The 54,969-nt window shown below is 75.8% G+C and carries 54 protein-coding genes and 3 tRNA genes (2 of these 57 cut by a window edge); 15 read left to right on the top strand and 42 right to left on the bottom strand.

Annotated elements, in window-relative coordinates; translation table 11 throughout:
- The 7 genes from LQU92_RS08710 to modA all read right to left on the bottom strand — a co-directional run.
- Positions 1-865 carry the 5' portion of an acyl-CoA dehydrogenase family protein gene (locus tag LQU92_RS08710; RefSeq protein WP_230779927.1) on the bottom strand. Its footprint begins 344 nt before the window's first position, so only the first 865 of its 1,209 coding nucleotides appear in the window; it begins with the start codon at positions 863-865; its stop codon lies off the left edge, out of view.
- 107 nt (positions 866-972) lie between these two features.
- The gene (locus tag LQU92_RS08705) at positions 973-1,683 is read right to left on the bottom strand and encodes an ATP-binding cassette domain-containing protein (protein ID WP_230779924.1); all 711 of its coding nucleotides are present in this window, start codon (positions 1,681-1,683) and stop codon (positions 973-975) included.
- Entirely contained in the window at positions 1,680-2,582 is a 903-nt protein-coding gene (locus LQU92_RS08700) for an ABC transporter permease (protein WP_230780380.1), read from the bottom strand. Before LQU92_RS08700 ends, LQU92_RS08705 begins: the two co-directional genes overlap by 4 nt.
- Before the next feature lie 55 nt (positions 2,583-2,637).
- Positions 2,638-4,482 (bottom strand): DNA helicase RecQ, encoded by a 1,845-nt coding sequence (gene recQ / locus LQU92_RS08695; RefSeq protein WP_101853028.1) that lies wholly within the window; start codon positions 4,480-4,482, stop codon positions 2,638-2,640.
- Between the two features lie 95 nt (positions 4,483-4,577).
- Entirely contained in the window at positions 4,578-6,920 is a 2,343-nt protein-coding gene (locus tag LQU92_RS08690; protein ID WP_230779922.1) for a glycoside hydrolase family 65 protein, read from the bottom strand.
- A gap of 53 nt (positions 6,921-6,973) precedes the next feature.
- Complete coding sequence (locus LQU92_RS08685) at positions 6,974-7,753, bottom strand: enoyl-CoA hydratase (RefSeq protein WP_058857336.1); 780 nt, start codon at positions 7,751-7,753, stop codon at positions 6,974-6,976.
- The gene (gene modA, locus LQU92_RS08680) at positions 7,750-8,604 is read right to left on the bottom strand and encodes a molybdate ABC transporter substrate-binding protein (RefSeq protein WP_101851526.1); all 855 of its coding nucleotides are present in this window, start codon (positions 8,602-8,604) and stop codon (positions 7,750-7,752) included. The genes LQU92_RS08685 and modA overlap by 4 nt, the downstream gene beginning before the upstream one ends.
- Positions 8,605-8,682: 78 nt before the next feature.
- Here modA and nadE point away from each other — a divergent pair, with 78 nt between their 5' ends.
- Entirely contained in the window at positions 8,683-9,507 is an 825-nt protein-coding gene (nadE, locus tag LQU92_RS08675; RefSeq protein ID WP_101851525.1) for an ammonia-dependent NAD(+) synthetase, read from the top strand.
- Between the two features lie 34 nt (positions 9,508-9,541).
- Here nadE and LQU92_RS08670 read toward each other — a convergent pair whose 3' ends face one another.
- A complete protein-coding gene (locus LQU92_RS08670) occupies positions 9,542-10,891 on the bottom strand; it encodes a CAP domain-containing protein (protein WP_230779920.1) in 1,350 nt (449 codons plus the stop codon).
- 188 nt (positions 10,892-11,079) lie between these two features.
- Between LQU92_RS08670 and LQU92_RS08665 the strand changes: the two genes are divergently transcribed.
- Together LQU92_RS08665 and LQU92_RS08660 are read left to right on the top strand one after the other, a co-directional pair.
- Positions 11,080-11,886, top strand: a complete 807-nt coding sequence (locus LQU92_RS08665) for an exodeoxyribonuclease III (protein ID WP_101851523.1) — start codon at positions 11,080-11,082, stop codon at positions 11,884-11,886.
- Between the two features lie 5 nt (positions 11,887-11,891).
- Positions 11,892-12,764: a hypothetical protein gene (locus LQU92_RS08660; RefSeq protein ID WP_230779918.1), complete on the top strand. Its 873-nt coding sequence runs from the start codon at positions 11,892-11,894 to the stop codon at positions 12,762-12,764.
- Positions 12,765-12,778: 14 nt separating this feature from the next.
- Here the strand turns inward: LQU92_RS08660 and LQU92_RS08655 are convergent, their stop codons facing one another.
- The 8 genes from LQU92_RS08655 to LQU92_RS08620 are packed head-to-tail and all read right to left on the bottom strand — an operon-like array spanning position 12,779 to position 18,179.
- A complete protein-coding gene (locus LQU92_RS08655; protein ID WP_180814628.1) occupies positions 12,779-13,396 on the bottom strand; it encodes an ATP-binding cassette domain-containing protein in 618 nt (205 codons plus the stop codon).
- Positions 13,384-14,838: a hypothetical protein gene (locus LQU92_RS08650; protein WP_230779916.1), complete on the bottom strand. Its 1,455-nt coding sequence runs from the start codon at positions 14,836-14,838 to the stop codon at positions 13,384-13,386. Before LQU92_RS08650 ends, LQU92_RS08655 begins: the two co-directional genes overlap by 13 nt.
- 3 nt (positions 14,839-14,841) lie before the next feature.
- Complete coding sequence (locus LQU92_RS08645; RefSeq protein ID WP_157570905.1) at positions 14,842-15,012, bottom strand: hypothetical protein; 171 nt, start codon at positions 15,010-15,012, stop codon at positions 14,842-14,844.
- A 13-nt stretch (positions 15,013-15,025) separates the two neighbouring features.
- Entirely contained in the window at positions 15,026-15,811 is a 786-nt protein-coding gene (locus LQU92_RS08640; protein WP_101851521.1) for a hypothetical protein, read from the bottom strand.
- Positions 15,808-16,722, bottom strand: a complete 915-nt coding sequence (locus LQU92_RS08635; protein ID WP_230779914.1) for an ATP-binding cassette domain-containing protein — start codon at positions 16,720-16,722, stop codon at positions 15,808-15,810. The genes LQU92_RS08640 and LQU92_RS08635 overlap by 4 nt, the downstream gene beginning before the upstream one ends.
- Positions 16,719-17,285, bottom strand: coding sequence for a hypothetical protein (locus LQU92_RS08630; protein ID WP_230779912.1), 567 nt, complete (start codon positions 17,283-17,285; stop codon positions 16,719-16,721). The genes LQU92_RS08635 and LQU92_RS08630 overlap by 4 nt, the downstream gene beginning before the upstream one ends.
- 26 nt (positions 17,286-17,311) lie before the next feature.
- A complete protein-coding gene (locus LQU92_RS08625; RefSeq protein WP_230779909.1) occupies positions 17,312-17,836 on the bottom strand; it encodes a hypothetical protein in 525 nt (174 codons plus the stop codon).
- A gap of 58 nt (positions 17,837-17,894) precedes the next feature.
- Positions 17,895-18,179 (bottom strand): hypothetical protein, encoded by a 285-nt coding sequence (locus LQU92_RS08620; protein ID WP_058857346.1) that lies wholly within the window; start codon positions 18,177-18,179, stop codon positions 17,895-17,897.
- Positions 18,180-18,401: 222 nt separating this feature from the next.
- Here LQU92_RS08620 and LQU92_RS08615 point away from each other — a divergent pair, with 222 nt between their 5' ends.
- The gene (locus LQU92_RS08615; protein ID WP_230779906.1) at positions 18,402-20,114 is read left to right on the top strand and encodes a glycoside hydrolase family 13 protein; all 1,713 of its coding nucleotides are present in this window, start codon (positions 18,402-18,404) and stop codon (positions 20,112-20,114) included.
- Positions 20,115-20,186: 72 nt separating this feature from the next.
- Here LQU92_RS08615 and LQU92_RS08610 read toward each other — a convergent pair whose 3' ends face one another.
- From LQU92_RS08610 to LQU92_RS08590, 5 genes are all read right to left on the bottom strand, one after another.
- Positions 20,187-20,330 carry a hypothetical protein gene (locus tag LQU92_RS08610; protein ID WP_180814623.1) on the bottom strand — a complete coding sequence of 48 codons (144 nt, stop codon included), beginning with the start codon at positions 20,328-20,330 and terminating at the stop codon, positions 20,187-20,189.
- A gap of 65 nt (positions 20,331-20,395) precedes the next feature.
- Positions 20,396-20,848, bottom strand: coding sequence for a hypothetical protein (locus LQU92_RS08605; protein WP_101851519.1), 453 nt, complete (start codon positions 20,846-20,848; stop codon positions 20,396-20,398).
- Positions 20,849-20,966: 118 nt separating this feature from the next.
- Positions 20,967-21,039: transfer RNA gene (locus LQU92_RS08600), tRNA-Phe, on the bottom strand.
- A gap of 58 nt (positions 21,040-21,097) precedes the next feature.
- Positions 21,098-21,171 (bottom strand) — tRNA-Asp (locus tag LQU92_RS08595).
- An 82-nt stretch (positions 21,172-21,253) separates the two neighbouring features.
- Positions 21,254-21,326: transfer RNA gene (locus LQU92_RS08590), tRNA-Glu, on the bottom strand.
- Positions 21,327-21,470: 144 nt separating this feature from the next.
- On the opposite strand from LQU92_RS08590, the gene LQU92_RS08585 reads away from it, so the two are divergent.
- Positions 21,471-21,821 carry a metallopeptidase family protein gene (locus tag LQU92_RS08585; RefSeq protein ID WP_219588406.1) on the top strand — a complete coding sequence of 117 codons (351 nt, stop codon included), beginning with the start codon at positions 21,471-21,473 and terminating at the stop codon, positions 21,819-21,821.
- 30 nt (positions 21,822-21,851) lie between these two features.
- Here LQU92_RS08585 and LQU92_RS08580 read toward each other — a convergent pair whose 3' ends face one another.
- Positions 21,852-22,916, bottom strand: a complete 1,065-nt coding sequence (locus LQU92_RS08580) for a universal stress protein (protein ID WP_230779903.1) — start codon at positions 22,914-22,916, stop codon at positions 21,852-21,854.
- A 189-nt stretch (positions 22,917-23,105) separates the two neighbouring features.
- On the opposite strand from LQU92_RS08580, the gene LQU92_RS08575 reads away from it, so the two are divergent.
- Positions 23,106-24,455, top strand: a complete 1,350-nt coding sequence (locus tag LQU92_RS08575) for a D-arabinono-1,4-lactone oxidase (protein WP_230779900.1) — start codon at positions 23,106-23,108, stop codon at positions 24,453-24,455.
- A gap of 102 nt (positions 24,456-24,557) precedes the next feature.
- On the opposite strand, the gene LQU92_RS08570 is transcribed toward LQU92_RS08575, so the two are convergent.
- The 9 genes from LQU92_RS08570 to LQU92_RS08530 all read right to left on the bottom strand — a co-directional run bounded on the left by LQU92_RS08570 (position 24,558) and on the right by LQU92_RS08530 (position 34,508).
- On the bottom strand, positions 24,558-25,988 hold the full coding sequence (locus LQU92_RS08570) for an FAD-dependent oxidoreductase (protein ID WP_230779897.1): 1,431 nt from the start codon (positions 25,986-25,988) through the stop codon (positions 24,558-24,560).
- Positions 25,989-26,089: 101 nt separating this feature from the next.
- Complete coding sequence (locus LQU92_RS08565; RefSeq protein ID WP_230779893.1) at positions 26,090-27,061, bottom strand: ABC transporter permease; 972 nt, start codon at positions 27,059-27,061, stop codon at positions 26,090-26,092.
- A complete protein-coding gene (locus LQU92_RS08560) occupies positions 27,051-27,857 on the bottom strand; it encodes an ABC transporter ATP-binding protein (RefSeq protein ID WP_230779890.1) in 807 nt (268 codons plus the stop codon). The genes LQU92_RS08565 and LQU92_RS08560 overlap by 11 nt, the downstream gene beginning before the upstream one ends.
- Complete coding sequence (locus tag LQU92_RS08555; protein ID WP_230779888.1) at positions 27,854-28,984, bottom strand: ABC transporter substrate-binding protein; 1,131 nt, start codon at positions 28,982-28,984, stop codon at positions 27,854-27,856. Before LQU92_RS08555 ends, LQU92_RS08560 begins: the two co-directional genes overlap by 4 nt.
- 1 nt (position 28,985) lies before the next feature.
- Positions 28,986-30,365, bottom strand: coding sequence for a sulfate adenylyltransferase subunit 1 (locus tag LQU92_RS08550; RefSeq protein ID WP_230779885.1), 1,380 nt, complete (start codon positions 30,363-30,365; stop codon positions 28,986-28,988).
- A gap of 2 nt (positions 30,366-30,367) precedes the next feature.
- Entirely contained in the window at positions 30,368-31,312 is a 945-nt protein-coding gene (gene cysD / locus LQU92_RS08545; RefSeq protein ID WP_261766160.1) for a sulfate adenylyltransferase subunit CysD, read from the bottom strand.
- Between the two features lie 44 nt (positions 31,313-31,356).
- The gene (locus LQU92_RS08540; protein ID WP_230779883.1) at positions 31,357-32,112 is read right to left on the bottom strand and encodes a phosphoadenylyl-sulfate reductase; all 756 of its coding nucleotides are present in this window, start codon (positions 32,110-32,112) and stop codon (positions 31,357-31,359) included.
- Positions 32,109-33,803 (bottom strand): nitrite/sulfite reductase, encoded by a 1,695-nt coding sequence (locus LQU92_RS08535; RefSeq protein ID WP_230779881.1) that lies wholly within the window; start codon positions 33,801-33,803, stop codon positions 32,109-32,111. The genes LQU92_RS08540 and LQU92_RS08535 overlap by 4 nt, the downstream gene beginning before the upstream one ends.
- A gap of 225 nt (positions 33,804-34,028) precedes the next feature.
- Complete coding sequence (locus LQU92_RS08530; protein WP_101851509.1) at positions 34,029-34,508, bottom strand: general stress protein; 480 nt, start codon at positions 34,506-34,508, stop codon at positions 34,029-34,031.
- 220 nt (positions 34,509-34,728) lie between these two features.
- Here LQU92_RS08530 and LQU92_RS08525 point away from each other — a divergent pair, with 220 nt between their 5' ends.
- Both LQU92_RS08525 and LQU92_RS08520 read left to right on the top strand, forming a co-directional pair.
- Positions 34,729-36,204, top strand: coding sequence for an NCS2 family permease (locus LQU92_RS08525; RefSeq protein ID WP_058857360.1), 1,476 nt, complete (start codon positions 34,729-34,731; stop codon positions 36,202-36,204).
- 38 nt (positions 36,205-36,242) lie between these two features.
- A complete protein-coding gene (locus LQU92_RS08520; protein ID WP_101851507.1) occupies positions 36,243-36,638 on the top strand; it encodes a YchJ family protein in 396 nt (131 codons plus the stop codon).
- Here the strand turns inward: LQU92_RS08520 and LQU92_RS08515 are convergent.
- From LQU92_RS08515 to LQU92_RS08480, 8 genes are all read right to left on the bottom strand, one after another.
- Positions 36,614-36,997, bottom strand: coding sequence for a VOC family protein (locus LQU92_RS08515; protein WP_058857362.1), 384 nt, complete (start codon positions 36,995-36,997; stop codon positions 36,614-36,616). The genes LQU92_RS08520 and LQU92_RS08515 overlap by 25 nt on opposite strands.
- 10 nt (positions 36,998-37,007) lie before the next feature.
- Complete coding sequence (locus tag LQU92_RS08510) at positions 37,008-37,871, bottom strand: SDR family oxidoreductase (RefSeq protein ID WP_230779878.1); 864 nt, start codon at positions 37,869-37,871, stop codon at positions 37,008-37,010.
- Positions 37,872-38,028: 157 nt separating this feature from the next.
- Complete coding sequence (locus tag LQU92_RS08505) at positions 38,029-39,381, bottom strand: HAAAP family serine/threonine permease (protein WP_230779875.1); 1,353 nt, start codon at positions 39,379-39,381, stop codon at positions 38,029-38,031.
- A gap of 209 nt (positions 39,382-39,590) precedes the next feature.
- Positions 39,591-40,484: a macrolide 2'-phosphotransferase gene (locus tag LQU92_RS08500; RefSeq protein WP_230779873.1), complete on the bottom strand. Its 894-nt coding sequence runs from the start codon at positions 40,482-40,484 to the stop codon at positions 39,591-39,593.
- The gene (locus LQU92_RS08495) at positions 40,481-41,398 is read right to left on the bottom strand and encodes a spermidine synthase (RefSeq protein WP_230779870.1); all 918 of its coding nucleotides are present in this window, start codon (positions 41,396-41,398) and stop codon (positions 40,481-40,483) included. The genes LQU92_RS08500 and LQU92_RS08495 overlap by 4 nt, the downstream gene beginning before the upstream one ends.
- Positions 41,395-41,763, bottom strand: coding sequence for a GNAT family N-acetyltransferase (locus LQU92_RS08490; RefSeq protein ID WP_255667348.1), 369 nt, complete (start codon positions 41,761-41,763; stop codon positions 41,395-41,397). Before LQU92_RS08490 ends, LQU92_RS08495 begins: the two co-directional genes overlap by 4 nt.
- A 170-nt stretch (positions 41,764-41,933) precedes the next feature.
- Positions 41,934-42,251, bottom strand: a complete 318-nt coding sequence (locus LQU92_RS08485) for a thiamine-binding protein (protein ID WP_230779867.1) — start codon at positions 42,249-42,251, stop codon at positions 41,934-41,936.
- A gap of 160 nt (positions 42,252-42,411) precedes the next feature.
- Positions 42,412-42,981, bottom strand: a complete 570-nt coding sequence (locus tag LQU92_RS08480; protein WP_230779866.1) for a rhodanese-like domain-containing protein — start codon at positions 42,979-42,981, stop codon at positions 42,412-42,414.
- A gap of 123 nt (positions 42,982-43,104) precedes the next feature.
- Here LQU92_RS08480 and LQU92_RS08475 point away from each other — a divergent pair, with 123 nt between their 5' ends.
- The 5 genes from LQU92_RS08475 to LQU92_RS08455 all read left to right on the top strand — a co-directional run bounded on the left by LQU92_RS08475 (position 43,105) and on the right by LQU92_RS08455 (position 48,480).
- Positions 43,105-43,362, top strand: a complete 258-nt coding sequence (locus LQU92_RS08475) for a metal-sensitive transcriptional regulator (RefSeq protein WP_058857370.1) — start codon at positions 43,105-43,107, stop codon at positions 43,360-43,362.
- A gap of 132 nt (positions 43,363-43,494) precedes the next feature.
- Positions 43,495-45,588 carry a phosphate acetyltransferase gene (gene pta / locus LQU92_RS08470; protein ID WP_058857371.1) on the top strand — a complete coding sequence of 698 codons (2,094 nt, stop codon included), beginning with the start codon at positions 43,495-43,497 and terminating at the stop codon, positions 45,586-45,588.
- Positions 45,589-45,619: 31 nt separating this feature from the next.
- On the top strand, positions 45,620-46,774 hold the full coding sequence (locus LQU92_RS08465) for an acetate/propionate family kinase (protein WP_230779864.1): 1,155 nt from the start codon (positions 45,620-45,622) through the stop codon (positions 46,772-46,774).
- 88 nt (positions 46,775-46,862) lie between these two features.
- Positions 46,863-47,360, top strand: coding sequence for a hypothetical protein (locus tag LQU92_RS08460; protein ID WP_058857373.1), 498 nt, complete (start codon positions 46,863-46,865; stop codon positions 47,358-47,360).
- A gap of 109 nt (positions 47,361-47,469) precedes the next feature.
- Complete coding sequence (locus LQU92_RS08455; protein WP_230779862.1) at positions 47,470-48,480, top strand: pirin family protein; 1,011 nt, start codon at positions 47,470-47,472, stop codon at positions 48,478-48,480.
- A gap of 30 nt (positions 48,481-48,510) precedes the next feature.
- On the opposite strand, the gene ppc is transcribed toward LQU92_RS08455, so the two are convergent.
- On the bottom strand, positions 48,511-51,285 hold the full coding sequence (gene ppc / locus LQU92_RS08450) for a phosphoenolpyruvate carboxylase (RefSeq protein ID WP_230779860.1): 2,775 nt from the start codon (positions 51,283-51,285) through the stop codon (positions 48,511-48,513).
- A gap of 201 nt (positions 51,286-51,486) precedes the next feature.
- Here ppc and LQU92_RS08445 point away from each other — a divergent pair, with 201 nt between their 5' ends.
- Complete coding sequence (locus LQU92_RS08445) at positions 51,487-51,966, top strand: hypothetical protein (protein ID WP_112254365.1); 480 nt, start codon at positions 51,487-51,489, stop codon at positions 51,964-51,966.
- A 12-nt stretch (positions 51,967-51,978) separates the two neighbouring features.
- Here LQU92_RS08445 and LQU92_RS08440 read toward each other — a convergent pair whose 3' ends face one another.
- Complete coding sequence (locus LQU92_RS08440; RefSeq protein WP_058857377.1) at positions 51,979-52,482, bottom strand: phosphoribosyltransferase; 504 nt, start codon at positions 52,480-52,482, stop codon at positions 51,979-51,981.
- 186 nt (positions 52,483-52,668) lie between these two features.
- Between LQU92_RS08440 and LQU92_RS08435 the strand changes: the two genes are divergently transcribed.
- Positions 52,669-53,253, top strand: coding sequence for a cysteine hydrolase family protein (locus LQU92_RS08435; RefSeq protein ID WP_230779859.1), 585 nt, complete (start codon positions 52,669-52,671; stop codon positions 53,251-53,253).
- Positions 53,254-53,379: 126 nt separating this feature from the next.
- On the opposite strand, the gene LQU92_RS08430 is transcribed toward LQU92_RS08435, so the two are convergent.
- Positions 53,380-54,969 carry the 3' portion of an amino acid transporter gene (locus LQU92_RS08430; protein WP_230779856.1) on the bottom strand. The gene runs 441 nt beyond the window's last position, so only the last 1,590 of its 2,031 coding nucleotides appear in the window; the start codon falls outside the window, past its right edge; it ends in the stop codon at positions 53,380-53,382.

Here is a 54,969-nt window from a genome sequence, read left to right as displayed (position 1 = left end):
ACTGCCGGCGGGCGAGCGCGTAGTCGCGGGCGATGTCGAAGACCGCGAGCTGGGCGCCGGCGGCCTGCCAGCCGACCCACGCGCGGGAGTTGCGCAGCATCTCGTTGGCGGCGGCGAAGCCGGTGGCCCCCGGCAGGAGGGCCTCGGCCGGGACGCGCACGGCGTCGAGGACGAGGTCGGCGTTCTGCATGATGCGCAGCCCGAGCTTGTCCCCGATCTTCGTGGCGGTGAACCCGGGGCGGTCGGTCTCCACGAGGAAGCCCTTGATCTGCCCGTCGGCGGTGTCGCGGGCCCACACGATGGCGACGTCGGCGACGGTGCCGGCCCCGATCCACCGCTTGGTGCCGGTGAGCACCCAGTCCCCGCCGTCGCGGGTCGCGGTGGCGGACAGGCCTCCGGCGATGTCGGAGCCGTGCTCGGGCTCGGTGAGCGCGAAGGCGCCCAGGGCGCGGAAGGTGCGCAGGGCGGGCAGCCACCGCTGCTTCTGCTCGGGGGAGCCCAGGGCGTCGATCAGCCCGAGGATCAGCTCGTTGTGGATGCCCACGAGGGCGCTCAGGGACACGTCCGCCCGGGCCACCTCGGCGTGGGCGAGGCCGGTGAACAGCCGGGAGGCCCCGGAGAGCTCGAGCTCGCCCAGCCCGTGCTCGGCGAGGGCGGGCAGCAGGTGGGCGGGGAACTCCTCGCGGGTCCAGGGCTCGACGACGGCGGGGCGGATGCGGGTCTGCAGGAACTCGTGCAGGGCCGCGAGCCGTTCCCGCTCGGCGGGCGGCAGGAGGCCGGCGAAGCCGAGCAGGTCGGCGTCGGGGCAGGGGATGCCGGGAGTCTCCGTCACGGACGGGGATTCCCCGCGCAGGACCGGTGTCATGGGGTGTCCTCTCGCCGGACCGCCCGTGCGGGGGGTCTCCCCGGGGGTGCGGGCCGGACAGTGCGTCGGTGCGGTGGGTCGGTGCCACGATCGTACTGTGACCGGGCTCACCGGGCGGGCCGCACCGCCGCGCCGGTCCCGCTCCCCCGGTCCGGCCGGTGGTCCCGGGCCGGGGGCGCCGCCCGTCCGTGCTCGATCCGCAGGCCCGCGCCGGCCAGCGCGGCGACGTCGGCGGGGTCGTGGGTGACGACCACCGCCATCCGGTCGGCGAGCACGCCGGCCAGCAGCCGGCGCAGGGCGGGGGCGGTCTCGGCGTCGAGGGAGGCGAAGGGCTCGTCGAGCAGCAGCAGCCGCGGCTCCGCGGCGAGGGCGCGGGCGAGGGCCACGCGCTGGGCCTGGCCGCCGGAGAGCTCCCCGGGGCGGCGGCGGGCCAGCCCGGTGGCGTCGACCGCGGCCAGCCAGCGCAGGGCGCGCTCGCGGGCCGGGCCGCGGCCGGCCCCGCGGGCGCGGGGGCCGAAGGCGACGTTCTCGAGCACGGACAGGTGCGGGAAGAGCAGGGGGTCCTGGGCCAGCAGGACGATCCCGCGCTCGGGGGCGGGCACCCAGCGGCCGCGGCCGCGGGCGTCGAGGTCGAACAGGACCCGCCCGTCCAGCACGGCCCGGCCGGTGTCGGGCACGAGCAGCCCGGCGGCGACCTCGAGCAGGGAGGACTTGCCCGCGCCGTTGGGCCCGGTCACGGCGAGGGTCTGCCCCGCGGCCACGGTCACGGACAGGTCCAGCCCGCGCCGGGCCACCCGGGCGGTGAGCTCGAGGCTCACCGGCGCTCCCCCGCGGCGGGGTGCGCGCCGTCGGCGGGGGCGCCGGCGGGGTGCGTGCCGTCGGCGGGGTCGCCGGCCGGGGCGCCGTTCCTGCCGGGGCCGCGGGCGGCGCGGAACCGTCCGGGGGCCGAGACGCCGACGACGGCCACGGCCACGACCACCAGCAGCAGGGACAGGGCGACGGCGGCGTCGGGGTCGGTCTCGCGCTGCAGGTAGATCTCCAGGGGCAGGGTGCGGGTGACGCCCTCGAGGCTGCCGGCGAAGGTGAGGGTGGCCCCGAACTCCCCGAGGCTGCGGGCGAAGGCGAGCACGGCCCCCGAGGCGAGCCCGGGCAGCACGAGGGGCAGGGTGACCCGGCGCAGCACCGTGCCGGGACGGGCGCCGAGGGTCGCGGCGACGCGCTCGTAGCGCTCCCCGCCCGTGCGCAGGGCGCCCTCGAGGCTGACCACGAGGAACGGCAGGGACACGAAGGTCTGGGCGAGGACCACGGCGGCGGTGGTGAAGGCGATGCTGATCCCGGCGAGCTCGAGGTGGCGCCCGAGCAGGCCGTTGCGCCCGAAGGTGTAGAGCAGCGCCAGGCCGCCGACGACGGGCGGCAGCACGAGCGGCAGCAGCACGAGCCCGCGCAGCGCGCGCCGGCCGGGGAAGGCCGTGCGCGCCAGCAGCAGCGCGAGGGGCACGCCCAGCAGCACGCACAGCACGGTGCTGGCGGCCGCGGTGCGCAGGCTCAGCCCGAGGGCGTGCAGCGCCGAGGGGGAGCCGATCAGCCCGAGGAAGCCGCTCCAGTCCACGCGGGCGACCATCGCGACCACGGGAAGGACGACGAGCGCCGCGCCCAGCGCCGCGGGCGCCCACAGCCAGCGGGGCACCGCCGTGGCGGCGCGCGGGCGGCGGCGCACCCGCGGCGGGCGCGGGGTCCTCACGGGGGCGGGGGTCGGGGCGGTCACGGCCGTCTCACGCCCCGGCGACGGCCTCGAGCACGGCCTCGCCGTAGCGCTCGAGCTTGGCGGCGCCGACCCCGGAGAGCCCGCTCAGCTCGCCGAGGGAGCCGGGGCGGGCCCGGGCGATCGCGGCGAGGGTCGCGTCGGTGAAGACGACGTAGGCCGGCACGCCCTGCTCCTTGGCCACGGCGGAGCGCCAGGCCCGCAGCTGCTGGAAGAGCTCCTGCTGGGGTTCGTCGAGCTCCGGCCGGGCGGCCCCGGCCCGGGGCCGGCGCGGTGCGCGCACGCGCTCGGGCTCGCGGCGCAGGCGCACCTCCCGCCGCCCGCGCAGCACCTCCCCGGCGGCCTCGGTGAGGGCGAGCACCCCGTACTCGCCCTGCACCTGCAGCAGGCCCTGGGCGAGCAGCTGGCGCACGACCCCGCGCCACTCCTGCTCGGTGAGCTCGGTGCCGATGCCGAAGGTGGTGAGCGCGGTGTGGCGCATCCGCACCACCCGCTCGGTCTCGCGCCCGAGGAGGATGTCCACCAGGTGCCCGGCGCCGAACTGCTGGTTCCGCTCCCGGGCCAGCCGCACGATCGTGGACATGAGCTTCTGCGCCGGGACCGTGCCGTCGAAGGACTGGGGCGGGTCCAGGCAGGTGTCGCAGTTGCCGCACGGCCCGCTCTCCTCCCCGAAGTAGCGCAGCAGCTGCTGCCGGCGGCACTGGACGGTCTCGCACAGGGCGAGCATCGCGTCCAGGTGCAGAGCCTGGGCGCGCTTGCGCTGCCGGTCCCCCTCCCCGTCCTCGATCATCCGCCGCTGCTGGACGACGTCCTGCAGGCCGTAGGCCAGCCAGGCCGTGGACGGCAGCCCGTCGCGGCCGGCGCGCCCGGTCTCCTGGTAGTAGCCCTCGATGCTCTTGGGCAGGTCGAGGTGGGCGACGAAGCGCACGTCGGGCTTGTCGATGCCCATGCCGAAGGCGATGGTCGCGACCATGACCACGCCGTCCTCGCGCAGGAAGCGGGACTGGTGCAGCCGGCGCTGCTCGGCGGGCAGTCCGGCGTGGTAGGGCAGCGCGGCGACGCCCTGGGCGGCCAGCCACTCGGCCGTGCGCTCGACCGAGGCGCGGGAGAGGCAGTAGACGATGCCGGCCTCGCCCGGGTGCTCGGTGCGGATCAGCTGCAGCAGCTGCCGGCGGGCGTCCTGCTTGGGGCCCACGCGGTAGCAGATGTTGGGCCGGTCGAAGCTGGAGACGAAGACGCGGGCGCCGCCCAGGTCGAGGTTGCGGACGATCTCCTCGCGGGTCTCCGCGGTGGCGGTGGCGGTGAGGGCGATGCGCGGGACCCCGGGCCAGCGCTCGTGCAGGAGCGTGAGCCCGAGGTAGTCGGGGCGGAAGTCGTGGCCCCACTGGGCCACGCAGTGGGCCTCGTCCACGGCGAACAGGGCGATCCGGGCGCGGTCGAGCAGCTCGGCGGCCACGGGCAGGCGCTCGGGGGCGAGGTAGAGCAGGTCGAGCTCCCCGGCGAGCAGGCGGGCCTCGACCGCCCGGCGCTCCTCGACCGTCTGGGTGGAGTTCAGGTACGCGGCGCGCACCCCGAGCTGCTCGAGGGCGTCGACCTGGTCGTGCATCAGCGCGATGAGCGGGCTGACGACCACGCCGGTGCCCTCGCGCACGAGCGCGGGGATCTGGTAGCACAGGCTCTTGCCGCCGCCGGTGGGCATGAGCACGAGCGCGTCGTGGCCGGCGACGACCGTGTCGATGATCTCGGCCTGCTGCCCGCGGAACGCGTCGTAGCCCCACACCCGGGCGAGCACCTCGAGCGGCGCGGGCCGGCCCGGCCCGGGCGCCGGGGGGTCCTCCGGTGCCCGTCCGTCCACGTCCTCCGGCGGCTCCGGCCCGCTCCACGTCTCGCCCACACGGCCAGGGTAGCCGCTGCGGGCGGCGCCCTGGTCCGGGGCGCCGTGCCGGGCGCTCAGGCGCGCGGGGCCCGGCCGGGGGGCTGGACCGGCGCGGGGGCGGGCGGGTCGGGCACGTGCAGCGGGGCGGTCGCGGGGCGCCCGGGCGCGGCCGTGCGGGGCCGCCCGTCGAGATGCAGGTCCACCGCGCCGGGCTGCTCGTCCAGGACCCGCACGACGGTGCCCGCGCGGGTGGTCTCCACCGCGAGGCGGCGCCCGCGCCAGCGCAGGCGGAAGGCGATCCGGTCCAGGCCCGCCGGCAGCCGGGGGGCCAGGCGCAGCCGCCCGCCCTCGGGGTCCGCGCCGCCGAGGCCGCAGACCAGGGCCAGCCACGCCCCGCCGGCGGAGGCCAGGTGCAGTCCCTCGGCGGTGTCCTGCTGGAGGTCCCGCAGGTCCACGAGGGCGGCCTCGCGCAGGTAGGCGTGGGCGAGGTCGAGGTGGCCCACCCGGGCGCAGACCACGGCCTGCACGCACGCGGACAGGGACGAGTCGCGCACGGTGCGCCGCTCGTAGTAGGCGAGGTCCCGGGCGGTCTGCTCGGGGGTGAAGTCCTCGGCGCACCACCACAGGGCCAGCACGAGGTCGGCCTGCTTGACGACCTGGCGGCGGTAGATCTTCGCGTAGTGGAAGTGCTCCTCGATCGGGTAGCCGTCCCGCTTGGCCTCGAAGTCCCACTCGCGGTAGGTGGTGAAGCCCGCGTTGGCCGGGTGCACGCCGCGAACCTCGTCGAAGGGGACGTGGAGGCGCTGCGCGAGGTCCTGCCACCGGTCCAGCTCGTCGGCGCTCACGCCGAGGCGGCCCACGTGGTCGGGGTGGGCCGCGCACGCCGCGGCGGCGGCCCGGAGGTTGCGCCGGGCCATGAGGTTGGTGAACACGTTGTCGTCGACCACGCCGGTGTACTCGTCCGGCCCCGTCATCCCGAGCAGGTGGACCCCGCCGTCGTGGTCCTCGTGGGCCATCGCCGCCCACACCCGGGCGGTCTCCACGAGCACGTCCACGCCGCCGACGGCGGTCAGCTCCTCGCCGGTCGTGTCCGCCCACCAGGTGAAGGCCCGGGCGATGTCGGCGTTGACGTGCATGGCCGCCGTGCTGGCGGGCCAGTACGCGGAGGTCTCGTGCCCGTCGATGGTGCGCCAGGGGAAGGACGCGCCGCCGAGGTCCAGGACGCGGGCCCGCTCGCGGGCCCGGTCCAGGGTGGAGGAGCGCCACTGCAGCAGCCGGGCGGCGTCGCGGGGGCGCAGCAGCGCCAGGGCCGGCAGCACGAAGCCCTCGACGTCCCAGAACGTGTGGCCGCTGTACCCGCCGCCGGTCAGTCCCTTCGCCCCGACCGGGGCCCGGTGCACGCAGGCCGAGGCCTGGAGGAGCTGGAACAGGTCGAAGCGCAGCGCGAGCTGCAGGTCGGGGGCGCCGTCGACCTCGACGTCGGCGCCGGCCCAGTGCTCGTCGAGGACCGCGCGCTGGTCCGCGACCAGCCCCTCCCAGCCGCGCCGCCGCGCCCCGGCCATCGCGGCGAGCACCTGGCCCTGGAGGTCGTCGGCGGGGTCCTCCGCGGACCAGGAGTGGCACAGGTACTTCACGAGGTGCAGCCGCTGCCCGGGGGCGAGGTCGGTGACGACGGTCGTCATCACGCGGTCCTCGTCGCACTGCGTGCTCACCGCGCCGCCCTCGGGGACGTCGAGGGCGTGCTCGACGGCGGCCGCGACGCCGATGCCGCTGCGGGCGGTGCGGTGGACGAGGACCCCGCCGGTCCCGTGGCAGGAGTGCCGCTCGGCGCGGAAGGGCTCGGCCAGCACCTCGGCCACGCGGGGGTCCTCGTTGCGCACCTTGGGCGGGGTGCCGTTGGCCACGAGCCCGGAGCGCAGCACGACCTGCACGGTGCGGTCCAGGGCCTCGACCTCGTAGCGGATCGCCGTGACGGAGCGGTGGGCCAGGGAGACCAGGCGCGTGGAGGTCAGCCGCATCCGGGATCCGCGCGGGGTGGTCCACTGCGTCTCGCGCTCCAGCGTGCCCGCCCGCAGGTCGAGCACGCGCTCGTGCCGCTCGGGCGGGCTCTCCCGCAGGTCCAGCGGCACGCCGTCGACCTGCAGGTGCACGGTGCTGCCGTCGGCCACGCCGACGATCGCCTGCCCGTGCTCGGGGTGCCCGTAGCCGCCCTCGGGGTAGGACAGCGGGTGGTACTCGTAGACCCCCGCCATGAACGTGCCGCGGGAGTCGCTGGGCTGCGGCTCGTCGAGGGTGCCGCGGACCCCGACGTACCCGTTGGAGAGGGTCAGCACGGATTCCAGGGCGCCCCGGTCCGCGAGGTCGAGGGCGGACTCGCGGACCTGCCAGGCGGAGGCGTCGTGCGGCGGTGTCTGCATGGCACCACCGTAGCCGCCGCGGCCGGGAACTCCCGGCCGCGGCGGCGGGCGGCTCAGCGGTGCGTGAAGCGCGGCTCGCGCTTGGCCGCGAACGCGGCCATGCCCTCCTTCTGGTCCTCGGTGGCGAACAGCCCGTGGAAGAGCCGGCGCTCGAACAGCACCCCCTGGGCCAGGCCGGTCTCGAAGGCGGCGGAGACCGCTTCCTTCGCGGCCATGGCCGCCGGCAGGGACTTCGCCGCGATCGTGCCCGCCACCTCGAGGGCCTCGTCGAGGAGGCGGTCGGCGGGCACCACGCGGGAGACGAGGCCCGCGCGCTCGGCCTCCGCGGCGTCCATCTGCCGGCCGGTGAGCACCATGTCCATGGCCTTGGCCTTGCCCACGGCCCGGGTCAGCCGCTGGGAGCCGCCCATCCCGGGGATGACCCCGAGGTTGATCTCGGGCTGGCCGAAGCGGGCGGTGTCGGCGGCGATGAGCACGTCGCACATCATCGCGAGCTCGCAGCCCCCGCCGAGGGCGTAGCCGGCCACGGCGCCGACCACCGGGGTGCGGACCCGGGTGAAGGCGTCCCAGCCGGCGAACCAGTCCGCGCGGAACATCTCCGAGAAGCCCCGGTCGGCCATCTCCTTGATGTCGGCCCCTGCGGCGAAGGCCTTCCCGGAGCCGGTGAGCACGATCGCCCCGATGCCCGGGTCGGCGTCCATCGCGGCCGCGGCGGCCACGACCTCGCGCAGGGTCGCGGCGTCGAGGGCGTTGAGGGCCTTGGGCCGGTGCAGGGTGATGATCCCGGTGCGGCCGCGGGTCTCCACCCGGATGTTCTCGTGCTGCTCGGTCATGCGCTGCCTCCTGGGTCGTGCGGATCGGGGTCGGTGCCCGCCGGCGTCGTCGCGGCGGGGGGCGGGCCGAAGCCCGCCGCGGCCAGCCGCTCCCGGCCCGCGGGGCCGGTGAGCAGCTCGGCGAACGCCGCGGCGGCGTCCTCCTCGCCGCCGGGGACCACCACGGCGGCGTACGGGTTGGCCGCGGCGGCGGCCTCGGGCAGGGCCACGGCGTCGAGCTCGTCCTCGTGGGCGGCGACGTCGGTGACGTAGACGAGCCCCGCGTCGGCCTGCCCGGTGCGGACCTTGCCGAGGACGTCGGTCACGGCGTTCTCCTCGCTCACCGGGCGCAGGTCGACCCCGGCCAGGTCCTGGACGGTGCGCGCGGCGTGCCCGCAGGGGACCTGCTCGGCGCACACCACGGTGCGCACCCCGTCCCCGGCGAGGTCGGCGAGGGAGCCCACGCCGCGGGGGTTGCCCTCGGCCACCGCGATCACCAGCCGGTTGGTCGCCACGGGCCGCGCCGGCCCGGCGGCCCGGCCGGCGTCGAGGACCCGCTGCAGGGTGCGCTCGTCGGCGGCGACGAACAGGTCGGCGGGGGCGCCCTCGGCGATCTGCACGGCGAGGTCCGAGGAGCCGGAGAAGTTGAGGGCCACCTCCGTGCCGGGGTGGGCCCGCTCGTACTCGGCCGCGAGCTCGGGGAGCACGCCGGCGAGGGAGGATGCCGCCCACACGTCCAGGCGGTCCCCGGCCGCGGTGGGAGCGCACCCGGTCAGGGCCGCGAGCGGCAGCAGCGCGGCCGCGGCGCGGCGGCGCGCCCGGCCGGACGGCCGGGCGGCCGGGCGGGCGTCTCCTCCGGTGCGCTGGGGCATGGCGCCGATCCTAGCCGGGCGCCTCCCGGCCGGGCGGGTCCTTGCCGCCGCGCGCCGGGGCCCGTCTAGCATGGGGGCATGCGCGAACTGCAGAGGGCAATCATCGACGAGATGGGCGTGAAGCCCGAGATCGACCCGGAGCAGGAGATCGAGGCCCGGGTGGGCTTCCTGTGCGACTACCTCCGGGCCAGCGGCACCGGCGGCTTCGTGCTGGGCATCAGCGGGGGACTGGACTCCACGCTGGCCGGCCGGCTCGCGCAGCTGGCGGTCGAGCGCCTGGCCGCCGACGGTGTGACGGCCGAGTTCGTGGCGGTGCGCCTTCCCTACAGGGTCCAGCACGACGAGGACGACGCGCAGGCGGCCCTGGAGTTCATCCGCCCGTCCACCACCGTGACCTACAACGTGGCCGCCGCCGTGGACGGCTTCGAGACGGAGTTCCGCCAGGCCACGGGCCGGGAGATCTCCGACTTCAACAAGGGCAACATCAAGGCCCGGGTGCGGATGATCGCCCAGTACGCCCTGGCCGGGGAGCGCAACCTGCTCGTGCTCGGCACCGACCACGGCGCCGAGTCCGTGACGGGGTTCTTCACCAAGTACGGCGACGGCGGGGCGGACGTGCTGCCGCTGTTCGGGCTGAACAAGCGGCAGAACCGGCTGCTGACGAAGACCCTCGGCGCCGAGGAGCGGCTGTGGGCCAAGGCCCCGACCGCCGACCTGCTCGACGACGCCCCGGGCCAGACCGACGAGGCCGAGCTGGGGCTGTCCTACGACGACATCGACGACTACCTCGAGGGCCGGGAGGTCGACGACGCGGTGGCGGAGCGGATCGAGCACCGCTGGCGCATCACCCGCCACAAGCGCACCACGCCCGCCTCGCCCCTCGACGACTGGTGGCGCCGCTGAGCCCGCGCTCCCGGCCCGCTCCCGCGGGCCGGGCTCAGCGGGTGACCCACACCCGCTTCGTCACCGAGGACCAGTGCACGGTGTGGCCGCCGGAGAAGCGCTGGCGGACCTCCGTGCCCCACCGGTACTCGTCGGTGACCGGGAAGCCGTAGCCGCGCTCGTAGCCGGCCGCCTTCCACCGCTGCCCGATCGCGCTGTTCTCCTGCACGATCCGGGCCCCGGTGCCCGGGCTCCAGAGCACCTTGTAGACGTTCGTCCCGCGGCGGAACATCTGCCAGGCGCCGCCGGGCAGGGACCGCTCCTCGATCACGGGCAGGCCGTGGGTGTGCTCCCGGCCCGCGGCGATCCACTTGCGCCCGATCGCGGTCCAGTTCTCGAGGGGCCAGGCGCCGTGGCCCGGGGCCCAGTAGATCGTGGTGGTGCGCCCGGCGCGGGCGAACTGCTGGTAGACCCCGCCCTCGGCGAGCCCGCCGCGCTCGGGGGTGGTCGGCGCCCCGACCACGGCCTCCCCGCCCATCCGGGCCCAGCGCGAGCCGATGGCCCCGCCCACGGGGTGGGCCGTGGGCACGGGGGCCTGCCAGCCCGACTCCGGGTCGGCCCAGGTGCCGGGCACGGCCTGCCCGGCCGGGTACGCGTAGTAGTAGAGGGTCAGGTAGGTCTCCCAGCCGGGCCCGTCCGGGCCGGTCGTGGGCACGTGGGCCACCCCGATGCCCACGTGCGTGAGGTCCCGGGCGAACTGGTCGGTGCCGTTGCGCGGGTAGAAGTCCAGCAGCCAGTGGGTGAGCGCCTGCACGGCGTCCGTGCCCGCGAACGTCCCGGTGAACTCGCCCTTGCCGTAGTACTGGTCCATCCGCGTCCCCCCGGCCGGGGCCCCGGACCACGGGTCGGGGTTGGACAGCGGTGCCCTGGCCGCGGCCATGGTCTCGGCCCACCGCTGGGCGGTGCGCGAGAGCGCGCTGTTGTAGGCCAGCGGCGCCCGTTTCGCCTGCCCCCGGTGGTCGTTGACGATCCGGAAGGCCTCCTCGACGTGGGCGAGCGTGGTGACGGGGGCCGCGGCGGCGGTGCCCGTGCGGCCGGCCGGGGACTCCGGGGAGGAGGGCTCCGCGGAGGCTGCCGCGGCGCCGGCCGGGGCGGCGGCCGGGGCGGCGGGCGCGCCGTCGATCGTCGCCCCGCCGCTGAGCACGCCCGCCGGGGCGGGTCGGGGCCGGTCCCCGGGTGCGGTCGCGCCCGGCTCCGGGGCGGTCGCGTCGGGCCCCGGGGCGGTCGCGCCGGGGTCCGCGGCGACCGGGGCGGGGAGCTCGGCGGCGAGCGCCGGGGCGCCCCCGAGCAGCAGGGCCGCGGCGGTGGCCAGGGCCAGGACGGAGCGGGGCGGGACAGCGGGCACGGGGGGCTCCTCGGACTGGGGGCGGCACCGCCGGGGGACGCGGGCCGGACAAAAGTTAGCATTAGCAATCGGCCCTGGCCAGGGGAACGTGTCACGGGGAGTCGCCGGGCCGGGCGGGCGCGGCACGGGCGCGGCGCGGACCCGCCCGGGGCACGGGGGCGGGCGCGCCAGCCGGTAACGTGGAGCGCATGAGGATCGCCACCTGGAACGTGAACTCCATCCGCGCCCGCGCCGACCGCGTGGAGGCGTGGCTGCGGCGCTCCGACGTGGACGTCCTCGCGATCCAGGAGACCAAGGCGAAGGACGAGAACTTCCCCTGGGAGCTGTTCGAGTTCATGGGCTACGACGTCGCCCACTTCGGCCTGAGCCAGTGGAACGGCGTGGCCATCGCCTCCCGGGTCGGCCTCGACGACGTCGAGCGCACCTTCCCGGACCAGCCCGCCTTCGGCAAGCCCGGCGAGGAGCCGGTGCAGGAGGCGCGCGCGATCGGCGCCACGTGCGGCGGGGTGCGCGTGTGGTCCCTCTACGTCCCCAACGGCCGGGGCCTGGAGGATCCCCACATGCCGTACAAGCTCGAGTGGCTGCGGGTGCTCAAGGACCACGCCCGCCGGTGGGTCGAGGAGGACGCCACGGCGCAGGTCGCCCTGGTCGGGGACTGGAACGTGGCCCCGCAGGACGAGGACGTGTGGGACCTGCAGTTCTTCCTCGACAACGGGCTCACCCACGTCAGCGAGCCCGAGCGCGCGGCCTTCCGGGCGTTCCTCGAGGAGGCCGGCTACCAGGACGTGGTCCGCCCCCGTCACCCCGGCCCCGGCGTCTACACCTACTGGGACTACAAGGGCCTGCGCTTCCCCAAGAAGGAGGGCATGCGCATCGACTTCCAGCTCTACTCCCCCGCCCTCGCCGCGCGCGTCACCGACGCCCTGATCGACCGCGAGGAGCGCAAGGGCAAGGGCGCCTCCGACCACGCGCCCGTCGTCGTGGAGATCGACTGAGCGCCGTGGCCCAGCTGCTGCAGGTCGGGCGGGCGTTCCGCTCCGCGACGGGGGTCCCCCACGAGTTCGCCCTGCGGGTCTACGTGCCCGCCGAGGACCTCGACGCCCTCTACGCGCCCCTGCTGCCCCGGGCGCTGCCGCCGGAGGAGGCCGGGGTCAACCAGCTCACCGAGCAGCTGGCCCGCCTCGCCGCGCCGGGGGCGGACCCCCTGCCCCCGGCGACCGAGCCCCTGTGGACGCTGCCGTTCTCCTGCGCCCCCGCGGGGCGGCGGATGCTCGCCGCCGGCGTCGGGGACTTCCCCGTCTTCCACCCCCCGCAGCGGCTGCGCCGGTCCCTGCGCCTCGTGGCGCTCGCGGAGGAGGAGGGCGGGCAGCCGCTGCCGTCCCTGCTCGTCCCGGAGGAGGCCGTGAAGGCCGCCGGCGAGCGCGTCACCCGGGAGCACTTCACCCCGGTGTACGCGCGGCAGGCGGCGTTCACGGCGCCGATGGCGTGGTTCGCGCCCTTCACGGCGGAGGACCACGTGGAGAGCCTCCACCACGGCAACCGGGTGCACCGCTGCGCCGTGCCGGTCGACGTCGCCACCCGCCGCGTCGTGCACGCCGCGCAGGTCGTGGAGGACGCCGGCGGGGAGGACCTCGAGGAGCTCGGCGAGGACCTCACGCACCTGGCCCGGTGGCTGGGGGCCTTCCCCGCCAACGGGCTGCTGGTGCTGCACTACGGCGCGGTCGCCGACCGGTTCCAGCCCGACGAGAGCCCGCAGGACCTCCAGGACGCCGTCGCCCTGCTCGACGCCCGGGACGACACCGGCGCGGCGGTGGCCTTCCGCCGGCTGATGCACCGCTGGCTGCCCCTGGCCCACCTCGAGACCGCCAGCTGAGCGGGCGGGGCCGCTCAGCCGACGGCGGCGCCCAGCGCCACCTCGCGCCGGCCCGTCAGGGTCCGGGGGACGTCGTGGCTGACCAGCAGCACCGCGCGGTCGCGGCTCCACTCCACGAGCTCCTCGGCGAGCACCCCGGCGGCCTCCTCGTCGAGGCCCAGGAAGGGCTCGTCCAGGCCCACCGCCGCGAACTCGCCGAGCGTGCACATGATGATCCACAGCTTGCGGGCGCTGCCCGTGGAGAGCGCGGAGACCGTGTCGTCGGTCCACCGGTCCAGCCCGTACCGCTCCGCCCGGGACGCGGCGGCACGCCACGGCAGGCCCCGGGCGCGGGTGGCGAACTCCAGGTGCTCGCGCACCGTCAGCTGCGGGTAGAGGGCCTGGTCAACCCCGCAGTAGCGCCGGAGGGCCCGCACGGCCGGGTCCTGGGCGTCGTGGCCGCACACCCGCACCGCACCGGAGTCCGCCGCCGCGTACCCGGCGTAGAGCAGCAGCACCGAGCTCTTGCCGGAGCCGTTGGGGCCGGTCAGGTGGACCACGGCGCCGGGGTCCGCCGTGAGGCGCAGCCCCCGGAGCACCGGCTGGTCCCCGTAGCCGAAGAACACGTCCTGGAAGTCGATCAAGCCCGCCACGGGACTCCTCTCGTGCGGTGGACCGCGACGGCCACGCCCACGGCGAGCACGGCACTGGTGTAAACGGACAGCGCTGCCACGCCCCAGGCCCCCGAGGACAGCGCGAAGAACGGGGCGCACAGCGCGAGGACGCACACGGAGGAGACCGTGCCCTGGGTCGTCCTCCCGTCGACGCCCTGCCCCCCGCCCTCCACGGCCTCGGCGATCAGGGCGGCGCCCACCACGAGGACCGGCAGCAGGCCGAGCGCCAGCGCCGACCGGGCGGAGACAAGCAGGCCGACCCCCGCGGCCAGGCACAGCCACTGCCGGCCCACGAGCCGGGGCAGCGCCCCGAGCGCGCCGAGGAGCACCCGCGCCATGCTCCGCCCCGAGACCTCCCACTCGTAGCGCAGGTGGGCGACCGAGGCGCTGGGCCCGGCCACGGAGAAGAACAGGCCCACGAGCACGATCGCGGAGATGAAGGCGTAGCCCCGCACCACCGACCACACCACCGGCGTGAGCTCCGCCCCGAGGCCGCCGCCCAGCCGGCACCCCGCGGCCAGCAGGCCCAGCACGGCCACCAGGCGGCCCGTGGAGCGCAGGAAGGGGAGCACGGCCGAGCCTGCCACCCTGCTGCCCGTGCGGGAGGCCACGCCCGCGCCCGCCGGGGCGGGCGCGGGCCCGGGCGCGCCGGCGTCGTACCCGGCGCGGCGCAGCACGGGGACGAGCAGCACCACGGCCGCGAGCAGCAGGGCGTCCACGGCCAGGACCGGCCAGGGCGCCACGGCGAGGGCGGGCGCCGGGACCGGGGCCGGGAGGCCGGCCGCCCCCGCGCGGACCCCGGCCGTCACGGCCCACGCGAGCACCAGCACCGCGGCCCCCAGCAGCGGGTTCAGGCCCACCGGCCCGCGCCGGCGCGCCGCGGGGCGCGAGAGCGCCCACAGGGCGTCGACGAGGGCCACCGCGAGGAACGCGCCCCCGAGCAGGGCGGCGACGGCGCCCGCCTGGGAGGGGCGCAGCCCGGCGGCCGCGCCGAAGGCCGCGAGGAGGACGGCGAGCCCCGCGAACGCGGCCAGGTCGGGACGCAGGGAGCGCACCAGCCACACGTGCAGCCGGGTCACGTCCGTGATCGCCAGCAGCGCCCGCTCGGGCGGGGCGCAGACGGCGGTGCGCCGCTCGGACATGCTGTTGCGCAGGATCAGCAGCCCGCCGGCGGCGACGGCCAGCAGCGAGGCCGCCGACGCGGCGGCGGCCGGGGCGCCGCCGGCCGTCGTCCACAGCGCACCGGCCAGCCAGCCGGCGCCGGCCGCCAGGACGGCACCGGCCGTGCGCAGGCTCCGGCGCAGGAGGAGCCAGACGCGGAAGCCCACCCAGTCCCTGAGCGGCGCGTGCTGGGAGCGCCCGACCAGCGTCGTGTAGGCCGCGACCACGCGCAGGTCGGCCGCGGCGGCGGGGACCGGCACCGCTCAGCGCGACCAGAGCTTGGCGACGCTGACCGAGCACAGCAGCCCGAAGAGCGCCCACACGGCGCCGATCACCACCAGCCCGGTCTCGCCCCGGGACAGGCCGACGCCCGCCAGGACGAGACCGGCCACGACGGACAGGAGGACGACGGCGGAGAAGCCGATGCGGAGCATGGTTGACCTTCTTTCAGGGGTTGACATCACGGATCCGGAAACTTCTGGCCCCCATCATCGCCGCGCCGAGGGCGAACACGGCGAAGTACACGACCGTGGCGTCCGCGCCGTCGCCGGGGGCGAGCACGAGGGGCGCGTCGACGGCCAGCGGCGCGCGCAGCAGCTCGGCGCCCCGGAACGGGTCGACCGAGGACAGCCACTCGGGCGCCCTGGTCGAGGCCCCCAGGGCGCGGAAGAGCTGGCCGAGCGCGAACGGGAGCGCCAGGACGGCGGGGACCGTCCAGGGCGATCCGCGGAGCAGGACGCCGAGGCCCGTGCCGTAGGCGACCCACAGCAGGGCGTTCGCGGCGCCGCCGAGCACCACGGTGAGGACGAGGCCCGGTGGGCCCGCCGCCTCCGCGCCGGCCAGCACGGGGATCAGCGGCACGCACACCGCGGCGGTCACGGCCTGGAGCGGCAGCACGCAGGCGGCGGCCACGACCGCCTTCGCGGCGAGCCACCGTCCCCGGCGCCCGTCGGCGACGAGCAGCTGCGCCGCGCGTCCGCTGCCGAGCTCCGCCGCCACGGCCAGGGCCCCGTGCAGCGCCGCGTACAGGTGGAGCACCGAGCCCTTGCCGAGGGCCAGCTGCACGGCCTCGACGGCCGTGCCGCCGTCGCCGGGGGTCAGCTGACGGAGCAGCACCAGGTAGCTGAGGCAGCCCAGCACGGAGACGACCACCGCCGTCAGCGCGGCGGCCCGGTGCAGCGGGGAGAGCACGACGCGGAGGAGCTCGTAGCGCACCATCGTCCCGAAGCTCATCGGTCCTCCTCCCCGTCCGCGGCGCGCGCGCCGACGAGGCCGACGAACGCGTCCTGCAGGGACGGCTCGCGGCGGCGCAGCTCGAGGACGGCCACCCCGGCCCGGCTCAGGAGGTGCCCGATCTCGTCGGTGGTGCGGGCCTCGACGACCAGCCCGTGCGCCGCCGCCCGGGCCCGGTGGCCGGCCTCGGCGAGCCGGGCCAGCGCGTGCCCGTCGTCGTCGGTGCGCACGAGGAGCTCGTCCGCGCCGGCGGTGCGCAGCAGCTGCTCCTTCGTGCCCGTGAACAGGACCTCGCCCCCGCGCAGGAGGGTGACGTCGGCGACGACGTCCTCGAAGCCGTCGAGCGTGTGCGAGGTCACCAGGACGCACGCCCCGTCCCGGGCGAGCCGCTGGATCCGTTCGACCACCTCGAGCTTCGTGAAGACGTCCAGCCCGTTGAACGGCTCGTCCAGGAGGTAGAGGTCGGCCTCGGTGGCCAGTGCCAGGCACAGCGAGAGGAGCTGGCGCTGCCCGAAGGAGAGCTCCGCGACGCGCCGGCGCCAGAGGGGGCCGATCGGGCGGTGGGAGCGGACCGCCTCCCGGAGCTGCGCGGACCGGGGCCGTGCGGCGGCGTAGAGGCGGACGACGTCGCAGACCCGTGCCCCGCGGTCCGCCCCGAGGCGGTCGAAGCAGGCGGCGAGCCGGGGACCGTGCTCGTGCCGCCGCTCCAGCGGGCCGCCCGAGAACAGGATCTCCCCCGCGTCGGTGCGGCACAGCCCCAGCAGGGCGCGGACCGTGGTCGTCTTCCCCGAGCCGTTGGGGCCCAGCAGCGCGTGCACGCGGCCGGGACGGACCGAGAGGCCGACGTCGGTGAGCACGGCCGTCCCGCCCACCGCCTTCGAGACGCCGCGCAGCGTCAGTCCCCCGGTCACGGGAGCCAGTTCCAGCCGGCCAGGACCGCGAGGAGGAAGGCGCTGGCCACGGCGACGGCCCGGGACCTCGGCGCCGCCCGGCGCAGGGGCCCGGACAGGACGAGCACGCCGCCCCCGGTGGCGACCACGGCGCACGCGAGCGGGACCAGCAGCGGTGCCGCCGCCGCGGCGGCGGGCCAGAGGGCGGGGACGGCCTGGTTCACCACCACCGACAGGACGTAGACCGTGGTGTGCAGGCCCACCTCGAGGCCCCCGGCGCGCACGGTGCGGGGGAACACGGTCCGCTCCAGCTGCCGGGCGAGGAGGACGAAGACCGCGGCGGCCAGGACCGAGACGAGCAGGCCGACGGCGACCCCGACCCGCAGGGCCAGCGTCCGCAGCTGCGGATCGCTGAGCTCCGCGGCCAGCTCCGCCGGGAAGTCCCGCTCGAGCGCGGCGTAGAGGGAGGGCAGGCGCACGGCCATGACGCAGGTCAGGACGAGCACCAGCAGCACGGCCGTGCGCCGGCCGGTGGTGCGCGCGGCGGGACCGGCCGGGGAGAGGATCTCGGCGGTGTGGCTCATGAGGGCCTTTCCGGATGCGGTGGGCATCACAGCAGAGCGGACTCGACGACGGCGCCCACGGCGACGACGGCGGCGCCGGCGACGGCGACGGCCGCCGCCGGTACGAGGGCGTCGAGATAGGCGGAGAGGCGGGGGCGGGCGTCCGCGAGGACGGCGCGCCCGGCGTGGACCGCCGGCAGCAGGCCCCCGACCGCGACGAGCAGCAGGCCCCCGAACTCGAGCCCGGCGTAGGGGCCGATCTCCTCGAGCACCCGCTGCCAGCCGAGGTTGCCGGTGGCCACGGCCCAGGTCGCCCCGACGTAGGCGGAGACCAGGAGCAGGCCGACGGCGGTGCCGATGCCGCCCGTGGCGGCCCCGGAGAACAGCAGGGCGGCGGCGGCCAGGTTCGTCGTGGCGATCCGGGCGGCGGGGACCGGTTCCGTGCCGGCCCGCGGGGCCCACGTCCCGTCCCCGCTCAGGCCCGCCAGCGAGGTGTAGCCCAGCAGGACCCCGGCAGCCGTGAGCACGAGGACCGCCGCCGCGCTGACGAGGAGCGTCCGCCGCAGCGCCACGGGTGCGCGGCCGCGTCCGCCCCGGCGGAGCCCGCGGGGGCTCCGCCGGGAGGGTGCGTCAGGCAATCGCGGCGCCCTTGCCCTTGGTCGTGATGAACCACATCACGGTGGCGGCGATGGCGCCGATCACGCCCGCGCCGAACACGATGATGACGGCTCGCAGGGCCCAGCCGCCGGCGGCGATGGCCGCGACGATCTGGCTGGCGGCGGCGGTCGAGATGCCCAGCGATCCGGCCACCCACAGGGCGCCGAAGGCGGCGAACAGGGTGCCGATGCTCGATGCGGCGAGGACGGCGGCGGCGCCGCCGAGCTTCTTCCGGTCCAAGGTCGTGGTGGTGCTCATCAGTGCTCTACCTCCTGGTGGCGTGGTCGGCCCGGCGGGGATCCGCCGGCGACTCCTCGACCCTAGAGCGGAACCGATCTAAATACATGTACTTTCGGATGGATCCTCCCGCCCACCGGTCCGCCGTCCGGATGAGGACCGCCGCGCCCCGTGCTGACACCGCACCGGTGGGCTGGCAAGCTGGGGGCGCACATCCCCGCGACCGGAGGACCCCCAGACCCGATGACGCAGCAGACCCGGACCGACCGTCCGACCGACACCGCGCCGTGGTGGCGCTCCGCGGTGATCTACCAGATCTACCCGCGCTCCTTCAACGACTCCGACGGCGACGGCATGGGCGACCTCCCCGGCATCGTCGAGCGCCTGGACTACCTGGCCGACCTCGGGGTGGACGCCCTGTGGCTGTCCCCGTTCTACGTCTCCCCCCAGAACGACGCCGGCTACGACGTCTCGGACTACCGGGACATCGACCCCCGCTTCGGCAGCCTCGAGGACTTCGACCGGATGCGCGCGCGCATGGCGGAGCTCGGGCTGCGGCTGATCGTGGACCTGGTGCCCAACCACACCTCGAGCGAGCACGAGTGGTTCCGCGCCGCCGTCGCCGCCGGGCCGGGCAGCCCCGAGCGCGACCGCTACGTCTTCCGCGAGGGCCGCGGCGAGCACGGCGAGCTGCCGCCCAACAACTGGCGCTCGGTCTTCGGCGGCGAGGCCTGGACCCGGCTGCCGGACGGCCAGTGGTACCTGCACCTGTTCGACTCCACCCAGCCGGACCTCAACTGGGAGAACCCGGAGGTGTGGGAGGAGTTCCGCTCCGTGCTGCGCTTCTGGCTCGACCGCGGCGCCGACGGGTTCCGGGTGGACGTGGCCCACGGCCTGGTCAAGGCCGAGGGCCTGCCCGACTGGGACCGGCAGGTGCGCATGGTCGAGGGCGAGCACGAGGCGCGGGAGCACGACCGGCCCGAGGGTCCCGAGACGCCGATGCACACCGGCAGCCCCTACTTCGACCAGGACGGGGTGCACGAGGTCTACCGCGACTGGCACCGGGTGCTCGCCGAGTACGACGGCGACCGGATGATGGTCGCCGAGGCGTGGGTGGAGCCCGCGCACCGGCTCGCGATGTACGTGCGCTCCGACGAGATGCACCAGGCGTTCAACTTCGACTTCCTGGTCGCCGGGTGGGACTGGGCGCGGCTGTCGCGGGCGATCGAGGACTCCCTGGCCGAGTCCGCGAAGGTCGGCGCGCCCACCACGTGGGTGCTCTCCAACCACGACACCGTCCGGCACGTCTCCCGCTTCGGGCTCGCCGACCCGATCGCCTACCCGATGGGCATCGCCGCGGAGCACGAGCAGCCCGACTACGACCGGGGCCTCGCCCGGGGCCGCGCGGCCGCCCTCGTGGAGCTCGCGCTGCCGGGCTCGGCCTACCTCTACCAGGGCGACGAGCTGGGCCTGCCCGAGCACACGAGCCTGCCCGCGCACGTGCGCGAGGACCCCACGTTCGCCCGCACGGACGGCGCGGAGATCGGCCGGGACGGCTGCCGCGTCCCGATGCCGTGGTCGGCCGGGGAGCCGGGCCTGGGCTTCGGACCGCAGCCGTGGCTGCCGCAGCCACCGGCCTTCGCCGCGCTGGCCGCCGACCGGCAGGTGGGGGTGCCGGGGTCCACGCACAGCCTCTACCGGGACGCGCTGCGGCTGCGCCGTGAGCTCGGCCTGGGCCGGGGCTCCTTCGCGTGGCACGAGGCGCACGACGGCGCCACGGGGCTGCTGGCGTTCGTCAGCACCACCCCGGCGGGCCGGCGCGTGCTCGTCGCCGCGAACACCGGCGAGCAGCCCGTGGCGCTGCCGGCGGGCGAGGTGCTGCTGACCAGCCGGGAGGACGCCCTGGTGGACGGGGTGCTGGGCCCCGCCGCCGCGGCCTGGGTGTCCCTGGACTAAGCACGCCGGGGCTCCCGGCGGGACGCGCCCGCCGGGAGCCCCCGGTGCGTCAGCGGCCGGCGCCCGAGGGCGTCACCGCCGCTCCTCCTCGGCGGGCGGGTCCTGGCGGGCGAGCTCCTCGGCCGGCTCGCCGCCCGGTTCCAGCACGATCCCGTCCTCCCGCTGGACCGCGGGCTGGTCCTCGAAGCTGCCCGGATCGGGCTGCTGCTCCGTCACGGTCGTCCTCCCTCCGTCGCGGGCCCCCGGCGGGGGCGGTGCCCCCATCGTAGGCAGGGGCCCGATCACCGGGTGGGGGCGGACTCCTCGCAGCGGGCCTGCAGCCACTCGCCGACCGGGGCGAGGGTGCGCTGCAGCTCCGCCAGCTCGGCGGGCTGCAGCGAGTCGCCGGCACCGGCCAGCACCGCCCCGGCGTCGTCGAACGCGGGGCGCAGCTCGGCGGGCACCCGGGAGGCGAGCTCGTGCACGGAGGCGCTGATCTCCTCGGGCCGGTAGCGAGGGTCGGCCTCGTCGGTGGACAGGGGGACCACGGCGAGGGCCGTGTGCGCGCCGGCGACGTCGAAGCAGGTGCGCGGGTCCGCCGCGGGCAGCGCGGTCCGGGCGGGGCCGGGCCGCGCGCTCGGGGTCTCCTCGAGGACGATGCTGCGCTGCGGGGCGGCGGTGCCGCAGGCGGGCAGCGCGAGCAGGCACAGGACCAGCCCGGCGAGCAGGCCCGTTCGTCGGAGGTGGCGGTTCACGCCCCCACCGTAGGCCGGGAACCTCGGGAGGTGCTGGCAGCCGGCGGCAGGATCCCCGGACGCGCGGGCCGGGAACGACGAAGCCCCCGGTCCCTGCGGGGACCGGGGGCTTCCGCGGTGGCTCCGACCGGCGTCGATCCGGTGACCTTACGATTTTCAGTCGTACGCTCTACCAACTGAGCTACAGAGCCTCGGCACATCGGATGCGCCGAGACGGCGCAGCTGTCCGAGGACACCTCGCCGCCTGAGCGACCCTGACGGGACTTGAACCCGCGACCTCCGCCGTGACAGGGCGGCGCGCTAACCAACTGCGCTACAGGGCCTCGCTGTTGTTGCCAACGAGGACTGATCCTACCAGCACTCCTCGGCTGTTGTGCAAATCGGTGCTCCCACCGTTCCCACGCGTACCCCCAACGGGATTCGAACCCGTGCCGCCGCCGTGAAAGGGCGGTGTCCTAGGCCGCTAGACGATGGGGGCCTGCGGCTCCCCGCTCCGGGTGCGCTCGGCCGGCGGGCCGGGTTCCGGGACGGGAGACAGCCACCTCAGCTTAGAGGCAGGTGGGGGTTCGCACAATTCCCGCGCGGTCCCCCGGCGGGCCGGGTGCGGTAGGAAGGAGGGGTGATGGAGATGACGCACGAGGAGTTCGACCGGGCCGTCGACGACGCGATCGACCTGATCCCCGACGAGCTGTTCCGGGCGATGGACAACGTGGTGATCCTCGTCGAGGAGGAGCCCCCGGCGCACTCCCCGGAGCTGCTGGGCCTCTACGAGGGCGTGCCCCTGACGGCGCGGGACGGCGGGTGGGGCGCGGGCTCGCTGCCCGACCGGATCTTCGTCTACCGGGGGCCGCTGCGGCGGATGTGCGCCGACCGGGAGGAGCTGGTGGAGGAGATCACCGTGACCGTGATCCACGAGGTCGCCCACCACTTCGGGATCGACGACGAGCGCCTGCACGAGCTCGGCTGGGGCTGAGCCGGCCCGCCGCGCCCGGCCCCGCCCGGGTCAGGCGTCCCAGGGGCGGACGTCGTCGAGGTCGAAGTCCTTGCGGGTCTCGATCCGCTCGTCGTAGCGGTCCGGGACGATCAGCACGGGCCCGGCCGCGTTGTGCAGCACGCCCTGGGAGGTGGAGCCCAGCAGCATCCCGGTGAAGCCGCCGCGCCCGCGGGTGCCGACGACCACGAGGCGGTTGCGGCGGGTCTGGTCCACGAGCACCTGCACCGGCGGGCCGTCGGCCAGCTCGGAGCCGATCTCCAGGTCCGGGAACCAGCTCTTCAGCCAGGCCACCCCGCCCTGCAGGGCGCGGGCGACGTCGTCGTACATGGCCTCGAAGTCCACGGCCGTGGGCATCCACGCGACCGCGCCGCTGACCGGCGGGACCGCGCACACGACCGTCAGGGGCACGTCCAGCAGCCGGGCCTCCTCCGCGGCCTCCAGCATCGCGGCCCGCGCCTGGGACGAGCCGTCCGAGCCGACGACGACGCGCTCGACCAGCGCCGCGGTGCCGGCGAGAGCCTCCTCCCCCAGGTGCTCCTTCGACCACGGCAGGGGGACGACCCCGGTGGGGCACTTCGCGTGGGCGGGCACCGCCGTGGAGACGGTGCCCAGCAGCCGGCCGAGCAGCCCGCCGCGCCCGCGCGAGCCGAGCACGAGCAGCTCCGCGGTGCGGCTGAGCTCGAGCAGGGCCCCGGAGGGGTCGCCCGTCTCGACCGTGGCGCGCAGCTCGACGCCGGTGGACCGCACCTGCGCGGCGGCGTCGTTGAGCAGCTCCTCGACGCCGCGGGCGAGGGCCGCCTCGTCGACCGTCGCGTAGCCGGTGTCGAAGCCCGACCCGGAGAACACCGGCAGGCTGTAGGCGGTGACCATGCGCACGGGCAGGCCGCGGCGGCGCCCCTCCCGGGCGGCCCAGCGCAGCGCGCCGAGGCTCTGCTCGGAGCCGTCGATGCCCACCACGATCTCGCCGGTGGCGTCCGGGGCGTCCCCGGCCGTGCTGCCCGTGCTCGCGTCCTCCGGCCGCCCGGGTCCCCGGCGCCGCTCGCGGTCCCGGTCGCGGGACGGTCGGTCGGTCATGACGGTGCCTTCCTGTGCGCGGGTCCCGCGGGTCGTCGCCGGTGCGGCTCCGCCGGTGCGGGGCTTCGCCTCCGATGGTACGCGCGGACCCCGGCGCGCACGGGCGCCCCACGGCGCGCCGGGGCCGCCCGCGGTGAGAAGATGAGGGCGCGCGCTGCACCCCGCAGCCGAGGAAGGACGGTCCTGGCGATGAGCGAGACGCCGCTGCCCGGGGAGACCGGGACCAGGGAGTGGACCACGTGGGGCCGCACCCACACGGTGACCCCGGAGCACGTGCTGGCGCCCTCCTCCGTGGAGGAGCTGGCCCGGGGCGTGGCCGCCGCCGCCCGGCGGGGCCTGCACGTGCGCCCGGTGGGCTCCGGCTGCAGCTTCTCGGCGCTCGCGGTGGCCCCCGAGGTGCTCGTGTACCTCTCGGCGCTGACCGGGCTGGTCGACGTGGACGCGCAGCGGCACCGGGCGACCGTGCTCGCCGGGACCACCCTCGCCGCGCTGAGCCAGGACCTCGAGGAGCACGACCTCGCGGTGACGAACCTGCCCGACAGCACCTGGCAGACGGTGGCCGGGGCCGTGGCCACCGGCACCCACGGCACGGGGCTGCGGTTCCCGTCCCTGTCCGGGCAGGTCGTGGCCCTGACCCTGGTCGGCCCCTCCGGGGAGCTGCTGGAGTGCTCCGCCGAGCAGCGGCCCGAGCTGTTCCGGGCCGCGTGCACGGGTCTCGGCGTCACCGGGGTGGTCGCGACCGTCACCCTGCAGTGCGAGCCGGCGTTCCGGCTGCACGCGGCGGAGCTCAAGGAGCCCCTGGGTCAGCTCGTGGACTCCCTCGGGGACCGGATGGCCGGGGCGGACCACTTCGAGTTCTTCTGGACGCCGGGGACCTCCACGGCCCAGACCCGCATCCTCACCCGCCTGCACAAGCTCCCGGAGTCCTACACCCGCCCGGGCTCCCCCGTGGCGCGCACGGTCCGGCGGCTCGACGACCTCCTGCTGCGCAACACCCTCACCGCCGGGCTGCACCAGCTCGCGACGGTCCTGCCGCGCTCCACCCCGGGGGTGAACCGGCTGGACGCGTTCACCAACAGCCCGCGCCGCTACAGCGACCTCTCCCACCGGGTGTTCACCGTCCCGCGCCGGGTCCGGTTCGTCTCCACGGAGTACGCGCTGCCGGACGAGGAGCTGGTCCCCGCCTTCCGGGAGCTGCAGGCGCTGATCGAGCGCCGCGGCTACGCCTTCTCCCTGCCCGTGGACGTGCGCTGCTCCGCGGCCGAGGAGGCCTGGCTCTCCCCCGCCCACGGGCGGGCCACCGGCTGGATCGCGCTGCGGCAGTACTGGCGCCGCCACGACCCGAAGGTCTTCGCGGCCGCCGAGGAGATCTTCGCCGCCCACGGCGGGCGCCCGCACTGGGGCACCGTGCACACCCGCGACGCCGGGTACCTGCGCAGCGTCTACCCGCGGTTCCAGGACTTCCTCGACGTCCGGGCCGAGCTCGACCCGGACGGGGTGTTCCTCAACGACCACGTCCGGTCCCTGCTCGGCCTCTGAACCACCACACCGCGGACCACGACGGCGCGAGGGGCGGCGTCCGGCGGGAAACCGGTGCGGTTTCCCGCCGGACGCCGCCCCTCGCGGGCCGGGGACGGGGCCTCAGACGTTCGAGGAGACCGGCTGCTGGACGCCGTCGCGGGAGACGCTCACCATCTCGTCGCGCTCGACGACCTTGACGCGCTCGCGGGGGTTGCCCTCGGCGTCGTGCGAGGACTGCCCGAGGGCCTGCTCGTGCTCGTCGAGGGCGAGCCAGCCCTCCCACGTCGTGTACGCCACGCCGCGGGCCTCGAGCAGGTCGACGACCGAGCGGGGGTCCGGGGAGGTCGCCGCGGGCAGCACCGGCCGGTCCTCGAGCAGGTGGGTGACGGTCTCGAGGGCGTCGGACTTGGTGGCGCCGATCAGGCCCACGGGCCCGCGCTTGATCCAGCCCGTCGCGTAGAGCCCGTGCAGCACGGTGCTGCCGTCCTCGCTGAGCACGCGGCCCTCCGCGTTGGGGATCACGCCGCGGGCGTCGTCGAAGGGCAGCTCGGGCAGCCGGGACCCGAGGTAGCCGATCGCGTGGTAGACGGCCTGGACGGGGTGGTCGATCAGCTCGCCGGTGCCGGAGACGGAGCCGTCGCCGTTGAGGCGGGTGCGCTCCATCCGCAGGCCCACGACCTTGCCGTCCTCGCCGAGGATCTCGCGGGGGCTCTGCAGGAAGTGCAGGTGCAGGCGCCGGGAGGCGGTCTTCGGGGAGTCGTCGGCCCGCCACTTCTCGAGGGTCCTGACCATGACCTTGACCTGGTTGTTCTCGGCCACGGCCTGCTCGGAGGCCTCGTCGTAGGCGAAGTCCTCGTCGTAGACGACGATGTCGACGTCGCGCGACTTGGCGAGCTCGCGCAGCTCCAGCGGGGTGAACTTCACCTGGGCGGGCCCGCGGCGGCCGAAGATGTGCACGTCGGTGACCGGGGACTTCTTCAGCCCCTGGTAGACGTTGCCGGGGATCTCGGTGACGAGCATGTCGTCGGCGTGCTTGGCGAGCACCCGGGCGACGTCGAGGGCGACGTTGCCGTTGCCGATGACCGCGATCTCCTTCGCGGTGAGCTCCCACTCGCGCGGGAAGTCGGGGTGGCCGTCGTACCAGGCCACGAACTCGGCGGCGCCGTGGACGCCCTCGAGCTCGATGCCGGGGATGTTCAGCGGGGCGTCGTAGACGGCGCCGGTCGCGAAGATCACCGCGTCGTAGTGGGCGCCGAGGTCGGCGAGGGTCAGGTCCGTGCCGTACTCGACGTTGCCGAAGAAGCGGATGTCGCCGCGGCCCAGGATCGAGCGCAGGGCGGTGATGATGCCCTTGATGCGGGGGTGGTCGGGGGCCACGCCGTAGCGGATGAGCCCGAACGGGGTCGGGTAGCGGTCGAACAGGTCGATGCTGACCGCGAGCTCGCCGCTCGCGACCGGCTCCGACTTGGTGAGCATGTCCGCGGCGTAGATGCCGGCGGGGCCGGCCCCGATCACGGCGACGCGCAGGGGGCGGGTGGTGGTGTCAGCCACGTGGGATTCCTTTCGGGAGCGCGCACGGGGACCGCCGCGCGCATCGGGTCTGGGACAACGTTAGTGAACTTCCCCGGGAATCGCCCGGGAGGTAACGGAACTCACGGGCGGGGGCCGAGCAGCCCGCGCCCGCGCAGCAGGCGCCGCTCGAGGGGGTTGAACAGCAGCAGCTCCACGAGGATCCCGACGGCGAGGATGGACAGGACCGCGGCCATCACCACGGCCATGTCGGAGACGGTCCGCCCCTGCTCGAGCAGGGAGCCCAGGCCGAAGCCGATGGAGCCGCCGATGGCGATGAGCTCGGCGCCCATCAGCGACCGCCACGAGAACGCCCACCCCTGCTTGAGGCCGGCGGCGTAGCCGGGCAGCGCCGCGGGGAGCACGACCTTGACGGCCATGGTCCACCCGCGGGCGCCGAGGACGTGCCCGGCCCGGCGCAGCTGGGGCGGGATCTGGTCCACGCCGGCGAGCATGCCGTTGACGATCGAGGGGATCGCGCCCATGAGCACCACGAAGTAGACGGTGGCGTCCGAGAGGCCGAACCAGATGATCGCGGCGGGCACCCACGCGACCGAGGGCAGCACCTGCAGCCCGGAGATCAGGGGCCCGACGGCGTTGCGCAGCCCCTGCCGCTGGGCGACGAGCAGCCCGAGCGGGGTGGCGACGGCGACGGCGACGAGGAACCCGCTGACCCCGCGCCACAGGCTCGTGCCCAGGGCGGACAGGACGGTGCCGTCCGAGAGCAGCTCCGCGAACCGGCGGGCGACGTCGAGCGGCCCGGGCACCACGTCCGGGCGGGGGCCGAGGACGGCGACGAGCAGCTGCCACAGCAGCAGCCCGAACAGCAGCGCCACCAGGGGCGGGGCCGCCTTGGTGCGCAGCACCTCCGCGGCCGGGGTCCGGCGGGTGCGCTCGGTCTGCAGCGCGTCCAGCCCGGCGAGCTCCTGCCCGGCGCCGGCCGCGGCGGGGGCCGGGGCGGCCGCGGGGGGCACGGCCGGCGGCGGCACGGGGGCCGGGGACGGCCGGACCGCGGGCCCGGCCGGGACGGCGGGGACGGCGGTGTCATTGCGCATGGCGGCTGATCTCCTCCCGGAGGCGTGCGGTGACGGTGCGGGTGAGCTCGGCGAGGGTGTCGTCGAGCGACTGGGCGCTGCCCTCGAAGCCGTAGGACTGCGGGTCCTTCCACGGGCGGGTGTCCCACTCCTGGACCACCCGGCCGGGCCGGGAGGACATCAGCAGCACCCGCTCGCCCAGGCGCACGGCCTCCGCGACGTTGTGGGTGATGAACACGATCGTGCGCCCCGTGCTGCGCCAGACCCGCAGCAGCTCCTCGTGCAGCAGGTCGCGGGTGATGGCGTCCAGCGCCGAGAACGGCTCGTCCATCAGCAGCACCTCCCGCTCCTGGGCCAGCGCCCGGGCCAGTGCCACGCGCTGGCGCATGCCCCCGGAGAGCTCGTGGGGGCGCTTGTCCCCGGCACGGCCCAGCCGGACGAGCTCGAGCAGCTCGCCGGCGCGCGCCCGCCGCTGCGGGCCGGGCACGCCGCGCAGCTCGAGGGCGAGCTCCACGTTGCGGCGGGCGGTGAGCCAGGGGAACAGGGCGGCGTCCTGGAACATCAGGGCGGCCCCCTCGGCGGGGACCGTCACGGACCCGGTGGTGGGGTGCTCGAGGCCGGCGACGATGTTGAGCAGCGTGGACTTCCCGCACCCGGAGGCGCCCAGCAGCGCGACGAACTGCCCGCGCTCCACGCTCAGCTCGACGTCCTGGAGGACGGGCCCGTCCTCGGGGGCGAAGGTCTTGCCGAGACCGCGCAGCCGGATCGCGGTCCGCTCCTCGGCCGGGGCCTCGGGGCCGGCGGCGGTGGGGGTCATGCTCCCTCCTCCGGGTCGGGGCGCACGCGCTCGAGCGCCGTGGGGTCCACGAGGCCCTCGAGCGGGGCGGGGTCGGTGGTGCCGGCCGCGACGGCGTCCTCGAGCAGTGCGGGGTAGGTCCCGGCCAGCGGGTCGGTGGTCCACTCGATCGCGGCCAGGGCCCCGGTGACCGTGTCCTCGGGGAGGGTCTCGACCTCGGCCCGCTCCAGGCCGCGGTTGAGGGTCGCGGCCAGCAGCGCCGGCTCGTCCTCGTGGGCCTCCAGCCAGTCCACGGAGCGCTGCAGGCCGCGCACGAGCCGCTCCACGGTCCGGGGGTGGCGCTCGAGGTAGTCCCGGCGCACCACGAGCACCGTGGTGGGGTAGCGGCCGCCGGGCCACAGCTCGCGCTCGTCGACGAGCACGCGGGCGCCCTCCGCCACGGCCCGGGTCGCCCAGGGCTGGGGCAGCCAGGCGCCGTCGACCCGGCCCTGGCGCAGGGTGTGCAGGGTCTGGCCGTTGGGCATGGGGGTGATGGCCACGGCGTCCTCCCCCTCGCCGTCGGGGACGTAGCCGTGCTCGGCGAGCCAGGTGCGCAGGGCCACGTCCTGGGTCCCGCCGAACTCGGGGGTGGCCAGGGTGCGCCCGCCGAGGTCGCCGGCCCCGGCCACGTCGGGGGAGACCACGAACTGGGCCCCGCCGGAGGCCGCGCCCGCCACGATCGCCAGGGACCGCCCCTCGGACTGGACGAAGGAGTTGATCGCGGGGTTCGGGCCGACGAACGCGGCGTCGAGGGAGCCCGCGTTCATGGCCTCGACCGCGGTGGGGCCGCTGCCGAAGACCTGGGTGGACAGCTCGGTCCCGCCCAGCTCCTCGGCCAGCAGGCCCTGGTCCAGGCCGACCAGGGCCGGGCCGTGGGTGAGGTTGCCGAAGTAGCCCAGGCGCAGGTCGGCGGCCTCGGAGGTCTCCACCGGGGCCGCCTGCCACGCCTCGAGGGTCCCGTTGCCCCGCAGCACGGTGGCCGTGGCCGTGAGCGCGGCGAGCAGCAGCAGGGCCGTCAGCACCAGCGGCCAGCCCCCGCGGCGGCCGGCCGGGCGCGCACCGGCCCCGGCCGTGACCGTGGTCGGCTCCGGCCGGTCCTGCGGCTGCACCTCAGGCGCCCCGGGCGAGCCCGGCGGCGAGGGTGCCGCCGGTGGCCGGGTCGATGACCAGGAAGGCGCCGGTGCGCCGCAGCCGGTCGTAGGGGTCCACGGGCAGCGGCGAGGCCAGGCGCAGCCGGACGCGGCCGATGTCGTTGAGCTCGAGCGTGTCCGCCGCGCGCAGCTCGAGGGCGTCGAGGTCCAGCCGGCCCTCGAGCTCCTCGACCATGGCCTGGACCGTGGCGGCCCCGTGCTTGACGAGCACGCGGTCGCGCGGGCGCAGGGGCCGGTCCCCGAGCCAGGCGAGGGAGGCGGGCAGCTCGCGCACGGGCTCGGGCAGCTCGTCGGCGGCGCCGGCGAGCAGGTCGCCGCGGGCGATGTCGATGTCGTCGGCCAGCCGCAGCGTCACGGACAGCGGCGCGGCGGCCTCCGCCAGCTGCTCCCCGGGCAGGGGCGCCCCGGGGGCGGGGGCGGTGCCGGCGACGTCGATGCCGGTGACGGTGGTGCGCCGGCCCGAGGGCAGGACCACGACCTCGTCCCCGACCGCGACGGCGCCGGAGGCGATCTGGCCGGCGTAGCCGCGGTAGTCGCGCAGGGCCTCGGGGTCCAGCCCGGGGGCGGTGCCGCCCTGGGGGCGGAGGACGTACTGGACGGGCAGCCGGAAGGGGCGGGCGGCGCCGCGGCCGGACTCGTCGGCCGTGGGCAGCTCCTCGAGCACCCGCAGCAGGGGCCGGCCCGTGTACCAGGGGGTCCGCTCCGAGGGCTCCACGACGTTGTCGCCCTCGAGCGCGGAGACCGGCACCACGTGCACGTCCTCGACGCCCAGCCGGGCTGCGACGTCGCGGGCGTCGCCGGCGACCCGCTCGAAGACGTCCCGGGAGTAGTCCACGAGGTCGATCTTGTTCACGGCCACGACCACGTGCGGCACCCGCAGCAGGGCGGTGACGGCGAGGTGGCGGCGGGTCTGCTCGACCACGCCGTGGCGGGCGTCGACGAGCAGCACGACGGCGTCGGCCGTCGAGGCGCCGGTGACCGTGTTCTTCGTGTACTGCACGTGCCCGGGGCAGTCCGCGAGGATGAAGGAGCGGCGGTCGGTGGCGAAGTAGCGGTGGGCGACGTCGATCGTGATGCCCTGCTCCCGCTCGGCGCGCAGGCCGTCGGTGAGCAGCGCGAGGTCGAGCCGGCCCGTGCCGCCGCCGAAGCCGCGCTCGGCGGAGGTGCGGCCCACGGCCTCGAGCTGGTCGGCGAGGATGGCCTTGGCGTCGTGCAGCAGCCGCCCGACGAGGGTGGACTTGCCGTCGTCGACCGACCCGGCGGTCGCGAAGCGGAACAGGGAGCCGGGGTCGATCGTGGGCGCGTGCTCGGCGGCCCGGTCGGTGGTGGGGGAAGTCATCTCTAGAAGTACCCGTCCTTCTTGCGGTCCTCCATGGCGGCCTCGGAGATCCGGTCGTCCGCGCGGGTGGCCCCGCGCTCGGTCAGCGTGGACACGGCGACCTCGGCCACCACGTCGGAGACGGTCCGCGCCCCGGAGAGCACGGCCCCGGTGCAGGACATGTCGCCCACCGTCCGGTAGCGCACGGTGCGCCGCTCCACGGTCTCGGCCCCGGTGGGCGCGGAGAACTCGCCCACGGCCATCCACATCCCGTCGCGGCGGAAGACCTCGCGCTCGTGGGCGTAGTAGATGGCGGGCAGCTCGATGTTCTCGCGCTCGATGTAGCGCCAGATGTCGAGCTCCGTCCAGTTGCTGATGGGGAAGGCCCGCACGTGCTGGCCGGGGGTGTGCCGGCCGTTGTAGAGGGTCCACAGCTCGGGGCGCTGGTTGCGCGGGTCCCACTGGCCGAACTCGTCGCGCAGGGACAGGATCCGCTCCTTGGCGCGGGCCTTGTCCTCGTCGCGGCGCCCGCCGCCGAGGACGGCGTCGAACTTGTTCTGCGCGATGGCGTCGAGCAGCGGCACGGTCTGCAGGGGGTTGCGGGTGCCGTCGGCGCGCTCGAGCAGCCGGCCGTCGTCGATGTAGTCCTGGACGGCGGCCACGACCAGGCGCACGCCCAGCCGCTGCACGGTGCGGTCCCGGAAGCCGAGGACCTCGGGGAAGTTGTGCCCGGTGTCCACGTGCAGCACGGGGAAGGGGATGCGGCCGGGCCAGAAGGCCTTGGCGGCCAGGTGCAGCATGACCACCGAGTCCTTGCCGCCCGAGAAGAGCATGGCCGGGCGGTCGAACTCGGCGACCACCTCGCGCAGGATGTGGATCGACTCGGCCTCGAGCGCGTCGAGGCTGCTGTGCACGCCGGCGCCGGTGCGCTCGGTGTCCGGGGCGGCGCCCGGTGCGGCGCTCACGATGGTGCTCACGGTGTCCTCCGTCGTCGTCCGGTGGGAAGGTGCGCTCACAGGTGGATGCCGCACTCGGTCTTGTCCTTGCCGGCCCAGCGGCCGGCGCGGGGGTCCTCGCCCGGGGCGACCGGTCGGGTGCAGGGGGCGCAGCCGATGGAGGGGTAGCCCTCGGACATCAGCGGGTTCACGGGCACCCCGTGCTCCCGGGACCACCCGAGCAGGTCGTCGAGGCTCCAGCGCACCATGGGGTTGACCTTCACGAGCCCGTGGGTCTCGTCGAAGGCCACCATGGGGGCGTTGGTGCGGGTCCAGGACTCGTCGCGGCGCACGCCGGTGAACCACACCTCGTAGCCCTCCAGCGACTTCTTCAGCGGGTCCATCTTGCGGATCGCGCAGCAGCGGGCGGGGTCGGTGGCGAAGAGGTCCGTGCCGATCGTGGCGTCCTGCTCGGCGACCGTGAGCTCGGGCAGGACGTCGACGACGGTGATGTCGAGCACGTGGGCGACCGCGTCGCGGGTGCCGATCGTCTCGGGGAAGTGGTAGCCGGTCTCCAGGAACAGCACGTCCACGCCGGGCAGGTGCTCGGCGACCAGGGCCGGCAGCACGGCGTCGGCCATGGAGCAGGCCACGGCGACCTTGGCGGGGTCGAAGTGCTCGGCGACCCAGCGGATCGCCTCCTCCGTGCTCGCCTCCCCGGCGGCGGGCACCCTGCCCTCGGCGTCGAGCGCGGCGCGCAGCGCGGTGGCGCCCTCGGCCGCGAGCCCGCGCAGGGTCCGCTCGTCGCGCAGGGCGGTGGGGGTCGTGCTCATGCCAGGTCCTCCTCGTCGGCGCGGCGGGTCCACTCGGCGAAGGTCTCCTCGCCGGTGCGCTGGTCCAGGAAGCGGCGCACGAGCCGCTCCACGTAGTCGGCCAGGTCGTCCTGGTAGACCTTCAGCCCGCGCACGGTGCGGCCGAGCTCGGCCTCGGCGCGGGTGTCGTCGGTCAGCCCGCCGCCCAGGTGCACCTGGTAGCCGGGCTTCTGCCCGCCGTCGTCGGTGGGCAGCAGCTGGCCCTTGAGCCCGATGTCCGCGGTCTGGATGCGGGCGCAGGAGTTGGGGCAGCCGTTGACGTGCAGGGAGATGGGATGGGGCAGCTCGACGCCCTCGAGGCGGCGCTCGAGCTCGTCGATGGTCTCCGAGGCGGTCCGCTTCGTCTCGACGATGGCGAGCTTGCAGTACTCGATGCCGGTGCAGGCCACGGTCGAGCGGCGGAACGCGGAGGGCCTGGCCTGCAGGTCGAGGGCCTCGAGCTCGGCGACGACGGCCTCGACGTCGGCCTCCTCGACGTCGAGGACCACGAGCTTCTGGTGCGGGGTGGTGCGCAGCCGGTCGGAGCCGTACCTCGCCATGACGTCGGCGAGCGCGAGCAGCTTCTGCCCGGAGACCCGGCCCACGCGCGGGGCCACGCCGATGTAGTAGCGCCCGTCCTTCTGCCGGTGCACCCCCACGTGGTCGCCGGGCACCGCGGAGCGGGCGGGAGCGGGGCCGTCGGCCAGCGCGTGGCCGAGGTACTCGTCCTCGAGGACCTGGCGGAACTTCTCGGTGCCCCAGTCCTGGACGAGGAACTTCAGGCGGGCGCGGTTGCGCAGCCGCCGGTAGCCGTAGTCGCGGAAGATGCCGGTGACCCCGGCCCAGACCGCGGGGACCTGCTCCTGGGTCACGAACGCGCCGAGGCGCTTGCCGAGGAACGGGACGACGGACAGGGCGCCGCCGACCCACAGGTCGTAGCCGGGGCCCAGCTCGGGGTGGACCACGCCCACGAACGCGCAGTCGTTGATCTCGTGGACCACGTCCAGGGAGGGGTGGCCGGTGATCGCGGTCTTGTACTTGCGCGGGAGGTTGGAGAACTCGGGGCTGCCGATGTGCTCGCGCTTGATCTGCTCGATCACCGGGGTGGGGTCGATGATCTCGTCCGCCGCGATCCCCGCCAGGGGGGAGCCCAGGAGCACCCGGGGCACGTCGCCGCAGGCCTCGGTGGTGTCGAGGCCGACCTCCTCGAGCCGGCGCCAGATCTCGGGGACGTCCTCGATCCGGATCCAGTGGTACTGGATGTTCTGCCGGTCGGTGACGTCGGCCGAGTCGCGGGCGAACTCCGCCGAGATCTGCCCGAGCACCCGCAGCTGGGCGCGGGTGAGCGCCCCGCCGTCGAGGCGCACGCGCATCATGAAGTACTCGTCCTCGATCTCGGCGTCGGTGAGCTTGCCCGTGCGCCCGCCGTCGATGCCGGGGCGGCGCTGGGTGTACAGGCCCCACCAGCGGAACCGGCCGTGCAGGTCGGTCGGGTCGATCGAGGCGAAGCCGTGCTCGGCGTAGACCTCCTCGATGCGGGTGCGCACGTTGAGCCCGTCGTCGGCCTGCTTGAACACCTCGTTGGGGTTCAGCGGCTCCCGGCCGTCGACCTTCCACTGGCCCTCGGGCTTGGCCTTCCGGGCGGTCCGGGGCGCACGCGTCGTCTGAGTCATGGCCCCGATTCTTCGTCCCCGGCCCCCGCCGGTCACGCCGGTCGTCACACTCCGCCACGGGCCGTAGCCCGGCGTCACACGGGCTGGACAGCCCCGGCCGGACGTGGGAGGCGGACACCCGGGGTCCCGGGCACGCGGCGGCCCCCGGGTCGCGCCCGGTGCGGGGCGGGACCCGGGGGCCGTGCCGGGAGGAGGGGCGTGCGGGACCGGGGACGGGCGGGCGCCTCAGGCGGTGGGGCCGGCGCCGTCCAGGTGCGCGGCGGCGGCCTCGACGTGCTCGGCCTCGACCAGGACGTCGTAGGCCTCGGCCTCGAAGCCCTGGACGCTGCGGAAGTCGCGGCGCCCGCCGGTGGCGGCGTGGCCGATCAGCCCGAAGAGCAGGCCCCACACGGCGCCCAGGGCCACGGCCCACAGGATCACGGCGAGCCAGGAGCCCACGGTGAAGATGCCGAGCAGCAGGCCGATGAACAGCCCGAGCCACGCGCCCGAGGCCGCGCCGTAGAGCGCGGCCCGGCCGTTGGTCATCCGGCCGGTGACCTGCTCGACCGAGCGCAGGCCTGTGCCGACCACGCGCACGTGCTCGACCGGGAACCCGGCGTCGGAGAGGGCGTCGACGATCCGCTGCGCCTCGTCGTAGGCGGGCACGCTGCGCAGGACCCGGTAGTTGCGGGAGGAGGTCGGAGGGATCGGGGAGGGCTGGGTCATGGACGGTCGCTCCTGGTTCTTCGGTCTCGTCGTCCCGCGAGGGCTTGCTCCCGGTGCAACACGGGCGGCCGGGGAGGTGTTCCGGTGCGCACCCCGGGTCCCCGCGGCCCGCGCGCCGCCGCGGGGCGGCCTCGGCCCGGGCGCGGCAGCCGCCGTAGACTGCGGAACGGCTCCCGGCGAGCCGCCCGTCCCTCGTCCGCCCGACCGCCCAAGGACCGCCATGGCCTCCTCCCCCTCCGTCTCCGCCGAGACGTCCCCGTCCCGCCCGCCGCGCAACGGCCTGGACCGCTTCTTCAGGATCAGCGAGCGCGGCTCCGACGTGACCAGCGAGGTGCGCGGCGGCGTCGCCACGTTCATCGCCATGAGCTACATCGTGGTGCTCAACCCGCTGATCCTCGGCTACGGCCCCGACGGGGCCGGCAACGTCCTCGGCGGCGAGCGCGTCGCGGCCGTGACCGCCCTCGTCGCCGGCGTGATGACGATCCTCATGGGCCTGGTGGCCCGCTCGCCCTTCGCGATCGCCACCGGTCTGGGGGTCAACGCGTTCCTGGCCGTGACGATCGCGACCACCCCGCAGCTGACCTGGCCGCAGGTCATGGGCCTGGTCGTGTGGGCGGGCCTCATCATGTTCGTGCTGGTGCTCACCGGGTTCCGCACCGCGGTGTTCAACGCCGTGCCGCCGTCGCTGAAGACCTCGATCGTCGTGGGCATCGGGCTGTTCATCGCCCTGATCGGCTTCGTCAACGCCGGGTTCGTGCGCCGCGTGCCGGACGCCGCGGGCACCACCGTGCCCGTGCAGCTGGGCGACGGCGGGACGCTGCTGGGCTGGCCCACGCTCACGTTCGTGGTGGGGCTGCTGCTGACCGTGGCGCTCGTGGTGCGCAACGTGCGCGGGGCGATCCTCATCGCCGTGGTGCTGACCACCGTGCTGGCCCACGTGCTCGAGGCCGTGGTCCCCTCCGGCTCCTCCGTGGACAGCCCCACCGGCTGGTCGCTCGTGGTGCCGGCGACCCCCGAGTCCCTCGTCGCGCTGCCCGACCTCTCGCTCGTGGGCGCGGTGGCCCCGCTCGAGGCCTTCCGCAGCCTCGGGGCCCTGGCGGCGGCGCTGCTGGTGTTCACGATCCTGCTCTCGATCTTCTTCGACGCGATGGGCACCATGGTGGGCCTGTCCCAGCAGGCCGGGCTGGTCGGGCGCAACGGCCAGATCGAGAACGTGGACCGGGTGCTGCTCGTGGACGCCGCGGGCGCGATCGCCGGCGGCGCCGGGTCCGTGTCCTCCAACCAGATCTTCGTGGAGTCCTCCACGGGCATCGCCGACGGCGCCCGCACGGGCCTGGCCAACGTGGTCACCGGCGTGCTGTTCCTGCTGGCGATGTTCGTCACCCCGCTGGTCAACGTGGTGCCCTTCGAGGCCGTGGCCCCGGCGATGGTCGTGGTCGGCTTCCTGATGGCCAAGCAGGTCGTGCGCGTCGAGTGGGACGACTGGGGCCTGGCCGTGCCCTCGTTCCTGACCTTCGCCGTCATGCCGTTCACGTACTCGATCGCGGACGGCATCGGCGCGGGCTTCGTCTCCTACGTGTTCATCCGCATGGTCCAGGGCCGCGCGAAGGAGGTCCACCCGCTGATGTACGTCGTGGCGGCGTCCTTCGTGGTGTTCTTCGGCAAGGGCGTGGTCGAGGGCTGGCTGGCCGCCTGAGCGGCCGGCCGGCCCCGGCGGGGAGGAGGACCGAGGACGTGCTCGACGACGACGCCCGCTGCCCCTGCGGCACCGGGGAGACCTACGGCGCCTGCTGCGGGCGCTTCCACGCCGGGCGCCCGGCGCCCACGGCGGAGCTGCTGATGCGCTCGCGCTTCAGCGCCTTCGCCGCCGGGGACGCCGCGCACCTGCTGGCCACGTGGCACCCGGGCACCCGGCCGGCCGCCCTCGAGCTCGACCCGGGGCGGCGGTGGTACCGGCTGGACGTGCACGGCACCGCGGCCGGCGGCCCGTTCGACGACGAGGGGTGGGTGGACTTCACCGCCCACTGGCGCGGGGCACCCGGCACGGGTCAGCGCGGCGCGCAGCGGGAGAGCTCCCGGTTCGTGCGCGAGGACGGGCGCTGGTACTACGTGGACGGAGTGCCCGGCTGAGGCGCCCCGTCCAGGACGCAGAACTCGTTGCCCTCGGGGTCGGCGAGCACGGTCCACGGGACGTCCTCGCCCTGGCCGACGTCGACCCGCCGGGCGCCGAGGCCCTCGAGGCGGGCGACCTCGCCCGCCCGGTCCCCGTCCAGGGCCCGCAGGTCCAGGTGCAGCCGGTTCTTCCCCCGGCGCTCCTCCGGCACGAGCACGAGGTCGAGGTGGGGGCCGGTGCGCCCCTCGGCGGGCACGAGGCCGACGTAGCCCTCGGCCTCGCCGTGGACCGTGTAGCCCAGGGCCTCGCTCCAGAAGCGGGCCAGGACCTCGGGGTCGCGGCAGTCGATCACGACGGCGGAGACGGTGCTGGTCATGGGGCCCAGCCTAAGGGCGCGGGCGCCGTCCGGGAAGGCGCCGCAGCAGGGGGCGCCCGCGCTCCAGGACCGGCCAGTACGAGCCCGGCAGCAGCCGCACCACGACGTCGAGCGCGAGGGCGCCGGGGCTGATCAGCAGCCGGGCCCGCCGCCGCTGCACCGCGGCCAGGATCTCGGCCGCCGCGCGCTCCGGCGGGTGGCCCAGCAGGGCGGCGAACTCCGCCAGGTCCCGCCGCGCCCGCTCCGGCGGCACCCCCTCGGGGACGCGGGCGGACGCGGCGATGCGGGTGCGGACCCCGCCGGGGTGGACCACGGTGACGCCCACCCGCCCGGCCAGCTCGTGGCGCAGGGCCTCGGTGAACCCGCGCAGGGCGTACTTGCTCGCGGCGTAGGCGGCCTGCCCGGGCGGGGCCATGAGCCCGAAGAGGCTGGAGACGTTGACCAGGTGCCCGCCGGGGGCGGCGAGCAGCGCGGGCAGCAGCTCGCGGGTGAGCACCACGGGCGCGCGGAAGTTGACGTCCACGAGCCGGTCGAACTCCTCGGCGGGGACCTCCTCGAAGGACCCGACCAGGGCGGTGCCCGCGTTGTTGATCAGCAGGTCGATGCGCGGGTGCTCGGCGCGCACGAGCGCCGCGAGCGCGGGCAGGGCCTCGAGGTCGGCGAGGTCGACGACGGCCGTGTCCACCCGGACCCCGGGGTGGCGGGCGCGCACGGTCCCGGCGACCGCGCTCAGCCCGGCCGCGTCCCGGTCCACGAGCACGAGGGCCGTCCCGCGCGCGGCCAGCCCGTGGGCGAGCTGCTCGCCGATGCCGGAGGCCGCGCCGGTGAGCACGGCGGTCGCGCCGGGGAAGCGGAAGGGGGCGAGCGGGGCCACGGGCAGCTCCTGGGGCCGGGGACGGCGGACTCCCCCAGTCTGCACGGCGCCCCTCCCCCGCGCACCGGTCCCGCGACCGGTCCGGCGCCGCCCGGGGCGGGCGGAACCGCCCCGCCGGCGTGACCGGCGGGGCGGCAGGACCCGCGGGGACGGATGCTCAGCCGATCAGGGAGAAGAGGATCCCGCTGATCGCCACGATCCCGGCGACGGTCACGAACACGTTGGACAGCCGGCCCCGGTAGGGGGCCAGGGCGGGGACCCGGCGGATCGCGTACATCGGCATGAGGTAGAGGATCGCGGCGATGACGGGCCCGGCCAGGGACTCGATCAGCCCCAGGATGCTGGGGTTGAGCACGGCGGCCAGCCACGTCGTGAGGAAGACGAACACGGCGATGCCCCCGCGCAGAGTGCGCTCGCGCGGCTGCGGGACGCGGGCGGGCAGCAGCCCGCGCACGATGCCCGCCGCGCCCTCGCTCGCGCCGAGGTAGTGGCCGAAGAAGGAGGAGACGATCGCCGCGATCGCCACGGCCGGGCCGAGGTAGCCGATCAGCGGGTTGCCGAGCTCATTGGCCAGGTGGGAGAGCACGGGCAGGTTGGCCTCGCGGGCCCCGGCCAGGCCGTCGGCGCCCAGGGCCAGCACGCAGGACCAGACGAAGCCCATGGTGAAGACCACGAGCAGGGCGGTGGTCCGGCGCAGGACCCGGGAGGCGGCCTCGGCCGCCCCTGCCCCGTGGGCGCGCTGCATCGCCAGGGAGAACTGGGAGACGGCCGGGGAGTGGTTGAAGGCGAAGACCAGCACGGGGATCACGAGCCACACGGACGCCGCGAGGTCCCCGGCGGAGGGCACCGCGGCGAGGTCGCCGACGTGCCAGGACGGGACGAGGTAGAGGGTCACCCCGAGCAGGGCGAGGATGAGCGGGTAGACCAGCCACTGGGTGACCGCGAGCATGATCCGCTGGCCGGCGACCATCACGACCATCATGGCGGCGATGAGCACCCCGGACAGCAGCACGCGCGGCACGGGCGGGAGGCCGAGCTGGTTGACGAGGAGGCTGTCGACGGTGTTGGTGATGCCCACGCCGTAGATCAGCACGATCGGGTAGATCGCGAGGAAGTACAGGACGGTGATCACCCGCCCGGCGCCGTCGCCGAAGCAGTCCCGGGCCACGGCGGTGATGTCCTCGCCCCGGCGCGGGGAGGCGCACACGAACCGGGCCAGCGCGCGGTGGGAGAGGTAGGTCATCGGGCCGATGAGCGCGGTGACGACCAGCAGCGGCCACAGCCCCCCGGCCCCGGCGTTGATCGGCAGGAACAGGATCCCGGCGCCGACGGCGGTGCCGAAGAGGCTGATCGTCCAGGCGGTGTCCACGGCGGCGGGCCGTGGTGCCGCCTCGGGTGCGGCCGCTCCGGGGGCGGCGGCTCCGGGGGCCGGCGGTGCGGCGACGGGGGGTTCTGCGGCGGTGGTGGCGGGGCCGGCGGAGGTCGTCCGCCCGGCAGGAGTGCGCGACATGGTGGTCCTCGCGGTCGGGTGGTGGCGGGTGGTGCGGCCTCCTCCGGGAACGCGCGGACCGGTCGGGTCCCGCACGCCCGGCGCCGGGGCCGCGGTGGGCGGGCCCGGCGCGCACGGTGGGTGACGCCCCGCACACTGTAGCCGACCGCGCGCCCGGTCCCGTCCCCGGTGCGGACCGTCCCGGCGCCGTGCGGTGCGGGCCGCCCGTCTCAGGGGCCGAGCTGGGCGGCGGCGGTGGCCCGGTGCCCGGCCTCCCCGGTGCGCAGCGCGAAGAGGGCGTAGGCCAGGGGCCCGGTGGCCTGCAGGGCCGCGCACCGCTCGGCGAGGCGGGGCTCGTGGCGCCCGGAGCGCTCCTCGTAGCGGCGCACGGTCGCGGCGAAGGCCCCCGGCGGGGCGACGAGGTGCTGGTACATGAGGTCCACCGCGGGGTCGCCCACGGCGGCGGTCGTCCAGTCGAGCACGCCGAGGATCCTGCCCTGCTCGTCGTGCAGCGTGTGGGCGGGGTAGAGCTCCCCGTGGGTGACGACGGCGGTGCGCGGCCACAGCCCGTCGTCGTCGAGCCACGCCCGCCACCGCGCGGTGAGCGCGGGGGCCACGGCGAACTCGGCCAGGACCCGCTCGAGGTCCTCCGCCCACTGCCGGCGCAGCTGCTCGGGGGTCCTCGCGGGCACGCCGGCCGCTGCGGCCTCGGCCGGGTCCAGCCCGTGCAGGGCGGCGACCAGCTCGCCCAGCGACCGGGCGTGCACGGGGGAGGCGGGGTCGAGGTGCCACACCGGCCGGCCGGCGGCGTCGAGGGTCAGCCCGGGGCGGCCGGGCAGCAGCGGGTAGGCGATCAGCTCCGGGGAGACCACCTGCCAGTCGGGCACCCGCACGTGCAGGCGGGGGCGCAGGTGCGCCAGCACGCGCCGCTCCTCGGCCGCCCGGGCGGCCGCGTCCGGGCGGCGGGGGATGCGCAGCACCCACCGCCGGCCGTCGGTCCCGTCGGCGAGGACGACCCGGAAGTCGAGCCCGGCCTCCTCGACGCGCAGCGAGGCGGGGTCGAGGTCGAGGCCGTGGCGGGCGGCGAGCGCGAGGAGTGCGCCGGGACCGGGCGCGGTGCTCACGGGCGCCCTCCCGGGCCGGGACCGCCCGGGGCCGGACCGGTCTCCGCGGCGGGGTCGTGGCGGGGCGCGGCGCCGGCGGTGAAGGCGCGCACCCAGGCGCCGTCCTTGTACTGGGCGGGCACGGCGCCGCCGAGCAGCTCGCGGGTCAGCGCCGCGGCCGCGGCCGAGCCCTCGGCCGGCAGCGGGGCGTGGGAGGCCGCGAGCACGACGTTGCCGTAGCGGCGGCCCTTGAGCATCGCGGGGTCGGCCACGGCGGCGACGTGGCCGAAGACCTCGGCGAGCGCGGCGAGCTCGGCCCGGGCGCCGGCGAGGTCGCGGGTGTCGCCGCAGTTGAGCAGGTAGAGCCCGCCGGGGGCGAGGACCGTCTCGACGTGCCGGGCGAACTCGACCGTGGTCAGGGGCCGGGGCGTCTCGGCCCCGGCGAACACGTCCCGCACCACGATCTCCCGGGTGCCGGGGGTGAGGGCCTCGACGACCTCGCGGGCCTCCCCCACCCGGATCCGCAGCAGCGGGGCCCGGGGCAGGTCGAACCACCGGCGCACGAGCTCGGCGAGCCGGCCGTCGAGCTCGACGACGACCTGGCGCGCGGTGGGGTGGGCGTGGGCGAACCAGCGGGCCAGGGAGCAGGCGCCGCCGCCGAGGTGCAGCACGCGCAGGCGGGCCGGGTCGAGGTGGGCGCGCACGTGGGCCCCGGACAGGGCGGCGATCCAGCGCATGTACTCGAAGTCGAGCCGCTCGGGGTGCTCGGGGTCCACGTGGGAGGAGGGCACGCCGTTGACGTGCAGCACCCAGGAGCCGGGGGCGTACTCGTCGGGGACGAGCTCGGCGGTGCCGGTGGCGATCGGGTAGGTCCCGGCCGCGGGACCGGCGGCCGGCCCCGCGGCCCGTCCCGCCGCGCGGGAGCGGCGGCTCATGCGGGCCCCTCCCGGAGCATGCGGCGCATCCGCTGCCCGGTCCACGGCCCGCCGGCGGGGAAGGACCCGACGAGGGCGCGGAAGCCGTGCTTGGCGTAGAACGCCTCGGCGCGGGCGTTGCCGTCCATGATCCACAGGTAGGTGGCGGCCGCGTCCGTGACGGCGGCCAGCAGCGCGGCGCCGAGGCCGGTGCCGTGGGTCGCGGCGAGCGTGTAGAGCAGGAACAGCTGCCGGCCGGCCGGCGGCGGGGGAACCCCGGCCCGGGCCTCCCACGCCGCGGGGGCGGGCCCGGCGGCGGCGAGGCCGACGGGCGCCCCGTCGTCGTCGACGGCGAGCGCCGCGCGCACGCGCGCGTCGGCGAGCAGGGCGCGGTCGTGGCCGGCGGTGCGCGCGGCCTCGGCCAGCTGCCGGTCGGCGAAGGCGTCGCCGAACAGGGGCCGGTAGGTCTCCTCGAGGCAGCGCAGGTGCAGCGCGGACCAGGCGGCGGCGTCGCCGGTGCCGGCGGGGCGGATCCGCGCCGCGGTGCGGGGTGCGGTCAGGACTCGATCGCCTGCCGCTGGATCGCGGCCTCGAGCCGCTCGACCTTGCCCTCGAGCTCGCCGGAGCGGCCCGGGCGGATGTCGGCCTTGAGCACGAGGGACACGCGCGGGCCGTAGGCGCCCACGGCCTCGGTGGCCCGGCGCACGACGTCCATCACCTCGTCCCACTCGCCCTCGATCGTGGTGAACATGGCGTCGGTGCGGTTCGGCAGTCCGGACGCGCGGACCACGCGCACGGCGGCGGCGACGGCGTCGTGCACGGACCCGGACTCGTCCGGGCCGCCCGACGGGGAGACGGAGAAGGCAACCAGCATGGGCCCATCCTCCCACCCGGACCGGCCGCGGTGAAGCCCGCCGCGGGCGCGGGCGCCCCCGTGACGGCGCACGGCCCCGCCGCCCCGCGGGAGCGGGGGCGGCGGGGCCGTGCGGGGACCCGCCGGCTCCTCCCGGGAGCCGGCGGGCGGGATCAGCCCGTCACTTGGCCGCGAGCTGCTCCAGGACGGCGTCCTTGGACGGGTCCTTCGCGCCCTGGTTCCAGGGCATCTTCGAGAGCACGTTGGCCATCGCGCAGGTGTTCGACAGCGCCGACCAGGCGAGCCCGGCGCCGACGCCGCCGGAGACCAGGCGCAGCTTCGGGGAGACGAGCGTGCCGCCCAGGGTGCCGAGCACCACGAGGGAGCCGGCGACCATGCGCACCTGGCGGTCCATGGCCCAGGTCGAGGAGCCGCGCACGACCGCGCCGCCGGCCTTCTCGAAGTCGTCGACGGTGCCGTCGACGACGTAGGTGTTGTCGGTGCCCACCGCGGAGAGGATCTCCTGGGCGCGGGAGGCCCGGGCGCCGGAGCGGCAGATCAGCGCGACCTTGCCGCCGAGGGCGGCGGCGATGTCCTGCGCGTGGTCGGCGACCAGGTCGACGGGGACGTGGTAGGCGCCGTCGATGTGCTCGGCGGCGAACTCGGCGGCGGAGCGCACGTCGAGGACGGCGACCTCCTCACCGGAGTCGATCCAGGACTTCAGCTCGGCGGGCGAGACCTTCGAGGTCATAGGGTGTTTCCTTCCGGACGTCGGTGGGTGTGCCACCAGTGTGCACCATACCCCCTAGGGTATGCAAGATCCCCCAGGGGGTATATAATGGACACCGATCCACCCCGCACCCAGGAGCACGCCATGCAACTCGATCCCCAGGACCTCACCCCCACCCTCAACCGCCTCAAGCGCGCGCAGGGCCAGCTCGGGGCCGTCATCCGCATGCTCGAGGAAGGCCGCGAGTGCAAGGAGGTCGTCACCCAGCTCTCGGCGGTCTCCCGCGCCCTGGACAAGGCCGGCTTCTCGATCATCGCCACCGGCCTGGACCAGTGCCTGCGCTCGGAGGACCCGAGCCTGGACAAGGCCGAGCTGGAGAAGATGTTCCTCTCCCTCGCCTGAGGGGCCCCGCCCGGGCCGTCCGCCCGGGTTCCTCCACCGGGCGCTGCGCCCGGGCGCACTCCGGGGCCGCGGCCGGGCCCGCCCCTAGACTGGGGCCACCAGCCCGCCCGCGGCCCCGGAGGACGCCCCGTCATGACCCAAGGCATCTACGTCAGCGCGATGACCCCCCAGTCCGGCAAGTCGCTGGTCGTGCTGGGCCTGGCCGACTCGCTGTTCCGCAAGACCGACCGGCTGGGCTACTTCCGGCCCGTCCACCTCGGGGCGACCCCGGCCGAGGACCCGATGGTCCAGCTGATGAAGCGCAGCTTCGGGCTGACCGACGAGCGCTGCCGGGGCGGCTTCTCCCTGGCCCGCACCCGCGAGCTGCTGGCCGCCGGCGACCACGACGAGCTCGACGCGATGGCGGTGAGCGTCTACGCCGAGATGGCCCCGCACTGCGACGTGGTCGTGGTCGACGGCACCGACCTGCTCGCCCACAACGCCGCCACGGCGGAGTTCGACATGAACGCGCGGATGGCCAACAACCTGGGCGCCTCCGTGCTCGCCGTGGTCGGCGCGGACGAGGCCGAGTCCCGGGCGGACGTGCTCAACGCCGTCGAGGTCACCCGGGCGGAGCTCTACCAGGCCCGGTGCGACATCTTCGCCGTGATCGTCAACCGCACCCGCCCCGAGTGGGCCGAGGAGATCGCCGCGCGGGCGGCCCGGGGCGTGCGCGGGCTGCCCGTCTACGCGATCCCGGAGAACCCGGCGGTCGCGGCCCCCACGGTCGCGGAGCTGCGGGACCGGCACGGCTTCGGCACGGGCCCCGCCGAGGTCTCGATGGACCGCGACGTCAAGGGCGTGAAGGTCGCCGCGATGACGGTCGGGCACTACCTCGACCAGCTGGCCGACGGCGACTTCGTGATCACCCCCGGCGACCGCGCCGACATCGTCGTCGCCTCCCTCGCCTCCGCCCTCTCCCCCGCCCTGCCGGTGCCCTCCGGGATGCTGCTCACGGGCGGGTTCAGCACCGAGGGCCGGATCCAGGACCTCACCGCGGCGGCGCCGTTCCCGGTGCTCACCACGCCGCTGGACACCTACTCCGCGGCCCGCACCGTCTCCCGCACCCGGGGCACGCTCTCGGGCGCCCACCCGCGCAAGGTCGCCGCCGCGCTCGGCGAGTGGGCCCGCCGCGTGGACGGCCAGGAGCTGGTCAGCCGCCTCGACCTGCCCCGCCCGGCCCGGCGGACCCCGCTGCGCTTCCTGCACGAGCTGGTCGAGACCGCGCGGGCGGACCGGAAGAACATCGTGCTGCCCGAGGGCGAGGACCCCCGCATCCTGCGCGCCGCCGAGATGATCCACCGCCGCAACTTCTGCGACCTGACGATCCTGGGCGACCCCGGCCGCATCGCGCAGCTGTGCCAGACGGAGGGCATCGCCCTCGACTTCGCCGAGGAGGGCCTCGACCTCGTCGACTTCGAGCGGGACGAGCGGCTGCGCCACCGCTACGCCGACGAGTACGTGCGCCTGCGCGCCCACAAGGGCGTCACGAAGGAGACCGCCCTCGAGCGGATGCTCGACGGCTCCTACTTCGGCACGATGATGGTGCAGACCGGGGACGTGGACGGCATGGTCTCGGGCGCGGCCCACACCACGGCCAACACCATCCGCCCGGCCCTGGAGTTCGTGAAGACCGCCGAGGGCGTGCGCACCGTCTCCTCGGTGTTCTTCATGCTCCTCGAGGACCGGGTGCTCGTCTACGGCGACTGCGCCGTGATCCCCAACCCGGACGCGCACCAGCTCGCCGACATCGCGCTCGCCTCGGCGCGCACCGCCCGCCAGTTCGGGGTCGAGCCGAAGGTCGCGATGCTCTCCTACTCCACCGGCGGCTCCGGCTCCGGGGCGGACGTCGAGACGGTGCGGGAGGCCACCCGGCTCGTGCGGGGGATGCGCCCGGACTTCGAGGTCGAGGGCCCCATCCAGTACGACGCCGCGGTGGACGCCTCGATCGCCGCCTCCAAGCTGCCGGGCTCGGCCGTGGCCGGGCAGGCGACCGTGTTCGTCTTCCCCGACCTGAACACCGGCAACAACACCTACAAGGCGGTCCAGCAGTCCGCCGGCGCGGTGGCCGTGGGCCCGGTGCTCCAGGGGCTGCGCAAGCCGGTCAACGACCTCTCGCGCGGCTGCACCGTGGACGACATCGTCAACACGGTCGCGATCACCGCGATCCAGGCCCAGAGCGCCTGAGCCCGCCCCACCGACCCAGGGAGTTCCCGCCATGCTCGTGCTCGTCGTCAACTGCGGCTCGTCCTCGCTGAAGTACCAGGTCCGGGAGGTCGCGGCCGGCACGGACGGCGGGACCGTGCTCACCTCCGGGCTGGTGGAGAACATCGGCGGCCCGCAGGTGCGCGACCACACCGAGGCCCTCGAGCTGCTCGCCCGGCGCCTCGACGAGGAGCTGGGCGGGCGCACGGTCGACGCCGCCGGGCACCGCGTGGTGCACGGCGGGGAGCGCTTCTCCGCGCCCGTGCTCGTCACCCACGAGATCGTGCGGGAGATCGAGCGGCTGGCCCCGCTGGCCCCGCTGCACAACCCGGCCGCCGTGCTGGGCCTGCGCGCCGTGCTGCGCACGTGGCCGCACCTGCCGCAGGTCGCGGTCTTCGACACCGCGTTCCACCGCAGCATGCCCGAGCACGTGTGGCGCTACGCGGTGCCGGAGGAGTTCTACGAGCGCTGGGGGATCCGCCGCTACGGCTTCCACGGCACCTCCCACGACTGGGTCACCGGGCGGGCCGCGCAGTTCCTGGGCGTGCCGCGGGAGGACTTCCACGCCGTGGTCGCCCACCTGGGCAACGGCGCCTCGGTCACCGCCGTGCGCGGCGGGCGCTCCTACGACACCTCGATGGGCTACACCCCGCTGGCCGGGCTCGTGATGGGCACCCGCACCGGCGACCTCGACCCCTCCGTGGTCACCTCCGTGCTGCGCCGGGACCCGTCGATGACCCCCGAGGCCCTCGACGGGCTGCTCAACACGGCCTCCGGGCTCAGGGCCATCGCCGGCCACCACGACATGCGCACGGTCCAGGAGGCCGCCGACCGCGGGGACGAGCGCGCCGAGCTGGCGCTCGAGATGGCCGCCCACCGGCTGGCGAAGTACGTGGGCGGCTACCACGTGGCCGTCGGCGGGGCCCGGGCGCTCGTGTTCACCGCCGGGATCGGCGAGAACGCCGCGGCGTTCCGGGCCCGGGTCTGCGGGCGGCTGGGCGCCCTCAGCGTCGTGCTCGACGACGACGCCAACGCGGCCCGCTCCCGCGGGACCCGGCGGATCTCGGCCCCCGGCTCCGGGCTCGAGGTGCTCGTGGTGCCCACCGACGAGGAGCAGGCCATCGCCGCCGCGACCGCCGAGCTGGTCGCCGGGACCGCGGCGGGCTGAGCTCCCCCGCCGCTGGTGGGTGGGGCTCCGCCCGCCCGTCGCACCGGGGCGCTGGCGCACCGATGATAAGTATGCTGAAGTAAGGTGCATGGACGTCTCCGGATTCAAGACCCTGTTCGGCGAGAGCGTGCGCACCTGGATGGACTGGGACGCCGTCGGCGAGGACAACGCCTCCGTGGAGGACCGCGTGATCACCGAGCGCGAGGACGTGGGCGAGCTCTGGACGGTGTGGCACGTGGACCCCGAGGGCAACCCCGGCGAGTGGTCGGAGCCGCAGAACAAGCCCCTGCAGGTCTGCGAGGCCGCCGTGCACGACTGGCCCGAGGACCGCCGGGCGAAGATCGAGCGCATGCGCGAGCAGTTCACCGACGAGAAGGACGAGCCGGTCGTGATGGCCCTGCCGGCCTACCGGGCCGGCGACGAGTTCATCGTCCTGGACTCCAACCACCGGCTGATCGCCGCCTATCTCGCCGAGGTCCCGCTGCGCATCCTTGCCGTGGTCCTCGACGGGCCGCTCTCCGCCCGGGTCCTCCCCGGGCTGCGGCACTTCCAGGACCAGGACCCGCACGCCGGGCGCGGGCACTGAGCGGGCCCCGGGCCTGCCCCGCGCCTTGACGGGCCCTCCGCCCGGGTGTCTGCTGGGTCCGGGACCGCACGACCGTGCGCCGACCCCGACGGAGTTCAGGAGCACCGCGATGACCAACCTCGAGGCCCGCCCGCAGGAGATCGTGTGCACCGAGGCCCTCGGCGCCGGGGCGGCCCTGCTGGCCCCGCGCGACGTGCCCCTGGGCGGGCCGCGGGCGATGACCGTGCGACGGACCCTGCCCCAGCGGGAGCGGTCGCTGATCGGCGCCTGGTGCTTCGTCGACCACTACGGGCCCGACCCCGTGGCCGACTCGGGGGGCATGCGCGTGGCCCGCCACCCGCACACGGGCCTGGCCACGGTGAGCCTGCTGTTCACCGGCGGGATCTCCCACCTCGACTCCGCGGGCCACGCCGCGGAGGTGCGCCCCGGGGAGGTCAACCTCATGATCGCCGGGCGCGGGATCTCCCACCAGGAGTTCTCCACCCCCGACACCGACCTCCTCCACGGGGTGCAGCTGTGGTACGCCCTGCCCGAGGCGACCCGGCACCTGCCGCCCGGCTTCGAGCACCACACCCCCGAGCCGGTGACCCTGGACGGGGCCGTGCTGCGGGTGTTCATCGGCGCGCTGGCCGGGTCCGTCTCCCCGGTGGTCACGCACACCCCGCCCCTGCTCGCCGCCCAGCTCGACCTGCGGCCCGGCGCCCGGCTGGTCCTGGACCTGGACCCGGCCTGCGAGCACGGGATCCTGCTCGACGCGGGACGGCTGAGCCTCGAGGGCGCACCGGTGCCGGGCGACCACCTCGCCTACCTGCCGCCCGGGCACGGGTCCGTGGTGCTCGAGGCCGGCGAGGAACCGGTGCGGGCCCTGCTGATCGGCGGGGAGCCGCTGGGCGAGCAGATCGTCATGTGGTGGAACTTCATCGGCCGCACCCACGAGGAGGTCGCCTCCTACCGGGCGGCCTGGCAGGCCGAGATCGGTGCCGAGCCCGCCGGACCCCCGCCCGGCGGCAGCTGCGACGACGGCGCGCCCCACCCCCGCTTCGGGCCCTACCCGGACGGGCAGCCCGCCCCGCTGCCGGCCCCGGCCCTGCCGGGCGTCCAGCTGCGCCCGCGCGGCTGAGCCCCGCGGGACGGGTCCTCCCCGCGCGCCTCAGCCGGTGTTGCGCAGGCCCGCGGCGATGCCGTTGATGGTGATGAGCATCGCCCGCTGCAGCTGCTCGTCCGGCTCGCCGCCGGCCTCCCGGAGCCGGCGCAGCAGCTCGACCTGCAGGTGGGAGATCGGGTCGAGGTACTGGTCGCGCACCGCGAGGGTCTGCTGCAGGACCGGGTTGTCGTCCAGCGGCTCGGCCTGGCCGGTGAGCCGGGCGAGCTCCTCGCAGGTCAGGGCGAACTCCGCCCGGACGGTGTCGAAGACGTGGTGCAGCCGCTCGGGCACGAGCGCGGAGACGTACTGGGCGGCGATCCCGAGGTCCGTCTTGGCCACGGTCATCTCCACGTTGGAGACCAGTGAGGCGAAGAAGTGCCAGCGCTCGAGCATCGCCGCGAGGTCCTGCGCCATCCCGGCCTCCCGGGCGGCGCGCAGCCCGGAGCCCACGCCGAACCAGCCGGGGACGATCTGGCGCGACTGGGTCCAGCCGAAGACCCACGGGATGGCGCGCAGCCCCTCGATCCCCGCGTCCGACGACGGGCGCTTCGAGGGCCGGGAACCGATGTTCAGCGCCCCCAGCTGCTCCACGGGGGTCGCGGTCACGAAGTACTCGGGCAGGTCGGGGTCCTCGATCAGCCCGCGGTAGGCGGCGAAGGCGGCGTCGCTGACCACGTCCATCACCTGCCCCCACCGCTCGAGCTCGGCCTCGGAGGAGCGCGGGCCCTGGTGCAGGGCGGTCGCGCGCAGCACGGCGGCCAGGGACAGCTCGAGGTTCTCCCGGGCCAGGGCCGGCAGGGAGTACTTGTCGCTGATCACCTCGCCCTGCTCGGTGAAGCGGATCTCGCCGTCGAGCACCCCGCCGGGCTGGGCGAGGATCGCGTCGTGGGTGGGGCCGCCGCCGCGGCCCACGGACCCGCCGCGGCCGTGGAAGAGCCGCAGCCGCACCCCGTGCCGGGCGGCGACGTCGCGCAGCCGGCGCTCGGTGCGGTGGATCTCCCACCGGCTGGTCATCACCCCGGACTCCTTGTTGGAGTCGGAGTAGCCGAGCATGACCTCCTGCAGGTCCCCGCGGGCGCGCACGACCTCACGGTAGGCGGGGTCGGAGAGCAGCTCGTCGATCACCTCGGCCGAGCGGCGCAGCTCGTGGACGGTCTCCAGCAGCGGGGCGAAGCCCAGGCCCGCCCGGGGCCGCTCCCCCGTGAGGTCCACGAGCCCGGCCTCGCGGGCGAGGACCACGGGGGCGAGGATGTCGTCCGCGCCGCGGGTCATCGACACGATGTAGGTCTCCACGGCCTCCTCGCCGTAGACCTCCTGGGCCCGGCCGATCTCGCGGAAGACGGCGAAGGTGCGGTCCGCGTCCCCCTCGAGCTGCACCGTCCCGGTGGCCAGCCCCGGCGGGGCCAGCGGCCGGCGCCCGGCCAGCTCGGCGGCCAGCACCCGGGTGCGGCCGGCGCGGTCCAGCTGCGCGTAGGGCCGGTCGTGCTCGCCGAGGCGGTCCAGCAGCTGCCCGACGGCCTCGTGGTGGGCGTCGGCGTGCTCGCGCACGTCGAGGGAGGCCAGGACCAGCCCCGACCCGGCGATCGTGCGGGCGGCCGCCGCGAGCGCCCCGCCGGCGGCCCGCTCGCCCGCGTGCGCGCGCAGGGACCGGGCGACGACGTCGAGGTCGGCGAGCAGCTGCCCGGTGCTGCGGTAGTCGCGGCCGGGCTCGTGGGCGGTCTCCTCCGCGAAGCGGCGGCGGGTGTTGAGCAGCTTGGCCTTGATGCAGGTGAGCTTGAGCCGGTAGGGCTCCTGGGCGTTGAGCTCGAGCACGCGGGCGTCCAGGCCCGGCAGGTGGGCGACGTCCTCGGCCACGGAGTCCAGCAGCTCCTGCTCCACGGCCACGATCGCGGTCGAGGAGGACAGCCGGGAGACGAGCAGCTCGAGGAAGCCGAGGGCGGTGTCGACGGCGGCCTGGCCCTGCAGGCGCAGCACCTCGCGGGTGATGGCCGGGGTGACGTTGGGGTTGCCGTCGCGGTCGCCGCCGATCCAGGAGCCGAAGCGCAGCGGCGGTCCCGCGGGCAGGGCCACCCCGTGCTCCCCGAGCAGGTCCTCGAGGTCGGCCAGCAGCCCCGGCACCGTCCCGGAGAGCACCTCCCGCAGGTAGTACAGGGCGTTGCGGGCCTCGTCGAGCGGGGTGGGCCGGGACTGGCGCAGCTCGTCGGTCTGCCACAGCAGCTCGACGAGCTCCGCGAGGCGCCGGTCCTGGCGGCGGCGGGCCGCGGTGCCCTCGGCGGTGTCCTCGGCCAGCAGGTCGGAGAGGTGGCGGATCTTCGTGAGCACCGACCGGCGGGAGGCCTCGGTGGGGTGGGCTGTGAACACCGGGCGCACGTCGAGGCGCTCCACGGCGGTGCGCAGCGCGTCCGGGCCGGCCTCCCCGGCGACGTCGGCGACGGCCGCGGCCAGCCACGCCTGCGCCTCGGGGCGGGCGCCGAGCAACCGCACCCGGTGGACCTGCTCGGCCGCGTTGGCCAGGTGGAAGTAGTGGGCGAAGGCCCGCACGAGGTCGGTCGCCCGCTCCAGCGGGAGGGAGCCCAGCAGCTCGCGGGCGCGGCGGGCGGCGGCGTCGTCGCCGGAGGCCTTGGCCTCCTTGGTGAGCCCGCGCACCTGCTCGACGAGCTCGAGCAGCTCGGGCCCGCGCTGGCGCACCAGGGTCTCCCCCAGCAGCGTGGTGATCCGCCGGACGTCGGCGCGCAGCGGGGCGTCGATGCGGTGGGGGACGGGACGGTCGTGCTCGGTCATGGGCGGGCGCTCCTGCCTGCTCGGTCGGGCCGGTTCCGGGCACGACCGCCGGGCGGACGCGCCGTCGGTGTCCTGGCTCACCCTACCGGCCCGCCCCGGCTCGCTCCCAGGCCCCGGCCGGGCCGGGCGCGCCGGACGGGGCCCGCGACCCGTACCACCGGGCGGGCGGGCGCGGTAGGTTCGGCGCAGGAGGTGTGCGCGATGACCCACCACCCGGGCCGCGTCCCCGGCGGGACGCCGGGCGGACCCCGCGGCGGGGCGCCCGTGCCGGCCGCGCTGCGGCCGCTGCTGCGCCTGACCCTCGTGTCCCTGGCCGTCACCGTGCTCACCGGGGTGGTCGAGGCCTGGACGGGCCCGGGGCCCGTGCCCGGTCCCCTGCCGGGGGCCGGGATCGCCGGCCCGACGACGCCGCTGGGGCTGGCCGTGCTCGCCTACGGGCTGCTGCTGACGGCGGCGCTCTACGCCCTGGTGTACCTCCCGCTGCGCGAGCGGCGGCAGTGGGGGTGGGTGCTGGGGATCGTCCTGTGCGCGCTGGCGGTCCTGGGCGACGTCGTGGACCTGCTCGTCCACCTGCTCTCGGGGCGCCTGCTGCCGGGGCTGCTGACGCTGGCGCTCGTGGGCGTCAACACCGTGTGGCTGGTGGTCGCCGGCCGCCCCGCGGTGCGCGCGGTGCTGCGCTGAGCGCGGTCCGGGTCAGGCCCCGGCGGTGAGCGGCGGGGCCGCGGACCACGGGAAGACGATCCACTCGTCGGTGGCCCGCCACACGAAGTCGGGCTCGACCACCGAGCGCGGCTTGGCGTAGATCACCGCGGAGCGCGCCTCGGCGCCGAAGCCGCGCAGCAGCTCGAGCACCAGGGCGAGGGTGCGCCCGGAGTCGGCGACGTCGTCGACCACGAGCAGCTTCCGTCCCGCGATCGACTCGGTGTCCAGCATGGGGGCCAGCAGCACCGGGTCGGGCAGGGTCTGGTGGACGTCGGTGTAGAACTCCACGTTGATCGCGTCCGAGAGCTTCACGCCCATCGCGTAGGACAGCGCCCCGGCCGGCAGGAGGCCGCCGCGGGCGACCGCGATGATGATGTCCGGCACGAAGCCGCTGTCCACCACCGTGCGGGCCAGCTCCTGGGTCGCCTCCCCGAAGCCCGCCCAGGTCAGGACCTCCTTGCCCTCGAGCTCCGCTGCGTCCGCGTGATAAGCCATGGCGCACAGGCTACCCGAGCGGCGCCCCGGCCCCGCGCTCCCCGGTCCGAATGCGCCCGGCGGCCCGACCGCCCTGCCGCCCGCGCAGGTCATCAGTATGCTGGGCGAAACGGGCGGTCCCCCGCCCGGAATCCGCACCGACCCGCACCGCGCGGCGCCCGCGGGCACCGCGCCGGAAGGAGCACCATGAGCCCGCGCCACCCCGGGGGCCGCACGGCCCTGCTCGTCGTGGACATGCAGAACTCCTACTTCGACTTCCCCGAGCTCGAGGAGCAGCGCGAGCCCGTGACCGCGAAGGTCAACGAGCTCGTGCGCGCGGCCCGGGCCGGGGACAACCCGATCCTGCTCGTCCGCACCCAGCACGAGCGCGACCGCTCGACCTGGACCGTGAGCATGCACGACGACGACCAGGGCTTCGCCTTCCCCGGCACCGAGCAGGCCGAGTACGTGGCCGGGCTCGACACCGAGGACGGCGTCGGGCTCGTGAAGACCCGCGACAGCGCCTTCTTCAACACCGACCTCGCCGCGCGGCTGCGCAACCTCGGGGCGGAACGGGTGGTCGTCTGCGGCGTCTCGACGCACAGCTGCGTGGCCCAGACCGCGATCGACGCCTTCGCCCACGACTTCCGCGGCGCCGTGGCCCGCGAGGCGGTCGCCTCCGAGAACGCCGAGCTCTCCCGGGCGCTGCTGGCCTTCCTCGAGGACGAGCTGCGCCAGGAGATCCTGGACCAGGAGGAGGCGGTGGCGCGGCTGCGCGGCGGCTCCGCCTGAGCGCCTGCCCGGGTCCCGGCCCCTCGCCGCGCTCCTCCCCGGGCGCGAGGGGCGGCGTCCGGCGGGTATGCCCCGCGCGGAGCCGCCCAACGCCGCCCCTCGGCGGGGAGCGGGTTCCGCGGGCCCTCACCCGACGTGCACCCCGGGGCGCCGCGCGGGGTCGGGCTCGTGCTCCCGCAGGATCTCCCGGACGACGGGGGCGGTGTCGCCCTCGCCCAGGAGCAGATAGCGCAGCAGGTGGGCGACCGGGTTGCCCTCGGCCCAGTCGAAGTACGCCTCGGGGACCACGCCGGTGGCGTCGCGCAGCGCCAGCAGGATCGCCGCGATGGCGTTGGGCGCGGCGGGACTGGTGGTGCGCAGGACCCGGTGGCCGTCGACCTGCGTCCCCCTCACCTCCAGCTCGGCGCTGAACTCGGACGGGTCGCCGACCTCGACCTCCAGGAACACGACGTCGGCGGTGCCCGGCAGCGGGTTGATGCGCCGCTGCACCGCCTCCTTGGCGGCGTACCGGCCGCCGCTGGTGCCGTCCGGCTTGTGGGCGACCAGGTCGAGGCGGCCGTCGAAGGCCAGCGAGTCCGCGATGATGCGGCGCGCCGCGGAGTCGAAGGCGATGCGCTCGGCGCGCAGCTCGGTGGTGCGGTAGACGCGGGAGACCAGCGAGACCCCCACGATCCCCCCGATGAAGAACGCGGAGATGACCAGTCCCTCCGGGTCGACCACGACCGTGTCCACGAGGGCGTAGGCGAGCACCGCGGCCAGCACGGTGAACCCGGCGCCGGCCCGCCGCCGGTGGCCCCGGAACGCCGAGATGCTCACGGCCACCGCCCCGGAGAGCATCATGACCAGCACCCCGGTGGCGTAGGCGGCGGCCTGCGCCTCGACGTCGGCACGGAAGGCGAGCGTGAGGCCGATGCTCACGGCGGTGTAGACGAGCACCACGGGCCGCACCAGCCGCCCCCACTCCGGGGCCATGCCGTAGCCGGGCAGGTACCGCGGCACGATGTTGATCAGCCCGGCCATGGCAGAGGCCCCGGCGAACCACAGGATCAGGACGGTGGAGACGTCGTAGGCGGTGCCGAAGGCCTCCCCGAGGTGCTCGTGGGCCAGGTAGGCCAGGGCCCGGCCCCGTGCCGGGCCCTCCGGGGCGAAGGCCTCGGCGGGGATCAGCACGGTGGTCACGACGGCGGAGCCGATGAGGTAGCCGCTCATGACCACGGCCGCCGAGGTGAGCATGCGGCGGGTGTTGCGCACGCGGTGGGCGAGCCGCTCCCCGGGCCCGTCCCCGGCGGCCGCGACGAGGGGCATCATCGACACCCCGGTCTCGAACCCGGACAGCCCCAGGACCAGCAGCGGGAACGCCAGCACGGTGCGCCCGACGACCTCCCCCACCCCGCCGCCGCCGGCCGCGAGCAGCGCCGCGCCCCAGTCGCCCAGCAGCCGCGGGTCCGCGGCGATCTCGGCCGTCCCGACCCCGATGATCACGGCGTTGAGCCCCAGGAAGACGACGACCAGCGGCACGGCCACCGCCACGGCCTCGGTGAACCCGAGCAGGAACACCCCGCCCAGCACCACGAGCAGCACCACCGTCACCGCCACCTGGTGCCCGTGGAGGGCTGCGGGGGCGTGCGGGTTCTCCAGCAGGTGCACCGTGGCGTCGGCGGCCGAGAGGGTGATCGTGATGATCCACGAGGTCGCCACGAAGCCCAGGAGCACGAG

Source organism: Kocuria sp. LUK (assembly GCF_021012935.1).
Taxonomy (GTDB): domain Bacteria; phylum Actinomycetota; class Actinomycetes; order Actinomycetales; family Micrococcaceae; genus Kocuria; species Kocuria flava.
Note: the sequence above shows the minus strand (reverse complement) of the source record. Positions and strands in the feature narration are given on the sequence as shown.

Excerpts from the sequence above, each read along its gene's own strand:
- LQU92_RS08515 (WP_058857362.1), bottom strand. The coding sequence starts at position 36,997 with ATGACCAGCACCGTCTCCGCCGTCGTGATCGACTGCCGCGACCCCGAG.
- LQU92_RS08615 (WP_230779906.1), top strand. The coding sequence starts at position 18,402 with ATGACGCAGCAGACCCGGACCGACCGTCCGACCGACACCGCGCCGTGG.
- pta (WP_058857371.1), top strand. The coding sequence starts at position 43,495 with ATGACCCAAGGCATCTACGTCAGCGCGATGACCCCCCAGTCCGGCAAG.
- LQU92_RS08665 (WP_101851523.1), top strand. The coding sequence starts at position 11,080 with ATGAGGATCGCCACCTGGAACGTGAACTCCATCCGCGCCCGCGCCGAC.
- LQU92_RS08460 (WP_058857373.1), top strand. The coding sequence starts at position 46,863 with ATGGACGTCTCCGGATTCAAGACCCTGTTCGGCGAGAGCGTGCGCACC.
- modA (WP_101851526.1), bottom strand. The coding sequence starts at position 8,604 with ATGCCCCAGCGCACCGGAGGAGACGCCCGCCCGGCCGCCCGGCCGTCC.
- LQU92_RS08540 (WP_230779883.1), bottom strand. The coding sequence starts at position 32,112 with ATGAGCACGACCCCCACCGCCCTGCGCGACGAGCGGACCCTGCGCGGG.
- LQU92_RS08455 (WP_230779862.1), top strand. The coding sequence starts at position 47,470 with ATGACCAACCTCGAGGCCCGCCCGCAGGAGATCGTGTGCACCGAGGCC.
- LQU92_RS08565 (WP_230779893.1), bottom strand. The coding sequence starts at position 27,061 with ATGCGCAATGACACCGCCGTCCCCGCCGTCCCGGCCGGGCCCGCGGTC.
- LQU92_RS08535 (WP_230779881.1), bottom strand. The coding sequence starts at position 33,803 with ATGACTCAGACGACGCGTGCGCCCCGGACCGCCCGGAAGGCCAAGCCC.
- LQU92_RS08645 (WP_157570905.1), bottom strand. The coding sequence starts at position 15,012 with ATGCTCCGCATCGGCTTCTCCGCCGTCGTCCTCCTGTCCGTCGTGGCC.
- LQU92_RS08435 (WP_230779859.1), top strand. The coding sequence starts at position 52,669 with ATGAGCCCGCGCCACCCCGGGGGCCGCACGGCCCTGCTCGTCGTGGAC.
- LQU92_RS08630 (WP_230779912.1), bottom strand. The coding sequence starts at position 17,285 with ATGAGCCACACCGCCGAGATCCTCTCCCCGGCCGGTCCCGCCGCGCGC.
- LQU92_RS08690 (WP_230779922.1), bottom strand. The coding sequence starts at position 6,920 with ATGCAGACACCGCCGCACGACGCCTCCGCCTGGCAGGTCCGCGAGTCC.
- LQU92_RS08560 (WP_230779890.1), bottom strand. The coding sequence starts at position 27,857 with ATGACCCCCACCGCCGCCGGCCCCGAGGCCCCGGCCGAGGAGCGGACC.
- LQU92_RS08585 (WP_219588406.1), top strand. The coding sequence starts at position 21,471 with ATGGAGATGACGCACGAGGAGTTCGACCGGGCCGTCGACGACGCGATC.
- LQU92_RS08480 (WP_230779866.1), bottom strand. The coding sequence starts at position 42,981 with ATGACCTCGAAGGTCTCGCCCGCCGAGCTGAAGTCCTGGATCGACTCC.
- LQU92_RS08525 (WP_058857360.1), top strand. The coding sequence starts at position 34,729 with ATGGCCTCCTCCCCCTCCGTCTCCGCCGAGACGTCCCCGTCCCGCCCG.
- LQU92_RS08685 (WP_058857336.1), bottom strand. The coding sequence starts at position 7,753 with ATGACCGAGCAGCACGAGAACATCCGGGTGGAGACCCGCGGCCGCACC.
- LQU92_RS08465 (WP_230779864.1), top strand. The coding sequence starts at position 45,620 with ATGCTCGTGCTCGTCGTCAACTGCGGCTCGTCCTCGCTGAAGTACCAG.
- nadE (WP_101851525.1), top strand. The coding sequence starts at position 8,683 with ATGCGCGAACTGCAGAGGGCAATCATCGACGAGATGGGCGTGAAGCCC.
- LQU92_RS08620 (WP_058857346.1), bottom strand. The coding sequence starts at position 18,179 with ATGAGCACCACCACGACCTTGGACCGGAAGAAGCTCGGCGGCGCCGCC.
- LQU92_RS08495 (WP_230779870.1), bottom strand. The coding sequence starts at position 41,398 with ATGAGCCGCCGCTCCCGCGCGGCGGGACGGGCCGCGGGGCCGGCCGCC.
- LQU92_RS08580 (WP_230779903.1), bottom strand. The coding sequence starts at position 22,916 with ATGACCGACCGACCGTCCCGCGACCGGGACCGCGAGCGGCGCCGGGGA.
- LQU92_RS08640 (WP_101851521.1), bottom strand. The coding sequence starts at position 15,811 with ATGAGCTTCGGGACGATGGTGCGCTACGAGCTCCTCCGCGTCGTGCTC.
- LQU92_RS08445 (WP_112254365.1), top strand. The coding sequence starts at position 51,487 with ATGACCCACCACCCGGGCCGCGTCCCCGGCGGGACGCCGGGCGGACCC.
- LQU92_RS08475 (WP_058857370.1), top strand. The coding sequence starts at position 43,105 with ATGCAACTCGATCCCCAGGACCTCACCCCCACCCTCAACCGCCTCAAG.
- LQU92_RS08505 (WP_230779875.1), bottom strand. The coding sequence starts at position 39,381 with ATGTCGCGCACTCCTGCCGGGCGGACGACCTCCGCCGGCCCCGCCACC.
- LQU92_RS08575 (WP_230779900.1), top strand. The coding sequence starts at position 23,106 with ATGAGCGAGACGCCGCTGCCCGGGGAGACCGGGACCAGGGAGTGGACC.
- LQU92_RS08550 (WP_230779885.1), bottom strand. The coding sequence starts at position 30,365 with ATGACTTCCCCCACCACCGACCGGGCCGCCGAGCACGCGCCCACGATC.
- ppc (WP_230779860.1), bottom strand. The coding sequence starts at position 51,285 with ATGACCGAGCACGACCGTCCCGTCCCCCACCGCATCGACGCCCCGCTG.
- LQU92_RS08530 (WP_101851509.1), bottom strand. The coding sequence starts at position 34,508 with ATGACCCAGCCCTCCCCGATCCCTCCGACCTCCTCCCGCAACTACCGG.
- LQU92_RS08440 (WP_058857377.1), bottom strand. The coding sequence starts at position 52,482 with ATGGCTTATCACGCGGACGCAGCGGAGCTCGAGGGCAAGGAGGTCCTG.
- LQU92_RS08485 (WP_230779867.1), bottom strand. The coding sequence starts at position 42,251 with ATGCTGGTTGCCTTCTCCGTCTCCCCGTCGGGCGGCCCGGACGAGTCC.